We start from the raw sequence: 56401 nt of genomic DNA on the forward strand, positions 1-56401 counted from the left end.
ATCTCCCCGACCGAATCCGTCAGGGCAACGTGTTCACATGGGTCAATTCTCAGTGAAAATCTGGGGGGCTACCGGGTCACTTCTCAGCAGAAATCAACAGCGCTGGCCGCCTTGATCTGAATCAGATCGCTCAGGATCTTTGGCGATACCCCAACCGTGTAGCGCTGCAGCGCGTGAGCGATAGCGCCGGCATGGGTGCTGTAGCTGAGGAGCCGCTGCGCGTCCTCGTCCATGCCCCAAGGGCCCGAGCCTAGGATCAGCGGCTTGTTGTAGTCCTCAATCAGAGAGAAATCGGCAGCGATGTCGGCAAAGGGATATTCGAGTTGGTTACCGCTTTCTCCAATCCGTCCCATGATCCTCCGGCTGTCGAGATCGGCGCTGCTGCTCCAGTAGAGTGCTCTGAAATAGGCGTTGACCGCGTCCGGTGACAATGGGTCGGCGTACTCCGCCATGATTCGGCAGGCAATCTCGGCGTTTATTTGCAATTCCCGTGGAGGCGGGTAGTCCTCTTCCGGTTTGAAGACAAAGACCTGCCCACGTTCCAACTTACCGTTGCGGTTGCAGCGACCCGCCGCCTGGGTGATGGAGTCGATCCCGGCCACCGCACGCCAGACTTCGGGGAAATCGAGGTCGACCCCGGCTTCGACCAACGCGGTGGCGATCAGCAGAACTGGGCGTTCTTGCAGGCGCCTGCGCACCTCGCCCAGAACAGTGGCGCGGTGGCTAGCGGTCATGTTGGTGGTCAGGTGGAAGACGCCATCGCCGCGCAAATCGTCATACAACGCCCGCGCCTGACGCTTGTTGTTGACGATCACCAGCGCCGATCGGCCACGCACGCGCTCTGCTAGCTCGGCATTGGTCAGCCGACCCAATTTCACGACCTCGACCCGCTTGAGGTGGTCGTAAAGCCGTGACGGATCGGGGGCGATTTCGCGGGTCTCGCCGCGCAGGAGCGCCTCTGGCGCCTTCAGCCCGTCCTCCTTGTAGATTGCTGGCTGGGTCGCTGTGCAGAGGACGGCGGAGCAGCCATAGCCGCGGGTCAGTTCCTTGATCGCCGCGAGGCAAGGGCGCAGGAACGGGATTGGCAGCGATTGCGCCTCGTCGAGCACAATGACCGAACCGGCGATATTGTGCAGCTTTCTGCATTTGGAGGTGCGGTTGGCAAAGAGACTTTCGAAGAACTGCACGGCCGTGGTCACCACCACCGGCCGGTCCCAGTTCTGTGCCGCCAGCTTGATCCGCTCGGCCTCGGTCTCGTCCTCCATGTCTTGGAAGTCGAAGGCCGAGTGATGCTCCAGCACTGCGTCGGCATCGTCCAGAGCCGCGCGGAACACATCCGCCGTCTGCTCGATGATCGAGGTATAGGGCACGACGTAGATCACCCGACGCAACCCGTGTTGCTGCACGTGGTCCAACGCAAAGCGCAGTGAGCTCAGTGTCTTACCCCCGCCAGTGGGCACGGTCAGGGAAAACAGCCCGGGCCGCTCGGCGGCGGCGTGCCCCGCGCCTTCCAACACCTCTCCACGCAGTTGGTTGACGGCACCTTCGGGCGGGCCGAAGCGCGACAGGTGGTTGCCAAGTGCACCGCGGAGGTCGTTCAGCGAACCCGTCCAGCCGCGAGGGGCGTCGGGCGAGTAGAACCGCTCGGTTTCGACAAAATCAGCGTCGACAAGCGCGGAAAACAGCATGCGAACGAAGAACTGCACTTCGAAATGCGGAATTGGCTTACCAAAACCTGCCAGCGGGGCCGGCAGCTCGGGGGCGGGCAGTTCCAACCAATCGGGCAATTCGACCGGCTTTGTCTGGGCCAACCGTTCCGCTAGCGGCGTTGGCGGGTGCCCATTGGATCTTTCTAACCCGTTGGCCAGCCCAGCGTGGTGCCCGGCGATGCAATAGGCCATCAACCGCCCAAGCGGCCCGAATTTGTCATCTGCGTACCGAGCGCCTTCACCGCTGTGCGGAACGCGCTTGGGGCTGCCGGAGATACGCGCTTGGACCTCGGGTTTGATCTTTCCGAGATCATGCAAAAGGCCAGCAGCTCTTGCCAGAGACCCAGCGCCGATCACATCTGCATTTGCTTCGGCGGCCACACCGACATTGAACAGGTGGTCGGTTAGCAATTCCCATCGCTCTACGGGCTGACCAGGGCGAGAGTGGGCGAACAGTGGCAACAGGATATCTCGTATCAGCTGGCAATTTTGGTGGAATGGAGGATGTCAATGACTGAAGCGAACATGGATATTCACCGCTAAGCTGTCAAGAAAGGAAGGCAAATTCCCAATAGTTGATCGTCGCATATGTGGCCTAAAGCGAGTATCCATTTGAGTTTCGGCGCCGCGCTCACCAATGCCTCACCCAGATCATCTTGCGTAACGCCAGATTCGCAAAGCGCTCTTCGGAGGCTTCCTCGTCTAGCGCGAAACGGAACGGTCTACCTGCACTTCAATAAATTATGCAATGACTGTGATTTACAGAAAAGGAACGCCCGCGAACAGTCGGACGAAGACCATCCGACATGCTCCACCGTGCCTGCGAGTTTGAGTAGCTGCTGGGACTGGATTGAAGTAGATATCAAACATCGGGACCGCCGCTATTGGTTCCACAGTACCGGCTTCATCGGACTGACGTGCAGGGACTGCCTGCCCGTCTATTTTCGCTGGGGCAGTATGCGACTCATTTTCGTTGGGAATATTGGTAGCGGAGGAGGGACTTGAACCCCCGACACGCGGATTATGATTCCGCTGCTCTAACCAACTGAGCTACTCCGCCTTGAGTGAGAGGCGATTTAAGGGAGGGGCCGGGGAGGGTCAAGAGGGAAATGAACGGTTTCGAGATGTTTCTTTCAGCCTTTCCTGGAACCCGAGGGAAACGCTGCTCGGTGTTGGCTCCCGCAGCTCTGACCGAAGCGGCGATCATAAGGATGAAGCTCGCGCAGGCTCCGGGGCGTAGCGCAGCACACGCTACTGCACCGCAACGGTTCAAATGATTTTCCTCGCGCCTGCCTGATCCAGTGCGTCCGGTTGGTCAGGTGAAACTGTTGACTTGCGCGGGGCTCGGCCGTGGCAGGGTATCGAGCAGGCGGAAGACTTCGGCCCGGCATTCTTGACCGGCCCAGTCCGGCGGGAAGAAAACCGGGGGCAGGTCGGGGTGACGCAGCACGACTCGGCGCCAGCGGTGCACGATCAGCGTCCGCAGCGTGGCGGTTTCGAGCGGCGAGGGCTGCCAATCCCCTGGGCGGGTTTCAAAGGCGTGGCGAGCAGCATCGCGCAGGCTGGTGCAAGCCTCGCGCAGGTCCTGAGGGCAAAGCCGCTCACGCAGCCAGTCGGGAACCGCGCGGGCGGTGACTTCGAAGGCGACGAGATCGTCGCAGTTCCTCGGCAAGGGGCCGGCGCCAAGCGCCACGTTTCGCCCGATCGCGGTATAGTGCCGGGTCAGCATGAGATCGTCGAGAGTGTGAATGCCCGGCCCGTCCTCGGCGATCAACAGGTGCCAGGTCTCGGGCGTTTCGGGATCACGATCATAGATGCGTGGGGTGACCTGCGCGGACTGCGCCCGACCGAATTCCGTCAGGAAATGCATCGAGGCGCGGCCGCTGCGGGTGCTTTCGATCCAGCCGTCCTTGCGCAGCCGGTGCAGGGCGACACGGATGGCCTCGGGCTTGATCCCCATGGGCTCGATGATCCGGGTCAGGGCACCGCCCGAGATCTTGGCTCCGCGTTCCTGCGCGAGGTCGCCGAACAACGACACGATGATCGACCAGACGCGTTGATTCTGAGGGTCGGCCAACTCGGCCACAGCCGCGTCGAACCAGGAAAATACATTGGTCATGGAGCCAGTCTAAAGCCCCATGACCGATAAGGAAAACGGAATTGTCCCTAGGTTCGTGACCGAGGCAGCCTAGTAGGCATTCATGGTCAGCAGCTCGTATTCCGCGACCATCTCGTCATCCTGATTGGTCAGGGTGACGTGCCAGCGCACCTCGCCATATTCGTCGGTCCGGCGGGTCTTTTTCTTGACCGTCAAGCGCACCTTGATGCTGTCGCCCGCGCTGACCGGCTTCATGAAACGCAAGCCGTCCAGGCCGGTATTGGCCAGAACAGGTCCTTCGTTCGGCTCGACGAACAGGCCGGCCGCGAACGAGAGCAGCAGGTAGCCATGCGCCACGCGGCCCGGGAAGAAGGGGTTCCGCTTTGCTGCGTCCTCGTCCATGTGGGCATAGAAGGTGTCGCCGGTGAAATGGGCGAAATGCTCGATATCGTCCATCGTGACCGTGCGCGAGGCCGTGTGCAGGGTTTCCCCGATCTCCAACTCGCCGAAGCGGCGGGTGAAGGGATGGGCGGGGCCTTGGATCTCGGTGGCGCCGGGCACCCATTTCTCGCCGATCCGCGTCAGCATCTCCGGCGAGCCTTGAACGGCGGTGCGCTGCATGTAGTGTTTCACGCCGCGCACGCCGCCCATTTCCTCGCCGCCACCGGCGCGGCCGGGGCCGCCGTGGACCATGTGAGGCAGCGGCGAGCCGTGGCCGGTGGATTCCTTCATCGAGTCGCGGTTGTTGATGTAGATGCGCCCATGCCAGGCGCCCGCGCCCATCACCACGTCGCGTGCAACCGCCGGGTCGTGGGTGATGACCGAGGTCACAAGCGAGCCCTGGCCGCGATTGGCGATGGCGACCGCGTGATCCAGGTCACGGTAGCCCATGACCGTCGAAACCGGGCCGAAGGCCTCGGTGTCGTGAACGCGGCTCGCCTTGTCCGGGTCGGCGCAGTGGAACAGCATCGGCGGCACGAAGGCGCCCTTGTCGGCATCCGCCCCGTCAACTTCGAAGTCGTCGGGGTTGCCGAAGACGCGCTCGGCTTCTTGACCGATGATCTCGGCCTTTGCCAGAACGTCGGCTTTCTGCCCGTTCGAGACCAGCGCCCCCATGCGGGTGGTTTCCAGGCGCGGGTCTCCGATGACGGTTTTCGACAGGCGGGCGGTCAGCGCCTCGATCACTGCGTCCACCTGCGCCTGGGGTGCGATGATGCGGCGGATCGCGGTGCATTTCTGCCCCGCCTTGGTCGTCATCTCGCGGCTGACTTCCTTGATGAAGAGGTCGAATTCCGGCGTGCCCGGCTGCGCGTCCGGTCCGAGGATCGAGGCGTTGAGGCTGTCCTGCTCGGCCACGAACCGCACCGAGTTTTCCACGATTGCCGGGTTCTGGCGCAACTTCAGGGCGGTGTCGGCAGAGCCGGTGAAGCTGACCACATCCTGACAGGTTAGCCGGTCGAGCATGTCGCCCAGGCCGCCCGAGACCAGTTGCAGGGCACCTGCGGGCAGGATACCGCTGTCGAGCATGATCTTCACCGCCAGCTCGGTGACGTAGCAGCTGTTGGTGGCCGGTTTCACGATGGCCGGAACACCGGCCAGCAGGGTGGGGGCCAGTTTTTCCAGCATCCCCCAGACCGGGAAGTTGAAGGCGTTGATATGCACGGCCACACCCTGCAGCGGGGTGCAGACATGCTGGCCCAGGAAGGTGCCATTCCGCGAGAGCTGCTCGACATCGCCGTCCAGATAGACATGGCCGTCGGGCATTTCGCGGCGGCCTTTCGAGGCAAAGACGAACATCGTGCCGATGCCGCCATCGATGTCGATCAGGTGGTCGCTTTGCGTCGCGCCGGTGTTGAAGCTGAGGGCATAGAGCTCTTGCTTGCGGGCCGTCAGGGCCTGGGCCAGCGCCTTGAGCATCTTGGCGCGCTCGTGAAAGGTCAGCTTGCGCAGGGCCGGGCCGCCGGTGTCGCGGGCGAAGTCCAGCATCGCCTGCACGTCCAACGCATTGTTGCCGGCGGTGGCAAAGGGCTCGCCCGTGATGGCCGAGGCGATCGTGCGGGCGCCGGCGCCGGGGGCGATCCAGGTGCCAGCGGCAAAGCTGGAAATCTCGAGAAGGCTCATGTCAGTTCCCTTTCCGGGTCGGTTGAGGGTTGCTTGCGTGCGTCAGTGGCCCATCGCGCCCATCTGCTGAGGCAGATAGAGTACCACGATCGGCACCAGCACGATCAGGGCAAGGCGGAAGATGTCGGCGACCCAGAACGGGGTCACGCCGCGGAAGATGGTTCCGGTCGAGACATTGCCGACAACGCCCTTGAGGATGAAGACGTTCAAGCCCACCGGCGGGGTGATCAGCGAGATCTCGGTCACGACCACCACGACGATGCCGAACCAGATCGGATCATAGCCCAGCGAGGTGACCAGCGGAAAGAAGATCGGCACCGTCAGCAGCAGCATGGACAGCGACTCGAACACGCAGCCGAGGATGATGTAGATGCCGAGGATCATCAGGATCACCACGAAGGGCGCCACGTCATAGGCCGTGACCATGGCGATCAGCGCCTCGGGCAGGCCGGCGAGGTTGATGAAGTTGGAAAAGATCTGCGCGCCGATCAGCACCGAGAACAGCGCGGCGGCGGTGAAGGTGGTCTCCTTCAACACTTCGAAGGTCGAGCCGACGGTCAGTCCGCCACGGAACAGCGCGATCAGAAAGGCCCCGGCAGCACCCATGCCCGCAGCTTCTGTGGGCGAAAAGGTCAGGTTCAGCGGGTGGAAGTCGAAGGCGCCATAGAGGCCGCCGATGACCAGGAAGAACAGCAGCAGCACCGCCCAGACCGATCCCAGCGCCCGGAACCGCTCGCCCCAGCTTGCGCGTTCACCGGCCGGCCCGGCATCGGGGTTGCGCCAGACGGTCCAGCGCACGGCGAAGAGGTAAAACAGGATGCCTAGTACACCCGGAACGATCCCGGCCATGAACAGCTTGCCGATCGAGGTTTCGGTCAGCAGGCCGTAGATCACCAGAATGACCGAAGGCGGGATCAGGATGCCCAGCGTGCCCCCCGCCGCGATCGAGGCGGTCGAAAGCTCGTCGGAATAGCCATAGCGGCGCATCTGCGGCATGGCGACCTTGGACATGGTGGCCGCCGTCGCCAGAGATGAGCCGCAGATGGCCGAGAAGCCTCCGCAGGCCGCCACGGTCGCCATGGCGATGCCGCCGCGCATGTGGCCGAGAAATGCGTTCGAAACGGCGTAAAGCTCGCGCGCCATGCCGCCCTTGTTGACGAACAGGCCCATCAGGATGAACAGCGGCACCACCGACAGGCCATAATCCTGCGCGGTGTCCATGATCTGACGGCCGACCATCGACATGGCGGCCTTGAGCCCGCGCTCGTCAAAGATCGAGCCGCCGCGCTCGTAGGCGAAACCAAGCGTGCCGACCAGGCCCATGGCGAACACGATGGGCAGGCGCACCAGCACCAGAACCAGGACAAGGGCGAATCCGATTAGGGCGGCGGTCATCTGGAATGCTCCGACAGGTATTGGGGGGCAAAGAGGTGCAGCAGGCCGGTCGCGATCATCACGACGGCTGTCACCGCCACCGAGACCGTGATGAACCAGCCCACGATATAGGTGGGGATCGAGAGATACTCGGTGACATCGCCGTAATCGCGCGCGCGTTCGGCCAGAACCCAGACGCGTTTCACCGGCCAGAACAGCATGGCGCCGCTGACCAGATAGATGATCGCATCGCGGATGCGGTCCAGACGCAGGCGGTGGAAAATTCCGTCGGTCAGGTCAACGGCGATCTGACCGTTGGTGACAGAGATGATCGGCAGAACCGAAAAGACCAGAACCGCCATCAGGATGCGGGTCAGCTCGGTTGCGGCCTCGATTGGGGAATTGAAGACCGAACGCAGGATCACGTCGCAGAATGTCATCACCATCAGGATGAACAGGGCGATGCACGCCACGACGACCGGCAGAACGCTGGCGCGTCGAACGAATTGGATGAGAGTTGTCATGCGGCTCCTCCCGCGGGTCTTGCTTTGGGGGCGGCAGTTGACCGCCGCCCCCGGATCAGGATCAGTAGGCGGCCATTTCCGACTTGATCATGTCATAGGCGGCCTGAGCATCGACGCCCGTACCGGCAACCTCGGCAATGACCTTCTCGCGGATGTCGGCTGCGATGGCCGAGAACTTCTCGAGGTCGGCTTCCGAGGCGGCATTGATGGCGTTGCCTTCGGCAGCTTCGGTTTCCGCGCGACCGATGCCGTCGATCTCGTCCCAGATCTTGCCGATTTCGCGGCTCAGCGGCTCGCCGAACACCTTTTCTTCCAGCGCCTTCTGGATGTCCTCGGGAAGGTCGGCGAAGGTGTCCTCGTTCATGATGAAGGCGAACGAACCGCGATAGAGGCCACCCGGCATTTCATAGACGTTCTGAGCCACTTCGGTCAGCTTGAAGCCCTTGCGGGATTCGAAGGGCATGACCACGCCATCGGCGGCCTTCGAGGCCAGGGTTTCATAGACCTTGGGGGCCGGAACCTGGATGCCGGTCGCGCCCAGAGCCGTGCCGACATCACCGCCGACACCGCCGGGGATGCGGACCTTGAGGCCCGAAATCTCGTCCAGGCTGGTGACCGGAGAGCTGGTGTGCAGCTGCGCCGGGCCGTGCGTGTGCAGGGCGATGACCTTGACGCCGCGATGTTCGTCGGCCTGGGCCAGATATTTCTCGTAGGCGCGCCAGTAGGCGACCGATGCGGCCTCGGCCGAGCCTTCATAGCCGGGCAGCTCGATCAGCTTGGTGACGACGAAGCGGCCGGGCTGGTAGCCGTGGAAGATGATCGACGCGTCGGCAGCGCCGTCCATGATCAGGTCCATCTGTGCCGGCGGAGGGGCGATGCCCAGTTTCAACTCAGCGGTCACCTTGCCGTCGGTGGCCTCTTCGACCATCTCGACGAATTTAGGCCACATCTTGGCGTTGATGCCGTGGGTCGGCGGCGCCCAGCTGGAAATGGTCAGCGTGTAATCCGCCGCCATCGCAACAGTGCCGGTCACGGCCAGCGCGGCCGAAGCCAAAAGGGTGGTCAGTTTGGTGAATTTCATGACTGGTTATCCTCCTCCAAAACATGAGTCATTGATGCGTTAATGGTCCTTTTTGTAACCATCAACAGGTTGCGGTTGCCTTGGCCGGGTCGGCGAGAACCCACGAGTTCGGGCTTTCCTCGGCGACCAAGCGCATGGTTTTCATGATGTTTTCCCACCCCTGCATCTCGGCCAGATGCATCGGGCCGCCGCGCCAACGGGGGAAGCCGTATCCGTGCAGCTGCACCATATCGACGTCCTCGGGGCGCTCGGCGATTCCCTCCTGCACGATGCGGGCGCCCTCGTTGGCCAGCACGGCCAGCAGCCGGTCGGCGATCTGCTGGGGGGTGTAGCTGCGGCGGGTGATTCCGCGTTCGGCCGAGTAGCGTTCGATCAGCCGCTCGACTTCCTCGTCACGCTGGGGTGTGCGGGCCCCCTCGGCGTAGCGATACCAGCCCTCGCCGCTGCGCTGGCCCAAGCGGCCCATCTCGCAGAGCGTGTCGGCGATCCGCTCGTAACGTTCCTCGGGCGGGCGCGTCGCCGCCTGCCGCTTGCGGTTGGCCCAGGCGATCTGCAGGCCGGTGAGGTCTTGCAACTCGAACGGCCCCATGGGCAGCCCCTGCGCGCGCATCGCCGCATCGACCTCGTGCGGCAGGGCGCCGTCGGCCAGCAGATATTCGGCCTCGCGCCGGTAGGCGGCCAGCATCCGGTTGCCGATGAAGCCGTCGCATATGCCCGAGAGGACCGAAACCTTGCGCAGCCGCTTGCCAAGCGCAAAGCCGGTCGCCAGCACCTCGGCCGAGGTGTCGGGGGTCTTGACGATCTCCAGCAGCTTCATCACATGCGCCGGGCTGAAGAAATGCAGGCCCAGACAGCGCGATGGGTTGGAGATGCCCTCGAAGATCAGGGTCGGGTCCAGGTAAGAGGTGTTGGTGGCAAGGATCGCGTCCTCAGACATCACCTGTGCCAGTTGCGCGAATACACCCCTCTTGACCTCGAGATCCTCGAAGACCGCCTCGATTGCCAGATCGGCACTTGCTGCATCGGAGTAGCTGTCGGTGGTGACGAGGCGGGCCAGCATGTCGGCTTTCTTGGCCTCGCTGATCTTGCCGCGCTTGACGCCGCCGTCGATCAGGCCGGCCACGCGGTCGCGGGCTGCGGCTGCGGATTCGGGGTCTCGCTCGATCAGTGTGACGGACAGGCCGCCGCTCAGGCAGGCCATGGCGATGCCCGCGCCCATCAGGCCGCCACCGACGATCGCCAAATGCTCGACGTCGCGCGGGGCGACGCCTTCGATCGCCTTGGGCTTGCTCACCACGCGTTCCGCGAAAAAGGCATAGCGCAGGGCCTTGCTTTCGGCCGACTGGCGCAGTTCCAGGTGAAGCGCGCGCTCTTTCGGTTGGCCCTCGGAAAAGGGCAGGGCGGCCCATTGCAGGGCTTCGAGGTTCAACAGCGGCGATTTCTGGCCCTTGGCCCGCTTGCGCAGCGCGGCTTCTGTCTCTGCGTAGGCTTCGACGTCCAGCGCCTTGACGGTGCGGTCACGGACCTTTGCGGGGCGCTGCGGCAGCGCCTGCGTGAATTCACGGGCTGCCGCCTTGAGGTCGCCTGCCGCGATCTTGTCGATGCCGCCCAGTTTTTCCATTTTCACGGCATCCAGAAACTTGCCCGAGCAGGCCATGTCGATTGCGGCCTGCATGCCCAGCAGGCGCGGCGCGCGTTGGGTGCCTCCGGCGCCGGGAATGAGGCCGACATTGACCTCGGGCAGGCCGAACTTCGTGCCCTCTGCGGCGATCCGCCAGGTGCAGCCCATGGCGATCTCGAACCCGCCGCCCAGAACGGTTCCGTGCATGGCGGCGATGAAAGGGGTCGCGCTGTCTTCCAGCATCTGCACCACGTCGGGCAGATGCGGCTCTTCGGCGGGGCGGTCGAACTCGGACATGTCACCGCCGGCGACAAAGGTGCGTCCCGCGCAGGTCAGGATCGCGACCCGCGCACCCTGCACCTCGGTCACGGCGCGGGCAAGGCCCGCCCGCACGGCGGTCGATGTGGCGTTCACCGGCGGATTGTCGATCTCCACCCAGGCGATGTCGCCTTCTCGTGTAACGGAAACGACCGTGTTGTCAGCCATTCACTTGCCCCCGAACTCTGGGAATCGATTTGCGAGGAATTTATTGACCAACCGTTCGGTTTATGCAAGAACATTGTCGTAACTTTCGCAAAGCGGGCTGGATATGACCGATACGATTCTTGCGCAAAGCCATGGAAATTGGGTGGAAATAACTCTCAATCGCCCGGACCGGCTGAACAGTTTCACGGATGAAATGCACTATGCCCTGCGCGCGGCGCTCGAAAAGGCGCGCGACGAAGGCGCGCGTGCGGTGCTGCTGACCGGCGCGGGTCGCGGCTTTTGCGCGGGGCAGGACCTGGGCGACCGGGATCCGTCGAAGATGGACGGCCCGCCGGATCTGGGGAACACTGTTCGCACGTTCTATGCGCCTCTGGTGCGCCTGATCCGGTCGCTGGAGTTTCCCGTCATCTGCGCGGTCAATGGCGTCGCCGCCGGGGCGGGTGCAAACCTTGCGCTGGCCTGCGATATCGTGCTGGCGGCGGAATCGGCCAAGTTCATCCAGTCTTTTGCCAAGGTCGGGCTGATCCCCGACACCGGCGGCAGCTGGCACCTGCCGCGCCTGCTGGGCGAGGCGCGCGCGAAGGGGCTGGCGCTGACCGCGCAACCCTTGCCGGCCAAACAGGCCGAAGAATGGGGTCTGATCTGGAAGGCGCTGCCGGACGACCAACTGATGGACGAGGCCCGCGCCATGGCCCAGCAGTTCGCGAATGGCCCGACGCTGGGTCTGGGGCTGACAAAGCAGGCCATCCAGGCCGCTGCCGTCAATTCACTGTCGGATCATCTGGAACTTGAGGCCGATGCCATGAAAACCTGCGGCGAGAGCGCGGATTATGCCGAGGGGGTGACCGCCTTTCTCGAAAAACGCGCGCCGAACTTCCGGGGCCGCTGACGATGACGCCAAAGGAACGCGCGGAGAAGTCGGCCGCGGCCATGTGGGCCGGCGACAATGCGTCGAAATGGGCGGGCATGGAAATCCTCCATATCGACGAAGGCACCGCGACGCTGGAAATGACGGTCGAGGAGCATCACTGCAACGGGCACGGGATTTGCCATGGCGGTGTGACCTTCATGCTGGCCGACAGCGCCTTTGCCTTGGCCTGCAACAGCCGCAACCAGTCCACGGTTGCCCAGCACAATCTGATCAGCTTCATCGCGCCGGGCCACCGGGGCGACCGGCTGGTCGCGAAAGCTACCGAGCTGAGCCTGACCGGGCGCAGCGGGATCTATGATGTAACCGTAACCAACCAGGATGGCCGCAAGATCGCCGAGTTCCGCGGGTTTTCGCGGGCGATCAAGGGCTCTCTGTTCGACGAGAATTGAGGCGAGGAGGACGCCATGAAGGACCTTACCCCGAGAAAAGAAGATCTGGACCCGATCGAGATCGCGTCGATCGACGAAATTCGCAGCCTTCAACTGGAACGGCTCAAGTGGTCGGTTCGCCATGCCTATGACAACGTGCCGATGTACAAGCAGCGGTTCGACGAGGCCGGGGTGCATCCCGACGACCTGCAGACGCTGAGCGATCTGGCCAAGTTCCCCTTCACCTACAAGAACGACCTGCGCGACCACTATCCGTTTGGCCTGTTCGCCGTGCCGCGCGAACAGATCATCCGCCTGCACGCGTCCTCGGGCACGACCGGCAAGCCGACCGTCGTGGGCTACACCAAGAACGACATCGACAACTGGGCCGATCTGGTGGCCCGCAGCCTGCGCGCCAGCGGTCTGCGCAAGGGCGACATGGTCCACAACGCCTATGGTTATGGCCTGTTTACCGGCGGTCTGGGCGCGCATTACGGCATCGAGCGGCTTGGCGCGACCGTGGTGCCGATGTCGGGCGGGCAGACCGAGAAACAGGTGGGGCTGATCACAGATTTCAAACCCGACGGGATCATGGTGACGCCGTCCTACATGCTCAACATCCTGGAACAGTATCACAAGGTGGGTCTCGACCCGCGCGAAAGCTCTCTGTCCGTTGGCGTGTTCGGGGCCGAGCCCTGGACCGACGCGATGCGGCAGGAGGTCGAACAGGCCTTTGACATGCACGCGGTCGACATCTACGGCCTGTCCGAGATCATGGGCCCGGGCGTCGCCAACGAATGCGTCGAGACCAAGGACGGCCCGGTGATCTGGGAAGACCACTTCCTGCCCGAGATCATCGACCCGGTCACCGGCGAGGTGCTGCCCGATGGCGAGATGGGCGAGCTGGTCTTTACCACGCTGACAAAGGAAGGCCTGCCGATGATCCGCTATCGCACCCGTGACCTGACGCGGCTGCTGCCGGGCACCGCGCGCTCGATGCGCCGGATGGAGAAGATCACGGGCCGCTCTGATGACATGATCATTCTGCGTGGCGTCAATGTCTTCCCCAGCCAGATCGAAGAGCAGGTGATGGCCACCGGTGGAATTGCCCCGCACTACCAGATCGAACTCTACAAGGCGGGTCGCATGGACGCGATGCGGGTCTATGTCGAGGCCATGCCGGATGCGGCCGATGAACTCAGCAAGACGGCCGCCGCCCGGATGCTGACCAAGCGGATCAAGGACATCGTTGGTGTTTCCACCGAGATTATTGTAGGGGAACCCGGAGATGTCGAACGCAGTCAGGGCAAGGCCAAGCGCGTCGTCGACAACCGAGACAAGGAGTAAGGCTTGGCCCGTACCATCGCCAAAGACCATGATCAGAAGCGCGCGCAGATTCTGAAGTCTGCTGCGCGCGTCTTCGCCAAGGAAGGGTTCGACCGCGCGTCGATGACCCAGCTCGCCCGCGAGTGCGGTATCTCCAAGGCCAATATCTATCACTACTATGACAGCAAGGATGCGATCCTGTTCGACATCCTCGAAACCTATCTGCGCGAGTTGCGTGATCTGATCTGCGGGATCGACATGGAAGGGCTCAGCGCGCCCCAGCGTCTGCACAAGGTCGTCGCCGAGATCCTGCTGGCCTATCAGGGCGTGGATGATGAGCACCGCGTGCAGACCAGCGGCATGTCGGCTCTGCCCGAGGATCAGCAGAAACTGCTGCGCGGGTATCAGCGCGACATGGTGGTGTTTCTCAGCAATATCATCTCAGAGAACGCGCCCGAGGTGTTCAAGGAGGACGCGGCCAAGCTGCGCTCGGCCACGATGTCGGTCTTCGGTATGCTCAACTGGTATTACATGTGGAATTCCGGCGCCGATGCCGCGGCGCGGGAAGACTATGCCAAACTGGTCAGCAACCTGACGCTGCACGGTCTGCAGGGGCTCTGAGGCCGGTCGGTCGTTTTTTCCCTACAGCGACGAAGTGCGGGGTGTGATCTGCTGGCGGATCTGTTCGCCCATCGAATGACGGGCGCGTTCGAGATCGTGTTCAAGCTGCAGGTGGACCCAGAAATCCGCCGCTGTGCTGAAATAGCGGGCAAGCCGCAGCGAGAGCTCGACGCCGACACTGGATTTGCCCGCCAGCACGTCGTCGATCCGGCCCTGCAGGACGCCGATCCGCTGCGCCAGTTCCATCGGGGATATGCCTAGCGGTTCCAGATACTCGTTCCGCAGAACCTCGCCTGGCGAGGGACACAGGAATACCGGCTTCTCGGGCGCGGCCTCGTCCGGGGGAAGAAGCTGAACCTCGGTCGCATAGCCCGCCGCTTTCCAGGATTCCAGGCCGCCAGTCATGTGGATCACGTCCGTATGCCCTTCGTTGATGAGCATCTTGCCCGCCGCTTCCGAGCGTTTGCCCACGGCGCAGTGCAGAACCACCTTCTTGCCGGGCAGCGACGGGAAAACCTCGGGGTCAAAGCTGGACAGCGGCAGCAGCAGGGCGCCGGCAATGTGCTCGACCTCGTATTCCGACGTCTCGCGCACATCGACGAGCAGGATCTCGTTGCGGTCCAGCCATTCCTTGACCTGTTTGGCATCTGCCGGCTGAACGGAGGGTTTGCTGGCCATTCCTGGCATCCTTTCCATCGGAACATTCTCGCAGAGGGAATAGCAGCACACGGCCGGTGAAGCCAGCCAGCAGGGTGCGTTCGCGGGAAAGGATCGTCCGGCCGAAAAAAATCCGCCGCCCGGGTGGGGCGGCAGATCACTTTGTCCGGGAATGCAGGCGGTGCTCAGCCTGCTTTCAGACCAAGGTTCTTCAGGATCTCTCCGGCTTCGGCTTCCCACCGGGTTCTGAGCGCGGCGTTTGTCGTCCGGCGCAGACCCATCGCCTTGAGGCCCTCGAACTTCTCCGAGGTTGCCGATCCAAAGCTTGCGGCCACGCGCGGCCACCAGTAATCGACCGAGGCCTGCATTTCATCCGCATGGCCCTGTTCGATCAGCTTGACCGCGCCTTCCAGCGCCAACTCGCCGTGATGCGCCTCGATGGGCGCGATGGCCCGGAACGCCTCGGCCAGCGGCTGGTAGGAGATCATCGAGAACTCGGCCAGCTGCACCACGACGGCGCGGCTCATCAGCAGGTTCATCACGACCGCATCGACCCAGCCCTGGATCGGATAGTTGAACACCGCCAGGCGCATGTCATGTTCGGTCCGGGTCGTGCCGATGTCGGCGTCGCGCTCCAGCCGGGCGGTCCAGGGGTGGTGCGTGGCGTAGCGTTCGGTATTCGCCCCGAACTCGCCCATGATCCTCAGCACGCGGTCGGCGTTGTCGGTCTTTTCCAGAACGATCTTTGCGGCCGCGATCCGTTCCTTGATGCCCGGGCCCTGGTTGATGATGTCGGCGAAGCCGGCCGCGCCGGCCAGTTCGCTGTCCACGAAGGTCGCCATCAGCTTCATCAACTCGCCGCGATAGCGCGGTGGGACGTTGGTGGGGTTGGTCAGAACGCCGCCTGCCGCCAGATAGCTTTCGATCGTCATGTCTTCGGCCATAGTCCCTCTCCCTTACTGGTCGTAGTCGACGACGACGGTGTCGGTCAGCGGGAAGGCCTGGCAGCTCAGCACATAGCCTTTCTCGACCTCGTAGTCTTCGAGCGCGTGGTTGGCGACCATTTCCACTTCGCCCTCGAGCACCTTGCAGCGGCAGGTCGAGCAGACCCCGGCCTTGCAGGCATAGGGCGCGTCCATCGCGTTTTCCAGCGCCGCATCAAGGATCGACTGATCCTTGGGCATGGTGATGGTCTGGGTCGCGCCGTCGAGCGTGATCGCCGCCTTGGTCTGGTTGGCGCTGGTGGTGGCCTCGGCCGAGGTCACCTTGCGCTTGGCCCGGCCCGGCTGGGCGCTGGCGAAGAGCTCGAACTTGATCTGGCTGTCGTCCAGCCCATGCTCTCGCAGGGCCTCGGCGATGCCCAGCATCATCGGTTCGGGACCACAGATAAATGCGGCGTCCACGTTCTCGATGTCGATCCAGTGCTTGAACAGTTCGGCGCATTTCTCCTTGGTCACCAGCCCGGTGAACAGGTCGATCTCCTGCGCGTCGGTCTCGAGGATGTGCAGAACGTTCAGGCGGCCCATGTAGAGGTTCTTGAGGTCCTCCAGTTCCTCGCGGAACATGATCGTGTTGACGCCCTTGTTGGCATAGACCAGCGTGAAGTGTGACTTGGGCTCGCGCGCCAGGGTGGTCTTGAGGATCGACAGGACCGGGGTGATGCCCGAGCCGCCGGCAAAGCCGAGATACTGCTTTTCGGCCTCGGGATCGAGCGGGGTGAAGAACCCGCCCATCGGCGGCATCGCCTGCAGCGTGTCGCCGACCTTGAGTTCTTCGTTGGCCCAGGTCGAGAAGGCGCCGCCGTCGACCTTCTTGATGCCAACCTGAAGGACGCCATCGTCCTTGCCGGCGCAGATCGAGTAAGAACGGCGCAGTTCCTCGCCGTCGAAGTCGCGACGGAAAGTCAGATATTGACCTTGGGTGAAATCGAATTCCTCGGCCGAGCCGTTCACCGGCTTCAGCGTCACCACGACCGCGTCGCGGATGGTCTTGTGGATGTCGGTGACTTCCAGATCGTGAAAGCGTGCCATCCGGTCCTCCTCAGATGCACTTGAAATAATCAAAGGGTTCCAGGCAGTCGGTGCAGCGCCAATGGGCCTTGCACGGGGTCGAGCCGAACTGGCTGACCTTTTCCACTGCCGTGCTGCCGCAATGCGGGCAGCGTTCGGGTCCGCCTGCGGGCTGGGGCGGTGCGATGCCGTATTCCTCGAGCTTCGCACGGCCCTTTTCGCTGAGCCAGTCCGTCGTCCAGGCCGGAGAGATGCGGGTTTCCAGCTTGATCTTGTCGATGCCGTGGTCGCGCAGCGCCGTCTCGATATCCATCGAAATGACGGACGTAGCCGGACAGCCGGAATAGGTCGGGGTCACGGCGACCGTCAGGGTGTCCCCCTCCCAGGCGACGTCCCGCACGATCCCCAGATCGACGACCGAGATCACAGGGATCTCGGGGTCGGGAACGGCATCCAGCCATTCCCAGACCTGTTCTACGGTGGCGCGCGTCATCGGCTCTTACCAGGTTGCGCCCGGATAGGCCCGCTGCAGCCACTGCATCTCGGTCAGCAGGTGACCCAGATGCTCGGTATGCATGCGCCCGTCGCGGCCGCCCTTGTGGGCAAAGCGGCTGTCGGGAATGGTCAGAGTCGCTTCGCCCAGAACCTTGCCGACCAGCGCGTCATATTCCTCGCGCAGGCCCGTCGGGTCGGGCGCGATACCTGCCGCGACCATCTCGGCATCGACCTCGTCGCTGGCGAACATCTCGCCGACATAGGGCCAGAGGTAATCCAGCGCCTCTTGCATTCGCTTGTGGCTTTCCTCGGTGCCGTCGCCAAGGCCGACCACGGTGTCGCCCGAGCGTTCGAGGTGATAGGCAACCTCTTTGCTGGCCTTTTCGGCGATTGCGGCGACACGTTCGTCGGACGATTTCAACAGACGGCCCAGCATGATCGAATGCCATGCGTCGAACAGGAACTGGCGCATCAGGGTGCGGCCGAAATCGCCATTGGGCACTTCGACCAGCAGCACGTTGCGGAAGTCCCAGACGTCACGCAGGAAGGCGAGGTCATCCGCGGACTTGCCTTCGCCCTGAACCTCTCCGGCCAGGCCAAGCCACATCTGCGTCTGGCCGATTAGGTCCAGCGCGGTGTTGGCCAGCGCAATGTCCTCCTCAAGAACCGGCGCGTGGCCGCACCATTCGCTGACGCGATGGCCGAGGATCAGGGTGTTGTCCCCCATCCGCAGCAGGAATTGCAGGAATGCTTCGTCGCGGGTCATCACATCGCCCCCACTTCTTCGGGGATGTCGAAAAAGGTCGGGTGACGATAGACCTTGGACTCCGACGGCTCGAACAGAGGGCCCTTGTCGCCCGGCGCGGTGGCGCTGATGTGCCTGGCCTCGACGACCCAGATCGACACGCCTTCGTTGCGGCGGGTGTAGACGTCGCGGGCGTTCTTGATGGCCATTTCGGCGTCAGGCGCGTGCAGCGAGCCGACGTGACGGTGGCTCATGCCGTGCTGGCCGCGAATGAAGATTTCCCACAGGGGCCATTCGTTTTTCATGTGTCGTTCTCCTCCTGGCTAGGCGCAGATGCTGAATCCGGTGGCGAAAACCGGGTGCCTTGCGCCGCAGATCATCCTTTTGACTTACTCGGCCGCCACCTTGGCGGCGGCTTTCTTGCGGGCGTGGGCCAATAGGCCGTCGCGCACCCACTGACCATCGTCCCAGGCCTTGCGGCGGGCGTTCATGCGATCGACGTTGCAGGGACCGTTGCCCTTGATGACGTCAAAGAACTCGCTCCAGTCCGGGTCGCTGAAATCATAGTGGCCGCGTTCCTCGTTCCACTTGATGTTCGGATCCGGCAGGTCGAGGCCCAGATACTCGATCTGAGGCACGGTCTGATCGACGAATTGCTGGCGCAGCTCGTCATTGGTCTTGACCTTGATCTTCCACGCCATCGACTGCTCGGAATGGACCGAGTCCTTGTCCGAGGGGCCGAACATCATCAGCGCCGGGAACCACAGGCGGTTGACCGCGTCCTGCGCCATCTTCTTCTGTTCGGGCGTGCCGAAAGCCATCTTCATGATCGCATGATAGCCCTGACGGGCGTGGAAGCTCTCTTCCTTGCAGATGCGGATCATCGCGCGGGAATAGGGGCCATACGAAGTCCGCTGCAGCGCCACCTGGTTGATGATCGCGGCCCCGTCGACCAGCCAGCCGACCGCGCCGATATCAGCCCAGTTCAGCGTCGGGTAGTTGAAGATCGACGAGTATTTCATCCGGCCTTCATGCAGCAGACGGATCAGTTCGTCGCGGCTTTCGCCCAGCGTTTCGGCGGCCGAGTAGAGATACAGGCCGTGTCCCGCCTCGTCCTGCACCTTGGCCAGCAGGATCGCCTTGCGTTCCAGCGTCGGCGCGCGGGTGATCCAGTTGCCTTCGGGCAACTGACCGACCACTTCCGAGTGCGCGTGCTGGCCGATCTGGCGGATCAGCGTGGCGCGGTAGTCATCCGGCATCCAGTCGCGCGGCTCGATCTTGATCCCGGCATCGATCTTGTCCTGAAAGGCGCGTTCCTGCTCGGACATCTCCTCGCGGGGTTTGACGCCTGTTCGGGCGGTCTTGATCATCTGTGCATACATTCTGGCTCTCCTCCAGCAATCCTGTGTGTCGTGCGGCTGAAACCGAATTCGTTTCGGGCCGCGCTTCAGACGCGTTCCAGGATCAGGGCCGCACCCTGACCGACTCCGACGCACATGGTGCACAGCGCATAGCGCCCGCCCGTGCGTTTCAACTGATAGGCGGCGGTCATCACCAGCCGCGCCCCTGACATGCCCAGCGGATGGCCGATCGCGATCGCGCCGCCATTGGGGTTAACATGGGGTGCGTCATCGGCCACGCCAAGCTCTCGCAACGTGGCGAGGCCCTGCGACGCAAAGGCTTCGTTCAACTCTATCACATCCATCTGGTCGATGGTTAGGCCCGCGCGCTCCAGAACCTTGCGGCTGGCCGGCACCGGGCCGATGCCCATGACCCGAGGCTTGACGCCGGCGACCGACATACCGACGACGCGGGCGATCGGGGTCAGCCCGTTCTTTTCGGCCGCGGCCTCATTCGCCATCAGGATCGCCGCCGCACCGTCATTGACACCCGAGGCGTTGCCCGCGGTCACGGTCTTGTGCGGGCCGTTGACGCCGTGCAGGCTGGCCAGTTTCTCGGCAGTCGTGCCGGGGCGCGGGTGCTCGTCCGTATCGACGACGATGGCGTCGCCCTTGCGCTGCGGGATGGTGACCGGGGTGATCTCCTCGGCAAACACCCCGGCCTGGTGCGCCGCGGCCCAGCGGGCCTGGCTGCGTGCTGCGAATGCGTCCTGGTCGGCGCGGCTGATGTTGTATTCCTCGGCCACGTTGTCGGCCGTCTGCGGCATGGAGTCGGTGCCGTACATCTGTTCCATCTTCGGGTTCACGAAACGCCAGCCGATGGTGGTGTCATAGACCGCGTTGGCGCGGGAAAAGGCGCTGGTCGCCTTGGGCATCACGAAGGGCGCGCGCGACATGCTCTCGACGCCGCCTGCGATCGCCATGTCATAGTCGCCAGCCTTGATCGCGCGGGCCGCCATGCCGACCGCGTCCATGCCGCTGGCGCAGAGGCGGTTGATGGTGGTGCCTGGAACCTCGACCGGGAAACCGGCCAACAGCGCGGCCATGCGGGCCACGTTCCGGTTGCTTTCGCCCGCCTGGTTCGCGTCGCCCATGATCACGTCATCCAGACCGGCCCAGTCCACCTGCGGGTTCCGCTCTTTCAGCGCGGCCAGCGGAATGGCTGCCAGGTCGTCGGTGCGGACCTGGGACAAGGCCCCGCCATAGCGTCCGATCGGGGTGCGTTGAGCGTCGCAGATAAAGGCGTCCATGCGTCAGAAACTCCAGTCTTTCGGTGGTCGTCATTAAGTGACCGCTTGGTCGGGTAATACGGGCGAAAATGATTCGCGGCAAGAAAAATGTAACGTGATCGTGCCTCTTTTCGGTTTTTGGTAACATGTTCTTGAGTGGCAAAAAGAAAAGCCCGCCGGGCGGCGGGCCTTGTCGGGGCTCTAGGGGTTTGAAATCAAAGCATTCCGGCCTCTGTCAGAACCTTTCGGGCCACGCGGAAGCACTCCAACGCCTGCGGGACGCCGCAATAGATGCCGACGACATGGATGATGGCGCGGATTTCTTCCTTGCTGACGCCATTGTTCAAGGCGCCGCGGCAATGGATCTCCCATTCGTGCATCTTTCCCAGCGCCCCGATCATCGCCAGGTTCATCATCGAGCGCGTCTTGGCGTCGATCACGTCGTCGCCCCAGCCAAACCCCCAGCACCACGCGGTCATCGCCTCCTGAAAGGGGCGGGTAAAGTCATCGGCGGCGGCGAGGTTCTTTTCCACGTATTCCGCACCCAATGTCGCCTTGCGCTGGGCGAGCCCCTTCAGAAAGAGGTCTTCGTCAAAACTGTCGGTCATCTGGTGTTCTCCGTCCGCACTTTCGCTGTTTCAGCCATCCACCGCCTCGCGCATCCATTTCTGCAGGGTGGCGATGGAATGCTCGGAATTGACGCCGCAGGACGGATCGAGCACCAGCGGGCCGGGCCTGTAGCCCCTGGACTTCAGACCGCGATGCACGCTTTCGACCAGACGGATGTCTTCCTCGACGGTGGTCTGCCGGTCCTGCACGGCCAGCCCGCGGATCACGTCGCTTTCGGCGCCGTCCTCGGTATACCAGCCGCGCCAGACGGTGCAGCTGTCCACGTCATGGGCGCGCCAGTGATAGGTGTTCAGCACATTGCCCGGATAGCATTGAAAGCTGAACATCGGCCACAGGAACCACGACTGGTAGTCGCCGGCATGTTCGTTCGCGCCCAGGTCGATCGGGTAGGTCATCCTGTCGAGCGACTGACACTCGGTCGTGTGGCGCAACACGTAGCCGCCAGTCTTGTCGGGTTGGATGTCGTAGGTTTCCGGCTTGATCACGCCTTCGGCGAAGGTCGGGTGGTTGACGGGGCAGTGATAGCACTCGGAATAATTTTCAACCGAAACCTTCCAGTTGCAGGTCTCGGGCACCTCGACCCATTCCAGCGGTGCCAGCCTGTCGATGTTCGGAACATACTCGCGGAGTTCCTTGCGAACACCGGGATACCATTCATCCATGGGGGCGGCATTGTCGTCGAGATTGACGAAGATGAAGCCGTTGAAATCCTCGGTCCGCACCTCGGTCAGGCAGATTTCCGAGCGGTCGAAACCCGGGACCGACTTGATGTTCGGGCCGGCGCGCAGGTGGCCGGTCAGCTCGTAGGTCCAGGCGTGGTAGGGGCAGACCACCACGCGGGTGTTGCCGGTGCCGGTGACCATTTCATGCGCCCGGTGCTGGCAGACATTGTAAAAGGTGCGCACCACCTCGTCGCGGCCCCGGATGCAGAACAGGTTCTGTCCGGCGATCTCGAAGGCGAAATAGTCCCCGACATTCGGGACCTGGCTGACATGGCCCGCAAATTGCCAGGTGCGCGACAGCAGCCCGTTCATCTCGTTCTCGAAAACCGCCGGATCGGTGTAATAGCGCGCATCCAGCGAGTGCGTCAGGGGTGCGTTCATTCGGGGTCCTCCGCGTAGATCCCAAGTTGATGTCTTCTTTGGTGAAACCGCTCGACCCGCTCGACGATCTCATCGCTGGATACCGCGATCACGAAGGACAGCAGCGTTTCCAGAAAAGCGATGGTCGAGACCGAAGAGGGGAAGAATTGCGGTGTGTCGGCGGCGACGACAAAGCCGTGATCGGCGTTCAGAATGATCGGGCTGGCGGGGCTGTCGGAAATGCCCACCACGGTCAGCCCCTGTTCGCGGGCCAGTTTCACCGCCTCGATCACCTCGGTCCGGTAGGGTTTGCAGGTCATGGCGATCAGCACGTCCTGCGCGTCGGCCCAGGCCAGATCATCCACCGGGGTCGAGCCGGGGCGGGGAATGGCGTGAAACTGCTTCATCCCCGTAGAGGCGAGATAGGTGAAGTTTCGGGCATTGGCGTTGTTCACGCCGACGCCGAGGGTATAGACCTGCCTGCAGTTCCAGATCACCTCGGCGGCTGCCTGCAGGCTTTCGGCGTTGATCCCGGCAAATGTTTCCTCGATGTTGCGGATCGCCGCGCCGACCATGTCGGCATAGAGTCCGCCCATCTCGCCCGACTTGCCGATGTCCTGAAGCCAGCGGGCCCGGTCGGGGAAGGAAACGGCGCCGCGGCGAATCGCTTCGCGGAACGGCGCGCGGAAATCCTCGTAACCCTCGAACCCCACTTGCCGCGCCATGCGGACAAAGGTGTTGGGTTTCACTTTGGCCGCCTCGGCGATTTCGCGCACCGTCGAAACCCCTACATCCGCAGGGTTTTCCAGCACATAGCGGGCCGCCTTCTGCGCCTCGGGCGTCAGGGCGTCCCATTCGCGGGTCAGCCGGTCAAGAACGGTGTCTGATACATTTGTGTCATTCATGATTGACGATGGTATATTTGTGTAATTAGCCTGTCGAGCAGAAACGCGACTCGTGAAGTGGAAAAATCATGTCCGAGCAAAAGCTGCCTGCCCACGCCCGTGTGGTGATCGTTGGCGGAGGTGTCATGGGGGTGGGCCTGGCCTATCACCTGGCGCATGAAGGGTGGACCGACGTCGTCCTGCTGGAAAAGGCCGAACTGACCTCGGGCAGCACCTGGCATGCGGCCGGCCAGATCACCCATTCGACCAGCTCCTTCGGGCTGGGCAAATGTGTCGATTACAATATCGGCCTGTATTCCGGCGCGCTCGAGGCCGAGACGGGGCAGGCGGTGACGTGGCATGGTTGTGGCTCGTTCCGGCTGGCCTATACCGAGGACGAGATGGACTGGCTGCGCCATACGCTGTCAGTAGGGCGCTCGCTCGGTTTCAATATCGAACTGGTCGGCCCCGACCGGGTGGCCGAGCTTCACCCGTTCTACAATCTCGATGGCGTGCTGGGCGCGCTGCACACGCCCGACGACGGCCATGTGGACCCGACCAACGTGACCATGGCGATGGCAGCCGGCGCACGCGCGCTCGGTGTCAGGATCATCCGCCGCTGCCGGGCCACCAACATCACCCAGGCCGAGAACGGCGAATGGGTGGTCGAGTCGGAACTGGGCAAGATCCGCTGCGAGCATGTGGTCAACGCCGGCGGCACCTATGCTCGCCAGATGGGAGAATGGTCGGGGTTGCAACTGCCCATGACCTCGATGACCCACCACTATTTTGTCACCGACCCGGTGCCGGAATTCGCCGACCTCGAAACCGAGTTGCCGGTGATCCGCGATGATCGCAAGGTCTCGGGCTATATCCGGATGGAGCAGCAGCGCGGCCTGATCGGCATCTACGAAAAGGCCAATCCCAACGCGGTCTGGATCGACGAATGCCCGTGGGACTACGAGAACTGGCTGTTCGAGGCCGACTATGACCGGGTGATGCCGTGGCTCGAGGAAAGCCTCAACCGCATGCCGATCTTTGCCGATCTGGGCATCTCGCGCGACGTGCACGGAGCCATCTCGCACCCACCGGACGGAAACCCGCTGATCGGCCCGGCGCCCGGCGTCAGGAACTACTGGTGTTGTTGCGGCACCCAGATCGGCATCGGCTGGGGCCCCGGCCTGACGCGCGAGCTTGCCCGCTGGATGGTGCATGGCGCCGCCGACATCTCAATGCGCGAATTCGACCCGCGCCGCTTCGGCTCTTATGCAACGAAAGAGTGGCAGGTGGTCAAGGCCAAGGAGGACTACTGCCTGCGCCACGAGATCCCCTTCCCGCATTTCAACCGGCTCGCAGGGCGTCCGATCAAGCCATCGCCGCTTTATGAACGGCTCAAGGAAAAGGGTGCGGTCTACGAAGAGGTCTATGGCCACGAACGCCCGCGCTGGTTCGCCAAGAACGGTGTCGAGCAGCGCGACCACTACTCCTTCAAGCGCAACGTGGTGCATGACATGGTGGCTGCCGAGTGCAAAGCGGTGCGCGAGCGCGTCGGCATCATGGACATCTCGGCCTTCACCAAAGTCGAGGTAACAGGCACGGGCGCCGAAAAGCTCCTGGACCGCCTCGTCGCCAACCGCCTGCCACAAAAAGTCGGCGGCATCGCGCTGACCCACATGCTGAACCGTCGCGGGCGGATTGAACTGGAAACGACGGTCGTGAAGCTGGACGAAGCCCGCTACTACCTGGTCTGCGCCGCCTTCTTCGAGCAACGGCTGCTGGATCACCTGAACCAGAATCTCGCGGGCGAGGAGGTGGAAATCATCCTCCGTTCGAACGATTGGGCCGCGCTCGCTCTCAACGGCCCAAGGGCCCGCGAGGCTCTGGCCGTCTGCACCGATGCCGACCTGAGCAATGCGGGGTTCAAGTGGCTGACCGCGCAGGAAATCGAAGTGGCGGACCACAGGCTCTGGGCCTTCCGCATGTCCTATGCCGGCGAGTTGGGGTGGGAGCTGCACATTCCGCGTGACAACGCCCTGGCCGTCTATGATGCCCTCTGGGCCGCGGGCGAGGCGCATGGGATCGCCGACTATGGCTCTTTCGCGATGAACGCGCTGCGGATGGAAAAGGCTTTCAAGGGGGCAGGGGAACTGACAAACGAGGTCACGCTGGCCGAGGCCGACGTGCTGCGCTTTGCCCGCACGGACAAGGAGTATCTCGGCAAGGACAGGACCCTGAACACCGAACTGCCCTGGATCTGCGCCTATCTCGAGATCGAACCTGACGGGATCGAGGACGGTCACGGCGGCGAGGCCGTGCTGCTGGACGGGCAGGTCGTCGGTTCGACCGCTTCTGTTGCCTACGGGCACACGGTCGGCAGGATTCTCGCCTTTGCCTATGTCAAGCCGCACGTCAACGTGCCGGGCACCGAGGTCGAAGTCATCGTCGCCGGCAAGCCGCGCAGCGGTCGGATTCTGGGTGAACCCGCCTATGATCCGCAAAGCCTGCTGCCGCGCGCCGACACCGTTTGCGAGGCGGCGGAATGACCAGCCAATTTCACCTTTTGCAAAATACTCCGGGGGGAGCCGAAGGCGGGGGGCAGCGCCCCCCTCGACCCGGAGAAGGAGCGCTACAATGACGATCCCCGAAACCATGCAGGCAATGGTGCTGACCGGCCATGGCGGTCTGGACAGGTATGAATGGTACGAAGACTGGCCCGTGCCAGAACCAGGGCCGACGGATGTCCTGATCAAGGTCGGCGCCTGCGGCCTGAACAATACCGACGTGAACACGAGGACGGGGTGGTACTCCAAGGCAGTCAGCGAGGCCACGACCGGAGGCGCCTATGATGAGGTGGGCGAAGAAGACCCAACCTGGGGTGGGCGCCCCTTGGTCTTTCCCAGAATCCAGGGGGCTGATGCGGTCGGCACGGTCGTTGCCGTCGGCGACAAGGCTGATCCTTCCCTGATCGGCAAGCGGGTCATGGTGAATGGCTGGCTGCGGGATTGGGACGACCCCGACAACATGGACAAGACCGGGTATTACGGCTCTGAATGTGACGGGGGCTTCGCCCAATACGCCACGGCCGACATGCGCGGGATCGCGACGGTCGAGTCGCCGCTCTCGGATGCCGAGCTTGCGACCTTTTCCTGCTCCTACACCACGGCAGAGGGGATGCTGGAGCGCGCCAGGGTCGGCCCCGGCGACACTGTTCTGGTTCCCGGCGCGTCCGGCGGCGTCGGCGGTGCGCTGGTGCAGCTTGCCAGACTGCGCGGCGCGCGGGTCATCGCGATGGCGTCGGAAGCCAAACATGCGGACGTGGCGAAGCTGGGGCCGGACCGGATCCTGCCTCGCGGCCCCGAGGACCTGCGCGCTGCGCTCGGAGATGAAAAGATCACCGTCGTCGCCGACGTGGTCGGGGGCAGCTATTGGCCGAAACTGATCGACATTCTGGAACGTGGCGGGCGCTACACCTGTTCGGGCGCGATCGCGGGGCCGATCGTCCAGTTCGACCTGCGCACCTTCTACCTGCGCGATCTGACCTTCACCGGCTCGACGGTGCTGCCGCCGGAAGTGTTCGAGAACGTCGTGCGCTACATCGAAGAGGGCAAGCTGCAGCCGGTTCTGGCGGCGACCTATCCGTTGCGCGAATTGCGCGAGGCGCAACAGGCCTTCATCGACAAGACCCATACCGGCAACATCGTGGTGGTCCCATGAGCCGGGCGCTGTTCGATGCCGCGTTGCAGGCGGCGCGGGACTTTCACGCGGCCATTCCGGCGCTGTCAAACTTCGCGCCCTGGCCCGGCGATCTGCACTGGGCCGGCCGATCGCCCAATCCGGTGCCCAGGGCCGCGCTGATGCAGAGCGAGCCTGGAGAGGCCAGTGACCTGTCGCGCCCCCTGCAACAGGCGCTCTGCGCCTTGGCGCCGCATCTGGAATGGCGGCTGACCTACACCGAGGACGAGGTCGGGCGCGACTTCCTAGACCGGTATGGCTGGTTCGAGCTGGCTGGCCCGACGGGACATTACCGAACCGACAAGCTGCGCATGACCGTCGGCTATTGGGGGGCGGGGCTGTATTACCCTTGGCACCAGCACGGGCCGGAAGAACTTTATTCCGTAGTATCGGGCGGCGCACTCTTTGAACTCGAAGGGGAAGAGCCGTTGACGCTCGGCGCGGGCGACACCCGCTTGCACCCCTCCGAGCGCCCGCACGCGATGACCACCACTGATCAACCGATCCTGACCTTCGTGCTGTGGCGCGGCGAAGGGCTGGCCGACGATCCACAGATGAGCCCGTCATGAAGATCACCCGGATTTCCGTCTATCATGTCGATCTGCCGTTGCAGCATCCCTATTGGCTGTCCGGCGGACGGCTCAAGTTCGAGGTGCTCGACGCGACCTTCGTCAAGGTCGAAACCGATGAAGGCCTGACTGGCTGGGGCGAGGGCACGCCGTGGGGCCATACCTATGTACCCGCGCATGGCCCCGGCATCCGCGCCGGGATACAGACCATGGCACCCTTCGTTCTGGGTCTCGATCCCCGCAAGGTGCTTGAGGTCGAGCGGGCGATGGATCTGGCGCTGCCGGGGCACCTCTACGCCAAATCCCCCATCGACACGGCCTGTTGGGACATCGCCGGGCAGGCCGCGGGGTTGCCCATCGCCGATCTGATGGGGGGCGGCTCGCGGACCCCCGCACCGATAGCCTCGTCGGTCGGTGCCAAGACGGTCGAGGAGACCCGCGAGGTCATGGATCGCTACCGCAGGCGCGGCTACTGGGTTCATTCGGTCAAGGTGGGCGGCGATGTCGAGCGCGACATCGAACGCATTCGCGACGTCGAGGCGCACCGCCAGCGTGCAGAGCGCATCCTGTACGACGTGAACCGCGCCTGGACCCGGCAGCAGGCAATGCGGGTGATGAAGGCGACCGAGGATCTTGGCGTGATGTTCGAACAGCCCGGCGAGACGCTGGATGACATCGCCGCGATCCGGGCGGTGCATTCCGCCCCGGTCAGCGTGGATGAAAGTCTTGTGACGTTGCAGGACGCTGCCCGCATCGCGCGGGATGGTCTGGCCGAGGTGTTCGGCATCAAGCTCAACCGCGTTGGGGGGCTGACCAAGGCCGCCCGGATGCGCGACATTGCGCTGGCCCATGGCATCGACATGTTCGTGATGGCCACCGGCGGTTCGGTTCTCGCCGATGCCGAGGCGCTGCATCTGGCCGCCACCATTCCCGACCACAACCTGCTGGGCGTCTGGGCCTGCCAGGACATGCTGACGCTGGACATCGCCGGAGGCCGCGGCCCCCGTAACATAGACGGCCACCTGCACCTGCCCGAGGCACGGGGCCTTGGCGTGGCCCAGATGAGGAGGCGCTGGGCGAACCGGTAGCAGTTTATCAATGACGCGGATCGTTCGCATAGCGCTCTGGCACCTTCCGCTGACCAGCCATCAGGCCTACTACATGGCCGATGGCAAGACCTGCGACACGGTGGAAACCGTCGTGGTGGCGCTCGACACCGATGACGGACGCACCGGCTGGGGCGAGGTCTGCCCCATCCCGCATTACCTGCCGGCCTATGCCCGGGGCGTGGCCCCCGCGCTGCAAGAGATGGCGCCGGTGCTGCTGGGGGGCGACCCGGTCGGGCCCGAGGCGCTGATGGCCCGGCTCGATCGTCACCTGCAGGGGCATGTCTATGCGAAATCCGCCGTCGATATCGCACTGTGGGATCTGACCGGGCAGGTGGCGGGCTTGCCGCTGCACGCGCTGCTCGGGGGGCGTCAGTCTGAGGCGATGCCGCTTTATCATTCGATCACCTGCATTGGCCCCGAGGATATGGCCCGCATCGCGACAGAGGCGCAGAAACAGGGCATAACGCAGTTCCAGGTCAAGCTGGGCGCGGATGGCGACTGGCAGGCCGACGTTGCCCGCCTGCGTCTGGTGCGCGAGGCGGTGGGTGACGGGCCGCTGGTCTATGGCGACTGGAACTGTGGCGCGACCTCTCTGGATGCGACGCGGGTGGCGCGGGCGGTGGCCGATCTGGACGTGATGCTGGAACAGCCCTGCGCCACACTCGAGGATTGCGCGCGGGTGCGGGCGGCCACCGGCCTGCCGATGAAACTGGACGAAAGCGCCCATGACACGGCCAGCTTGCTGGCGGGTCATGCGCTGGGTTGCATGGACGCGGTGGCAGTCAAGCTGTCGAAATTCGGAGGGCTGTCCGCCGCGCGGCGCGCCCGCGATCTATGCCTGTATCTGGGCGCAAGGATGTGCATCGAGGATACCTGGGGTTCGGACATCACCACTGCCGCCCTGCTGCACTTGGGCGCTGCGACCGACCCGGCTCTGTTGATGAATGTCTGCGACCTGTCGGGGTATGTCGCGCCGCGCCTTGCGCCCGAGGGGCCGGTGCGCGAGGCTGGGCGCATTGCGCCGCCCGACGGGGGCGGCCTTGGCGTCGCGCCGGACCGCGAGGCCCTGGGCGAACCGGATTTGATCTTGGACTAGGAGGCCATCATGCTTACGAAACTCAGCCAGGCCGATTGGATCGAACGCGCCCGGGCCGTGCTGCCTGGAGGCGGGTTCGGGAATTTCGATCCCTCCATTTTCATTCGCGAGGGCAAGGGCAGCCGGGCCTGGGACGAGGACGGCAAAGAATATGTCGATCTGCTGATCGGCTCGGGTCCCATGCTGCTGGGCCACGGCCATCCCGAGGTTCTCGAGGCCGTGCAGGAGCAATTGCCCAAGGGCATGACCTTTTTTGCCAACAACGCCCGCGGTGTCGAACTGGCCGAGGAGATCTGCTCGGCCGTCGCCTGCGCCGATCAGGTCCGCTATGTGTCGTCGGGGGGAGAGGCGGACATGTATGCCATCCGCCTGGCCCGGGCCTTCACCGGGCGCGACAAGATCGTCAAGTTCGAGGGTGGCTATCACGGCATGAGCGCCGAGGCGCAGATGAGCCTCGCGCCGACCAGGATGGTGAACTTCCCGCAGGCGGTTCCGGACAGCGCAGGGATACCGGAGAGCGTCCGCGCCGAGATGCTGATTGCGCCGTTCAACGACCCCGACTACATCCGCTCGCTGCTGGCCGAGCATGGCAAGGAGGTGGCAGCGATCATCGTCGAGCCGCTGCAGCGGATCATCCCGCCCGAGCCGGGTTTCCTGCAGCTGCTGCGGGACGAGGCCGACAAGTATGGCATCGTGCTGATCTTTGATGAGGTCGTCACAGGCTTTCGCTTTGCCTATGGCGGCGCGCAGGAGCTTTACGGGGTGATCCCTGACATAGCTACCTTGGGCAAGATCATCGGCGGCGGTTTCCCGTTGGCCGCCATCGCGGGTCGGGCCGAGATCATGGCGCATTTCGACAAGGCGGCCGTGGGCGCCGAGAAATGGCTGATGCAGCTTGGCACCCTGTCCGGCAACCCGGTGGCCGCTGTTGCAGGGTTGAAAACGATGGAGGTTCTGCGGCGCGAGGGGCAGTATGACAAGCTGCGCGCCAACGGCCGGCGTCTGATGGAGATGGCCAAGGCGGCACTGAATGCGCGTGGCATCCCCCACCGGATCGTCGGTGATCCGACCCTGTTCGAGGTCGTTTTCACAACGGGCGAGATCCGGGATTATCGAGACGTTTTCGCCTCCGACACCGCCAGGGCCACCCGGTTCAACGCGGTGCTGATGCAGAATGGCCTGTTCAAGTCACCGGGCAAAACCTACCCGTCGCTGGCCTTGACCGAAGCGGATTTCGAAGTGTGTGAAGCCGCCTACGACAAGGCCGCTCAGGCGATAGCGCAAGAGTAGAACAACGCGACCCGGCCTTGTGCCGGGGCTTGCTTGTTGCCGGCGTGCCTTCGGTCAGATCGCGTCGGCCATCACGAAGCGGATGATATCCTCGCGCTTGATGCCGCGTGCGGCCAGTTCGGCGTTGGTCATGGCATAGTAGGCATTGATCTGGTGCACCTTCGCGTTCGCTTCGCCGATGCGGGAAAGCGCGTCCCAGATGCCGGCAAAGATATCTCCGACAACCTTCAGCAGGGCCGTCAGCGAAGTGGATTGTGCGGTCGAATGTGCCATGGCGGACTCATCCTGTTGTCCGAATTTTCTTTGGAACGATTTATGCGGTCCCCCTCGTGTTGGCTAGGGCATCCAACGAATAGCTGATCTGCGTCCGGTGCAAATTTGCGGGGAAATTGCTTCTTTTTTGCCTGGACGTCGTGCGGCCCGCGGGGGGGGGTCCCGACCTCGATGCCCCTCTGCTTCTGGCAGCTTCGTTTGACAGAATACGGCATTCATGATACATGATATAGTTTAAATACCTGAAATATCTAGATTTTCTTGGCTTCTGCCGAGTGTCCGGCAGCCTTTGTCCGGGGGGGATTTCAATGAAAACCATATCGAGCGCTATCGCGGCGCTGGCCGTCTGTGCAGGCCATGCCTTTGCCGAGCCCAGCGTCGAGAGGGGGGAATACCTGGTGCAGGGGCCGATGGGGTGCGGCAATTGCCACACGCCTTTTGGCGAGCAGGGGCTGGACATCAGCCGGGATCTGGGCGGCCGCGTGGTCGAGGACAATGAGCACTTCATAGCGATCGCGGCCAACTTGACACCGGCTGGGCGGGTGTCGGACTGGAGCGACGAGGAACTGGGCCGCGCCATTCGCGAATGCTTGCGGCCTGACGGGTCTCTGATCGGGCCGCCCATGCCATGCGCCGTCTATCGGGGTTTGGGGGACGAGGACCTGGCCTCGGTCGTCATGTATCTGCGCACCGTGCCGCCGGTCGAGAACGACCCGGGCCAATCGACCTACAACATACCGCTGCCGCCGACCTATGGACCGCCCGTGGACAGCGTGACCGCGCCGGAACGCGCCGTGTCGGTGGAGTATGGCGCATACCTTGCGAGCAGCATCGCCCATTGCGTCGAGTGCCATTCGCCGATCGGTCCCAAGGGGCCGCAGCTGGATGCCGAACATCTGGGGATCGGGGGATATGAGTTCGTCGGACCCTGGGGTGTCGTCGTCGGCCCGAACATCACGAGTCATCAGGATGGCCTGGCCGGTTTTTCGGATTCTGAGATAAAGCAGATGATAACCGCCGGATTGCGCCCGGACGGCAGCGCGATGAAGCCTCCGATGCCCTATCCCTATTTCGCGCGGATGACGGCCGAGGACCTGGATGCGGTGGTGATGTATCTCCGCGCGATGCCGCCGCTTCCTGATCCGTAAGGATTTCCGGTGCCGCCGCCCAGCTCGTGAACCGGGCGGCGGGTGTCAGGGACTGGCCTTGAAAACGTCGTCAACCGGAACCTGAAGCCCGGTCGCGATCCCGTTGGTCTGCATGGCCATGCCGATGACGGCCAGCAATTCTCCGTGCTGTTCCGGGCTCATCCCCTTGGCTTTTGCCGCGGTGGTGTGGGAATGCACGCAGTATTCGCAGCTATTGGCCGTCGAAACCGCGACGTAGATCATTTCCTTGGTCAGCGGATCCAGCGCGCCCGGTCCCATCACCTGTTTCAACCTCTCCCATGTCGCGCGCAGAAGCGCGGGATCATTGGCCAGAGCTCGCCAGAAATTGTTGACATACTCGGTGCCGCGAACCTGCCGGATGTCGTCAAAGACGGCCAGCACCTCGGCGCTGGCCTCTTCATCCGATACCAATGGAACCGTCGCCATGCCTATACCATCGCAAGGATGCGCGAGGGCCCGCCCGTGCCGCCGCGATGGGTGGGGGCGCCGACGACCAGGGTCGCCCCACTGGCCGGGACCTTGTCGAGGTTGGCCAGGTTCTCGATGCCATATCGGTTGGTCGGCAGCCACGCATAGTGGGTCACGAAATCGGCCGAGGGGCCGTGATCCAGGGAAAGGGTGTCAACGGCCAAGGCCACGGCGCCCGTCTGCTCGATCAACATCTGGGCGGCTTCGACATGGAAGCCCGGGAAATGCATCTTGCCCTCGGAATCGGCGTTGCGGAACGTGTCACTGCCGGTCTTGCCAGCCCATCCTGAATGCATGGCTACGCAGGCCCCATCTGGAATCGGTCCGTTGGCGTCGGTCCAGGCCTTGATGTCGTCCGGCGTCACCTGCGCGTCCGGATCCTCGGCCGCGCGCGCCGCGATGTCGATGACGCAAAGCGGACAGACGAGGTTGGACACAGGGATCTCATCGACGGCCTGACCGTCCGCCGAGAAATGCAGAGGGGCGTCAATGTGCGTGCCCGTGTGTTCGTTGACCGCCAGGTTGAACAGGTTGAACCCGTGTTCCTTGAAGTTGAAGGCCTGTGTCGCCTCGATGCCCGGCTGGCCGAAATAGGTGGGAAAGTCGGCATCATAGACATGAGTCATGTCCACGACCTCGCCGTGGCCCTTGGCCATGGCAGGCGTGGTCATTCCTGAACCCAATGCGGCACCTGCCGCCGCGGCTGCGCCTGCCTTGAAAAAAGACCGCCGCGACAACATCCGCTGCTTGACGGCGTTCATTACGCAAATATCGCACATACCAATACTCCCTAATGCTTTTGCGAACTGCAACGTAGGGCCCGGATGTGCCTGCCTCGGGACGGAGCCTAGCACAGATTTCGGGAAATCAACGGTTTGCATTTTGCGGGGGCAGGTTCGTCTGGCGGATCTGGTCGAATGTGCGACGATGGGTGCATGAACGGGATTCGGACGCTGCGTCGCGACGCAGAAATTCGCTTGATCTCGTTCGGCGCACGTTTCACCTTTCATTCGTGAAACGGGATTTCGCAAAGCGGAATGGATGACGGGAGACACGCGCGGATGACGTAGGGTTTCATAGGTCCGCGATGGAACATCATCTAGGCTTTGTCAGCGGGAGGAGGCGAGTCGCAGGACCGCCCGACAGACAAGGGAGGACAGGCCGCATGTCTGAGGCCATCGAATACGAACGGATTGGAGATATCGCGGTATTGGCCGCCAACAACCCTCCGGTGAACGCGTTGGGGGTGGATGTGCGCCGGGGGCTGCTTGCCGGTGTTGAACGCGCCGAGGCCGAAGGCGCGAAAGCGGTGCTGATTTATGGCAAGGGGCGGACCTATTTCGCCGGCGCCGATATTCGGGAATTCGGCAAACCGCCGCAGGATCCCTGGTTGCCGGAACTGTGCGCGCGGATCGAGGCCTCGCCGCTGCTGGTGGTCTCGTCGATCCACGGCACGGCGCTGGGCGGCGGGCTCGAGGTGGCGCTGTCCACCCACTATCGCATCGCCGTGCCCTCGGCCAAGGTCGGTCTGCCCGAGGTGCATCTGGGCATCCTGCCCGGCGCGGGCGGCACGCAACGCCTGCCGCGGGTGGCGGGGACCGAAGCGGCGCTGGACATGATCACATCAGGCCGCCATGTGCGCGCGGACGAGGCGCTGAAGCTGGGTGTCATCGACAGGGTGGCCGAGGGCGATCCGCGCGAAATCGGGTTGGCCTATGTGCAGGAATTGCTGGACAGCGGCGCCGAGCGCCGGCCGGTCAGCGAGATGCCGGCGCCTGCGCCGGTCGATTTCGATGCGGTCTATGAACAGGTTTTGAAAAAGGGCCGGGGGCAGATCTCGCCCGCCACGGCCGTTCGCGCGGTTCAGGCGGCCTGCGAAGCCGAAAGCTTTGACGCGGGCATGCAGCGCGAGCGCGAGCTGTTCATGGAACTGATGAACTCGGACCAGCGCAAAGGGCTGATCCACGCCTTCTTTGCTGAACGGGCCGTTGGAAAACTGCCGGAACTCAAGGGCGTCGAACCGCGGATGCTGCATCAGATCGGTGTGATCGGCGGGGGCACGATGGGCGCCGGCATCGCCACGGCGGCACTGTTGTCGGGGCTGCAGGTCGTAATGCTGGAAATGTCCCCCGAAGCGGCCCATGCCGCGAAAGAGCGGATTGCCGGAAACCTGGGTGGTGCGCTGAAACGCGGCAAGCTGAGTCAGGCGCAGTTCGACGAGATCATGGAAAACGAACTGACGCTGGCCACCGGCTATGGCGCACTGAGCAACGTCGATCTGGTCATCGAGGCGGTGTTTGAGGACATGGACGTCAAGAAGCAGGTCTTTACCCAGCTCGATGCGGTCTGCAAACAAGGTGCGGTGCTGGCGTCGAATACCTCGTATCTCGACATCAATGAAATCGCCGCCGTCACGAAACGGCCCCAGGACGTGCTGGGGCTGCACTTCTTTTCGCCGGCCCATGTGATGAAGCTGCTCGAGGTCGTCGTCGCGGACAAGACTGCGCCCGAGGTGGTGGCGACCGGATTTGCGCTGGGCCATCGGCTGAAAAAGGTCTGCGTGCGCGCCGGAGTCTGCGACGGGTTCATCGGCAACCGGATTCTCAGCACCTACCGCACCTGCGCCGATCACATGATCCTCGATGGCGCGAGCCCGTACCAGATCGACAAGGCGCTGACCGATTTCGGTTTCGCCATGGGGCCGTTTGCCGTGGCCGATCTGGCGGGGCTGGATATCGGCTGGGCGGTGCGCAAGCGCAAGCGGGCCGAGGGGCTGGACCCGCGCGCCCGTGACAGCAACTATGCGGACAAGCTCTGCGAGGCGGGACATTTCGGACAGAAGACCGGCAAGGGCTATTACATCTACGAGGCCGGAAAGCGCGGCGGCGTCCCCAACCCCGAGGTGATGCCTCTGATCGAGGCCGAACGCGCCGAAAAAGGAATTACGCCGCGTGAGTTCACCGACGAAGAGATCGTGCGCCGCTACATGGCGTCGATGGTGAACGAAGCGGCCAGGGTCGTGGGCGAGGGGATCGCGCGCCGTCCGCTGGATGTGGATGTGACCCTGATCTACGGTTACGGCTTTCCGCGTTATCGCGGCGGGCCGATGAAATGGGCCGATCTGCAGGGCCTGCCGGGTCTGCTGGCCGACATCAAGGAATGGGCCAAGGAAGACGACTATTTCTGGCAGCCCGCCCCCCTGCTGGAACAACTGGTGGCCGAGGGCCGCTGCTTTGACGATCTGAACAAGGAAGCTTCGTGATGAAACAAGCCGTTATCGTATCCGCCGCCCGCACGGGCCTTGCCAAGTCTTTCCGTGGGTCCTTCAACATCACCCACGGGGCCACGATGGGTGGGCACGCGGTTCAGGCCGCCGTGGCGCGGGCCGGGCTGGACGGTTCGGAGATCGAGGATTGCATCATCGGCTGCGGCTTCCCCGAGGGAGAGACCGGCGGCAACATCGGACGCCAGATCGCCATCCGCGCCGGGCTGCCGGTGACCGCCTCGGGCATGACCGTGAACCGGTTCTGCTCGTCGGGCCTGCAGACCGTGGCGCTGGCCGCGCAGGCCATCACCGAAGGGGGCGCTGGCCCGATGGTGGCAGGCGGTGTCGAGAGCATCTCGATGGTGCAGCCCAAGACGCGCCCGGTACCCGAGGCATGGATTCAGGAACACAAGCCGGCGATCTACATGACGATGATCGAGACCGCCGATATCGTCGCCAAACGCTATGGCATCAGCCGCGAGGCGCAGGATGCCTACGGGTTGCGCTCGCAGCAGCGGATCGCGGCGGCCCAGACATCGGGCAAGTTCGACGACGAGATCGTGCCGATGCAGACCACGATGGCGGTAAAGGACAAGGAGAGCGGCGAGATCTCCTACAAGGAAGTCACGGTGGACCGGGACGAATGCAACCGGCCGAATACCACGCTCGAAGGTCTGGCCGGGCTGGAGCCGGTGCGCGGCGAGGGCAATTTCATCACCGCCGGGAATGCCAGCCAGTTGTCGGATGGGGCGGCGGCGGTTGTCCTGATGGACAGCACCGAGGCCGAGAAACGCGGGCTGGACGCGATGGGCGCATTCAAGGGCTTCTGTGTTGCGGGTTGCGAACCGGATGAGATGGGTATCGGCCCGGTATTTGCGGTGCCGCGCCTGCTGGAGCGTAACGGGCTTAAGGTCGAAGACATCGACCTGTGGGAGTTGAACGAGGCTTTTGCCTCGCAGGCGCTCTATTGCCGTGACCGGCTGGGCATCGACGACGAGAAATGCAACGTCAACGGCGGCTCGATCGCGATCGGTCATCCCTTTGGCATGACCGGGGCGCGGATGGTCGGACACCTGATGCGCGAGGGCAAGCGGCGCGGGGCCAAGCTGGGCGTCGTGACCATGTGCATCGGCGGCGGCATGGGCGCTGCGGGCCTGTTCGAGATCTACTGATCGCGGAGGGGCGCCGGGCCTGCCCATCGAGGCCAGGCCCGGCGCTGCCCGACGCAAAGCGCGTCGGGCGGGCACTGTTGCGGCAGATCGCCGAGGGAGGAGAGCAGGAATGGATCTGAATTACACCGAAGAGGAAAAGGCCTTTCGCGAGGAAGTGCGCGCCTTTCTAGCCGAAAAACTGCCCAAGGAAGTCTCGGACAAGGTTCGGGCCGGCATCAGCCTGGGCAAGGAAGGCCACGAGCAATGGCACGCGACGCTGAATGAAAAGGGGTGGCTGAACTTCAACTGGCCCAAGGAGTTCGGCGGCGCGGAGTGGAACGCGGTGCAGCGGCACATCTTCGAAGAGGAATGCGCCATGGCCTATGCCCCGCGCATCGTGCCCTTCGGCTTGTCGATGCTGGCGCCGGTTCTGCAGAAGTTCGGCTCGAAGGAGCAGCAGGACTATTTCCTGCCGCGTATCCTGAACGGCGAGCATTGGTGGTGCCAGGGCTATTCCGAGCCCGGCGCAGGGTCGGACCTTGCCTCGCTCAAAACCCGCGCGATGCGCGACGGGGAGCACTACGTCGTCAACGGGCAGAAGACCTGGACCACCTTGGGGCAATACGCCAACTGGATCTTCTGCCTTGTGCGCACGGACCCGGATGCAAAGCAGCAGGAGGGGATCTCGTTTCTGCTGATCGACATGAACACGCCGGGGATCGAGGTGCGCCCCATCGTGCTGCTCGACGGAACGCCGGAAGTGAACGAGGTGTTCTTTGACAACGTCCGCGTGCCGGTCGAGAACCTCGTCGGTGAAGAGAACAAGGGCTGGACCTACGCCAAATACCTGCTGACCCATGAGCGGACCAACATCGCCGGGGTCGGGTTCAGCCGGGCGGGGCTGGACGCGGTCAAGCGCATCGCCCGGATCGAGTGCGCGGGCGGCCGGCCCCTGATCGAGAACCCGCATTTTGCGGCGCGGCTGGCGCAGGTCGAGATCGACCTGATGGCGATGGCGACCACCAACATGCGCATCATCTCTCAGGCGGCGGCCGGGCAGGCGCCGGGGGTGGAGAGCTCGATGCTCAAGGTCAAGGGCACGATCATCCGGCAGGAGATCAACGATCTGGCGCGGCGCGCCGTGGGGCCTTATGCGATGCCCTTCGTGTCAGAGGCCGTGGACGGTGACAATGATCCCATCGGCCCGGACTACGCCGGCCCCGTCGCGGCGCAGTATTTCAACAATCGCAAGCTGTCGATCTTTGGTGGCTCAAACGAGATCCAGCGCGGGATCATCGCCAAAGTGAAATTGGGAGGCTGAGCGCATGGATTTCAACCTGACCGAAGAGCGCCAGATGCTGCAGGACACGCTGCGGCGCTATTTGAGTGATCGCTACACCACCTCGGCGCGCAACGCGATTCTTGACAGCGAAACCGGCATGAGCCCGGAGATCTGGGGCGAGTTGGCCGGGCTGGGGGTGATCGGTGCGCTATTCTCGGAAGAGGATGGCGGCTTTGGCGGCGCGGGCTTCGATATCTCGACCGTGTTCGAGGAACTCGGTCGTGCCGGGGTGGTCGAGCCGTTTCTGGACACCGCAATTCTGGGCGGTGGAATGATCGCCGCCGTCGGCAATGCCGAGCAGAAACAATTGCTGGAACAGGTAATCGCGGGGCAGTTGCATCTTGCGCTGGCTCATGGAGAGCCCGCCAGCCGATACGACCTCAGCCGGGTGGAAACCACGGCGCGCGCTGACGGGGAAGAGATCGTTCTGAACGGGCGCAAGGCGGTCGTGGTAAACGGGGAAGCCGCCGGTTTCCTGATCGTGTCGGCGCGCGAGCACGGCGGGTTCTTCGATCTGGATGGAAGCTCGCTGTTTGTCGTGCCTGCGGATGTGCCGGGGCTGACGATGCGCGGATACCCGATGCTGGCAGGGGCGCGCGCGGCCGAAGTCTCTCTGGATGACGTGCGTGTTCCCCAGACCGCGAGGCTGGGCGCGGAAGGGGCCGGGTTCGGCCCATTGATGGATGTGGTCGCGGCGGCCAACGTGGCACTTGTCGCGGAAACTCTGGGCGCCATGGAAACCGCGGTGGAGCTGACGCGGCAATACCTGCTGACCCGGCACCAGTTCGGTCGCCCGATCGGCTCTTTTCAGGCGTTGCAGCACCGGTTCGCGGACATGCTGATCGAACTGGAGCAGGCGCGATCCGCCGTCATCAATGCCGCCGGTCACCTCGACTCGCAGGATCGCGACCGACAGATCGCGGCGGCGCGAAACCTGGTGTCGCGCGTCGGCCGTCTGGTCGCCGAAGAGTCGATCCAGATGCATGGCGGCATCGCGATGACCCAGGAATACGAACTGGCCCATATCGCGAAGCGGATCGTCATGGCCGATCACCGTTTTGGCGATGCCGACTATCATCTGGAGAGGTTCATTGCACTCAGCGCGGCATGACGGCGACGGCCGGGTGCGGCGCTCGGGCTGCCAGAACGCTGTCGGGTATGAAATCGACCTGTCCCATCCCGACGGGCACGCTCGTTGCCATCTGGACATCCGGTCAGACCACCTGAACAGCCAGGATGTGCTGCATGGAGGCATCATCGCGATGTTGCTGGACGTGGCCTGCGGCAACGCAGCCTCGGCCTGGTTCGACCGTGAAGAGCATCCGGTGGTACTGACGATCTCTCTGAACACCAACTATGTCGCGGCCGTAGACGCGGGGCGCGTGACTGCTGTTGGGCGAACTGCAGGCGGGGGGCGCAAGTTGGTTCATGTGAATGGAGAACTGCATCACGAGGATGGTACGCTGATCGCCACGGCGGCGGGCGTTTTCAAACGCCACAAGCTGGCGAGGTGAAACAGGCTTCAGGGCAGGGGAGGGCCCGGTCGATGAGCAAATGGCACGATTTTCCCGACGCGCAGATTGCTGCCCGGCCGGACGCGCCCGCCTTCGAGGACAATGGCGGGGCGCGTTGGACCTATGGGGAACTGGATGCGGCGATCAATGCCTTGGCAGAGAAATTGGTCGAAACCGGCGTCCAGCCATGTGACCGGGTTCTGATTCTGGCCGAGAATTGTTGTGCCGCCGTGGCGGCTCTGTTCGCCTGCTCCCGCCTCGGAGCCTGCGCCATCCCCTTCAACGCGCGCCAGACCGCCGGTGAAGTCCAGCGCGTCATTGACCACGCCCGGCCCGCGGCGGTTCTGTTCACTTCTGCGGCGTCGGCCGATGCGCTTGCCCATGCGGACAGGCTGGGCGCCCACGAAATCGAGGGCGCATTCGGTCGGTTGCATCTGGCCATTCCGTTTCCAAGTGAACCCAATCCCGAGCTGGACGACGTTGCGGTGATGCTGTTCACCACCGGGACGACGGGAACGCCGAAGGGCGTGATGCTCACCCATGAAAACGTGCTTTTCGCCGGGCGCCTGTCCGCCGAGTTGCGGGGAATGACCCAGGCCGATGTGATTTACGGGGTTTTGCCGATCACCCATGTGTTCGGGCTTGCCTCGGTGGTCACCGCGGCGACCAGCGCCGGGGCGCCGGTCAGGTTGGAGGCGCGGTTCTCCGCCGCCCGGACCTATGACGCGCTGAACTCGGGGATCACGCTGTTTTCGGCCGTGCCGCAGATGCATGCGCTGCTGATGCAATACACCAAGGAACAGGGGTATGCGCATTTACCGCACAATACGCTTCGCTATGTGTCATCAGGCGCTGCGCCGCTGGATCCGGCCTGGAAAAGAAAGGCCGAGGCGTTCTATGGCGTCGCGCTCCAGAATGGCTATGGCATGACCGAGAGCACGGCCGGCATATGCGCGTCCCGCAACGAAATCGGAGATCCCGACATCTCGGTCGGCCCACCTCTGCCCGAGGTGGAGGTGCGGATCGATGAAACGGTGTCCGGGGGCGGGCGCGGGGTCGGAGAGATCATGACCAAGGGTCCGCACGTGATGAAGGGCTATTACCGGAACCCCGAGGCGACGAAAGAGGCGTTGCAGGACGGGTGGCTGAGGACCGGAGATCTGGGTCATTTCGATGACCGGGGCCATCTGCACATCGCCGGGCGATGCAAGGAACTGATCATCCACGGGGGGTTCAACGTCTATCCGCCGGAAGTCGAGGCCGCTCTGAACGATCATCCCAAGGTGATCCAGACCGCCGTGATCGGTCGCATGGTTGATGGAGACGAGAAAGTCATTGCTTTCGTGCAGGCCGCACCGGGGGATGAACCGTCACCCGAGGAACTAGGCGCCTTCGCGGCCGAGAGGCTGGCCGGATACAAGCGGCCCAGTCAGATCATAGTGGCCACGGAACTACCGGCAGCGCCGACCGGGAAGATCCTGAAGCACAAGCTTCTGGAGTACTTTGCCGTTGAGGCTCGATAAGGGCCGAAGTGCTCCCGCGCCCGCACGACCTTGGCATTGCCAAGGCCGCTGGCGGCCTTGGGCCCGGCGCCGCGCAAAAGCGCGGCGCCGGGCCCAACCGGAGGAGGTGCCTCGTCAGAGGGATCGACGACGGGCGGGAGCCCGCCTTTGAACCGGAATGCCGCTGAAGTTATGCCATCACGCTTTGCGTGGCATTCCGGATCGCGCGGATGTTTTCGCCGTAAACCCCGGGATTCGACACCGAACCACCCTTGAATACCGCGGATCCTGCAACCAGCACGTCGGCCCCGGCTTCGACGACCAGTGGCGCCGTCTTCGGATCGACGCCGCCATCAATCTCGATATGCACCGGCCGGTCGCCGATCATCTGGCGCAGGCGGCGGATCTTGGCGGTCATGTCGATGAACTTCTGCCCGCCAAAACCGGGGTTCACCGTCATGACGCAAACCAGATCGGTCAGGTCCAGAAGATGCTCAACCGCCTCGGCCGGCGTGCCCGGGTTCAGGGCGACACCGGCCCTCATGCCCGCAGCGCGGATCGCCTGAAGCGTGCGGTGGGTATGCGGCCCGGCCTCGACATGGGCCGTCAGGATGTCGGCCCCTGCCTCTGCGTAGGCATCGATATAGGGATCGACCGGCGTGATCATCAGGTGGACGTCCATCACCGTTTTCACATGCGGGCGGAACGCCTTGACCGCGGGGGGGCCGAAAGTGAGGTTCGGAACGAAATGCCCGTCCATCACGTCGACATGGACCCAGTCGGCCCCCTGCGCCTCGATGGCCTGGATCTCCTGCCCGAAATTGGCGAAGTCTGCGGAGAGGATCGACGGAGCGATCTTGATCTTGCGGTCAAAGCTCATGGGCCTACCTGTGTCTGGTCGAGTCGATGGGCATATAACCGCTCTGACGCCAAAACGATAGGGCCTGTCCCCCGGTCGGGAAAATCGCCGGAAAAGTTGCGTGTCCCCGTTGCTCCGGGTAACACTCGGCCAGCCGGGCAGACTGCCTTTCAGCCCGGGCCCTGCGCCCGCGAATGAAGGTGCCCCGAGAGCAGGTTCAAAGGAAGGAACGGCATGAGCGGAACCGTCTTTCTTGTCGTTCTCTTTGCGGCTGCCCTGCATGCATCCTGGAATGCCCTGGTCAAGGGGGGCGCCGACAAGGCGGCGGCCATGGTCGCGGTGGTGATCGGACAGGGCCTTGCCGGGGCGGCCCTTCTGCCCTTTGCGCCACCGCTTGATCCGGCATGCTGGCCTTACCTGCTGGTCGGGCTGTTGCTGCATCTGGGCTACCAGCTGTTTCTGATCCAGTCCTACCGGTTCGGAGACCTGACGCAGGTCTACCCGATCGCGCGCGGGGTCTCTCCCCTGCTGGTGGCTTTGTGCTCGGTTCTCTTTCTCGACGCCGAATTCAGCAGGGCCGAAGTGTTGGCCATGGCGATGATTTCAATCGGCATCGGGTCAATCAGCCTGGTGCGCCGGGTCGACGGCGTTTTCCAACTGAAAGCTGCCGGTCTGGCGCTGATTACCGGCATGTTCATTGCCTCGTATTCTCTGGTCGATGGGCAGGGCGCGCGGGTCGGAGGGTCGGCGCTTGGGTTCTTCGGGGTGCTGGCTGCTCTGGACGCGGTGGTCTTCGGGCTGTTCGCGCATCTGATCCGGCCCGGGCTGGTGGGGCGTGCACTGGCGTTGAAAAAACATCTGTTCCTAGGCGGAGGGGCATCGTTCGCCGCCTATGTTCTGGTGGTGTGGGCCTTCACGCAGGCGCCGATCGCGCTCGTGACCGCGCTGCGGGAAACATCCATCATCTTTGCGCTGGTCATCGGCGTCACGGTGCTGCGCGAACGGCTGGACCTGGCCAAGGTTCTTGCCACCGCGGTTACGCTCGCCGGGGCGCTATTGCTACGCTTGGCGCGCTTGTAAGGGGTTCAGCCGCCAAGGGTGAAGCGCCGGATCAGGTGAAAACGCCCCTCCTCGTCCTCGCCCACCAATGCCAGGTCGCGGATGACGAAAGGTTCGGGAAGAAGCGGGCCAAGCCGTTCTTGCAGCAAATTCATGGCCTTGGCCAAGGTTGATTTCTCCAGCCTTCCCGTCAGCGTGATGTGAAAGCGAAACTGGTCCAGAACATATGGATAGCCCCACGTCATGAGGTTCTGTTCTTGGGTGGGGGGCAGACCCTTGGCGCGGCGGCGGTCCAGTTCGCTCTGGCCCAAGGGGGCGCGGAACTTGTCCAGCTCCGTGACGCAAGCCGCGGCCAAAGCGTTCAGGCCATCGGTATTTCCGCGCGGGAGCAATGCCAGAAACCGGCCGAGGCGACCGATCTCCAGCCTCTCGAGAGCGGCGGCGCATCGGGTAGCTGCAAGCGCTGCGCAGGCCTCTTGCAGGGTATTCAGGCTTTGTCCGTCTGCAAGCCGGAAGGGCGGTTTTAATGTCCCGTGCAGGCCATACCGGCGGGGCGCTTCCGTGATTGCGGACACGTCCAGCCCGGCAATGTCCGGATGCGCAACTTCGGCGCCTGCCTCCATGTCCCACCCCAGCCAGGCGGCCCCGAACCGGGCCCAGTCCGCGTCGGAGGGCGGCGCATAGTAGATCGCGTATCGCGTGAAGTTCACGTCAGCCTCCTGTTGCGGGAACCGGTCCTGCGGTCAGGCCCGGTAGAACAGATACCGGTCGGGTGCGATCGTGTCCGGGCCCGGGATCTGCTCGAACCCGACAAGGGGCTGCCCCGAGATCAACAGGCCTCCCGGTTTCATCACCCTGGCGATCAGGGGGCTCAGGCGCGCCGCTTCGGACACGTCCTCCTCCTTGATGCCCATGCCGAAATCATAATGCGCCAGGGCGATCCGCGGCCCGCCTTGCGCCAGCCGCTCCAGCATGGGCTCGGCCTCTCCCTGCAGAAAGTCCTGCTCGGGTGGCACGCAGGATGGGTGGCATTGCAGGACACGGTCCATCACCCAGATCCGACGGTCAGGCAGGATTTCCCGCAGGTGGTCATAGGTTCGGCCGTTGCCGAGCCCCATGTCCAGCACGTCGCCGTCCAACTCGGCGATCTGCTCGGCGGCCCAGTTCAGCCCGTCCCGTTGGGCGGTCAGGCGGCGCAGCATGGAGTCCAGTCGGCTCATCGGCAAATCCTTGTCGTTCAAACTTGCGGAGCGGTCCAGATCCGCACCGGGCCAGCCATGAGGCGGCTGACCAGCATTTCGGTAAAGTTCCAGATCTGTTCATCATGGACGAGGTGATGGGTCAACAGCCCGAGCGGTTCGGTATTGTCGGCCCGCCCTTCGCGCCTGTCCTGCAACAGGGACACGAGGCGCGCGATCAACAGGCCGGTGGGCAGCAGACCCCGCGTGCCGCGCCAGTCGATCGGGTCGATATGGGTGTTCACCTGCTCCAGCCCGGGTGCTGCGAGCCTGGCCTTGCGCGGCGTTGCCGTGGACAGGACTTGGAACCCCAGTTCGGGCAGGCCGTTGGCCATTTCTGGTGCGATCCGGTTCCACGGCGGCACGAACACCGATCTGAGTGACGCGCCGAACAAATCGGCCAGCCGGGCCTGACCAGCCGCGGCCTCTGCCAACATTTCCTCCAGCGGTCGGTGCAGGCGAAACTCTGATTTCTTTTCGCCTTCGGGCGCATGGTTTTCGTGCGCCCAGCCATGCACCACGGGTAAGAGATGGGGGCGGACACGCACATGCTCAGCCAGCGCCTCTTCGGCAAGCTTCGGGATGACGGCTAGATGTACGGGCAAGCCAAGGCGTTGCGACATCTCGGACAGCCTGTCGAGTTGCGGCGTCGGAGCGATCGCATCATCGTCGCGCCACCAGAGAGGCAAGGTCAGACTCTCTTTCTCCCAGAGGTCCAACTCGTGGTCCAGTGGTGTCCAGTCTGGTGTCATCGCCGGGCCTCCACCAGAGTTCGGGTGATGGCGACCGATCGCGTGGCACCGTCAAAAGACAGGTCCATATCCGGTCGGGGGCCGGCCGCGATCACCCGGTCAACCGCGTCGGCCAAAGTCGTGCCGGTCAGATCCGGGCTTGGAAGAACTTCGATGGCGGGCAGATGCGCCAGGCTTTTTGCCCGCAGCCCCTGTTCCACTTCCTTGCCGTCGTCGAAGGGAATGAAAACTGCTGGTGTGCCGCTTTGCAGGATGTCCAGCGCGGTGTTGTAGCCGCACATGCTGACCGAGGCGGCGGCCAGCGGCAGCATCTGCCGGAAATCGGGTCGCGTGGGTTCGATCAGAACCGGTGTATCGCCAGCCAGTTCGGTCAGGTTCGAAATCCGATCCGCCGCGTCCCGGCCCCCCACCAGCAGGCGCCAGCGCCTGTTGGTGATCTTGCGTGCGGCCTCGATGGCCGCGCGGAAGATCGGCTCGCCCACCGAACCGCCACCGGCGCTGACCAGGATTTCCCCCTGTCCCAGTTTGTCGGGATGCGGATCGGGCCGGGCGGGGGCTACATAGCCGGTGTAGCGGAGCCGCTCTGCCAGAGCTTCCGAGACCGGCCAGCTTGTTTCCAGCCTGGTGCCCTGCGGGTCGGAATGCACCAGCACCCCGTCGTAATAACTTTCAATCACCGCTTCGGTTCGCGCGACTTTCGATGGTTTCGACGGCGGTGCGAGGATGTCCCGGATCGAGGACAAAATCACCGGTTTGCGCTGCAAGCCTCGGGCGGCCCGCAACAGCGTTTCGAATTCCCCGGCCAAAACTCTGCGGCCAAAAGGAAAAAGCTCGGTGATCAGGGCATCCGGGGTGAACCGTTGCAGTGCCTCCACAAGGGCTGCCTCTCGTGCCTTCAGAAAGGAGGCGTTCGCAACCTCCCCGCTTTCGGTGAGCAGGCGGGTGAAATTGGTGCCCTCCGACCTCAACGGTGGCAGGTTGACAAGCTCCAGCCCGGATGCGTTCAGTTGAGGCGCGGGCATTCCTCCGGACACCACCAGAACATCATCTCCGGCCTGCCGGAACGCGTGGCCCAAGGTCAGCGCACGGCTCAGGTGGCCTGTGCCCAGCAGATGCGTGACGACGATCATCACCTTCATACCGCGCTCTCCCCACGTGGCAGGCGGATCGGTTCGGGGTCGGCCCGCATCTGCTCGAGGTCGATGACGTATAGACGGTTGCGCTTGATGCGGAACGGCGCGGGGCCCTCGAAATCCCAGCCATGCGCCTTTGCGAGGATCACGCGCATGATGCCGATGTGACAGACGGCGAGTGAATCCCCACAGAGGCCTTCGATCCAGGGACACAGGCGTTGCCAGAGCTCTGCCGGGCTTTCGCCGCCGGGGGGGCGAAAGTTCCAGCTCCACTCCTCGATATGCCGATACCCGCTTTCGGGCTGGGCGATCAGGTCCAGTCCGCGCTTGCCTTCCCAGTCGCCCCAGTTCATTTCGATCAGTTCCGGGGCCAGTTTTGGCTCTCGCCCGGAAACCAACCGTGCCGTTTCCACAGCCCGGGCCAACGGGCTCGACCACAACTCGGCCTGGTCCCAAGGGTCGGGCAGGCAGTAGCCGGCCAGATCCTTTCGGGCGTCTTCATCCAGCGGAATGTCGCTGCGCCCCTGTATCCGTCCGGCGCGGTTCCAGGCGGTATGTCCGTGGCGCAGAAGGGCGAGGCGCGTCATGTCCGGACCTCCAGCAACGGGCCCACCGCATCCCAGAAGGTTCGGGTGGCCGAAGCGATCAGGTGTCGCCCGGCAATATACGCGCGGGCCTTGGCGCCGCGCGCGCGGCGCAGATCGGCATCATTACGCAGTAGTTCTATCGCGCGCGCCAGAGCGGCTGGGCCTTCCTCGGCCGCCGGGTAGTGCCCTGGCAACAGCACGTCGCGCACGCCCGGGCGGTCTTGGGCCACGACCGGCAAACCTGCGGCCTGTGCTTCCAGATAAACCATGCCGAATGCTTCGTTGACGCCCGGCCAAAGAAAAAACGAGGCGCCTGCGTAGGCGGCCTGCAACGCCTCCCGGTCGAGTTGGCCCAGAAACCGAACGCGCCCGCCGAACCGTGCCATCAGCGCCTCGACCTTCTGTCGCGCGGGGCCATCTCCTGCGATTTCCAGCCGCCAATCTCCGGTCAGGTGCGGAAGGGTTTCGGCGATGATCTGGTATGAGCGCAGCTTGTCGCCCTCGCGCATCATTCCCGCTGTCAGCATCGGCCCCTCGCAATCCGAGGCCGGGGGTAACTCCGACGTCGGCAGGAAGGGCGAGAGGTGCACCAGCGCCTGATCACCGAACCGTTCCCGCTCGAGCGTGATGAGGTCATTTGCCGTGTGATAGAAAATGACCCGCGCGGCGTCGCAGGCGTCATGCGCGGACTGCGCGAAACCCGCCCAAGGCCCGGTCAGGCGGCTGGTGGCGCGGGTGCTTTCAAGCTGGACATAGGGCAACCCACGGGCGCGACAGACTTCCGGCCCGATCAGGTCCGGGGCCTTGTAGTAATTGTGATAGGTGACCCAGAGGTCGAAATCGGGCGGCAATTCTTCGACCAGGCGCTGCGCTTCGGCGCTGGCGGCGTTTCGCAAAGCGGCTTGCGTTTCGGCGTCCCCCGCCTTGTCATAGATGCGCAGTTCCGAAACGAGCTCGACGCGGGCACCGCCGGCACCGATTGCTGCCATCAGGTTGCGCGCCATTTCCCGGTCGCCCGAGGGAACCGGGCTGTTGGGCGACTTCATCGGGGCGTAGAAGGCGACGCGGGTCATGGCGAGCCATCGGCGCACAGAGCATTCAGGCGCTCTGACAGTTTGGCGATACCGGGGGCCATGCCAAACTCCGACACCAGCCGTTCCCGCGCCGCCTGCGCCATGTTGGCCGCGGCTTCCGGGTTGCGGGCAAGCAACGTGATGTCTTTGGCAAGCGCCTCGGGGTCATCGTCGCAAAGGGTGCCATGTTGGCCGGGCTCGATGAATTCGGGGATGGCCGAAACGGGCGTCGACAGGATCGGCAACAGTTGCGATGCGGCCTCCATAAGAACATTCGGCAGCCCGTCGCGGTCTCCGTCCGAGGCGATGCGGCTGGGCAGAACGAACAGATCGGCCTGCCGCATCGCCTCGATCACTTCGGGCTGATCACAGGCGCCGCGCCAGGTTATCCGGTCGCCGATCCCCGCTGCTTCGGCCTGTGCCTGCAGGTGGTCCCGAGACCCGCCGCCGCCGATATGGGTCCAATGCCAGTCCAGATCGGCTGGCAGATGAGTGAAGGCTTGGATCAGGCGATCAAAGCCTTTCTTCTCGACCAGCCGGCCGACCGACAGCATGTGAAACGGGGAGCCCAGGGTGCGGGGCGCGCGGTCAGGAGGCGGAGGGAACCGCGACAGGTCCAGCCCGTGATAGATCAGATCGACCCGCGCCGGGTCGTCGGCCAGAGAGCGCAGATGCTCGGCCCCGACGCCCGTGCAGGTGGCGCCGAAAACCGCCCCGTAAGTGGCGGCCTGCAGCTTTTCGCGTTTTTCCCATTCCGGCGAGGTCCAGATGTCCTTGGCATGTGCCGAAAAGCTCCATGGCAGATCGCGCATGATTGCTGCGTAGCGCGCCACCGATGACGGGGTATGCATGAAATGCGCATAGAGCCCCTCGGTTTCGGGCGGCAGTTCGGCGGCGAGCACGCAGGCCTGCCCGAAGCGGCGGATGCGATTTGGGCTGCGGTCGCGTACGAGGTCGGCGCGCCAGATTTCATAGGCCTCGGCATATCCCGGCAGGCGCTGCGCCATCTCCCGTGCGCGCCAGACTCGGCCGGGTTCCTCGTAAAGGTATTCCGGCAGATAATGGACCCTGGCCTTCAGCTTGTCATGCAGGGGATGGCGCTTGGTGTCGGTCGGATGTCTCAGCGACCAGATATCGAACCTGTGCCCCGCCTCTTCGAGGGCGACAAGTTCCTGGGCGATGAAGGTTTCGGACAGGCGCGGCCAGCCCTTGACCAGCACCGCCAGTTTCGGTGCCGTGCCGGTCATCCGATGGCCCGCTCCCTCGTATCTCCCAAAAGGGCGTCGATCCGCCGTGTCACATAGTCGAGCCCGTCCAGCAGACCTGTGCTGGTGGCCTGCGAAGGCAGCGGCTGGTGCGGCAGGGCACGGATGGCCCGGATCATCGCGTCCGCCGTCAGGCCATCGCGGTTTTCGTCCAGCATGCGCACAAGGCCCAGTTCCTCGGCCCGCGAAGCCCGGATCCACTGTTCCAGACGTGGCGTGGTGCGCGGCACGATCACGGCGCGCTTGTCGAACGACAGGACCTCGCAGAACGTATTGTAGCCGCCCATGCAGACGACGCCCGCGGCCCCGGCAAAAAGCGTCTCGATCTGGGATTCAAATCCGACCGCCGCGACCCGGTCATCGAGCGCCGCGACGCGGGCCTCGAATTCCTCCCGGACCTCGCCCGACAGAAACGGGCCATAGACCAGAACCGCGCGCGGCTGCAGGTCGGGATCGTTTTCATAGGCGGAAAGAACAAGGTCCACCATCGCCCGACCGTCACCGCCGCCGCCCGGCGTGATGAGGATGTAGGGTTGCCCGGGCGGTGTCCCGATCGGCCCGAGGTCGCGACGCAGATACCCGGTCCAGTGCATCCGGGCATGTGCGTGCGGACTCAGAGGAAGACCCGAGGTGGGATCGTAGATCGAGCGCAGCCCGTATACCCAGATCTCGTGATAGAAACGCTCGGCGGCCTCGACCGCCCCCTTGCGCTCCCATTCCGCGGCCAGAACCTCTGGTTCATCCAGAACGTCGCGCAGGCCCAGTACCAGCTTGGTGTTGCTCTTTTCCAACAGGTATTCGAGAGTCGGCAGCAGCTCGCCGCGAAACCCGGTCGGCTCCTTGTCGACTACCAGAACGTCGGGCTGATACTGTTCGACGGCCGTGCGGATCAGGCTCGAACGCAGCTCGGTCACTTCGTCGATTCCCATGCCGATGGTCTGGGCAACGTAAGAGCCGTCCGCGCGTTTTGTGACGCCGGGCAGGCGCACATGGTCCACGCGACGGGGGAATGTAAAGCGGCCGGCAACAGGTGAGCCGGTCAGGATCAGCGCCGACGCGGACGGGTCGGCCTCGGTGATGGCTGATGCAAGTGCCCGGGAACGGCGCAGATGCCCAAGCCCGAACGTATCGTGGCTGTAGAACAGGATGCGCGGTGCGCGGCCAGATTGGTTCAGGTTGGTTGTCAGGCTCATGCCTCCGCCCGTGAATTCGCTTCCGATACAGGATCCGCGCGTTTCCCCCTGATATCGTATTTTATTTCCGGTTGAATGCCAAAGCCTTCGGAAAACGGGTTCGATGATCGGGAACATAGCGAATTGGCAACAGGCCCTAGCGGTTTGTGCCCACCGCTGCAAGCCTGCCGCCCGGCGCGGATCTTTTCCCGGGATATTTTCGCCTCGGGGCCGTTCATCTGGATTTCCTGATCCCGCTATCTTCCAGCGGCTCCGAAGGCGCCGCGCCGTTGCCTGTCGTCCCGATTTCCTTGGGCGTTCGTGTCGTCATATTGAAATCGGGTGGGGTTGGAAACACCCATCTCGATAGTTTACCCGCCGAAACACGCTGCGACACGTTCGCGCCATTGCAGGTGGTACGTATTTGATCCGCTTCGGCCACTCCTGTAGGTTTGCCCAAGCGCTACGATCAGGATGCAAGGCCCTATGAAAAAAACATTTCTGCTTCTTTTCGCTTTGGCGGTTTGGGCCGTGTCCTGGTCTGTGGCGACGACGGTTCACGCGCAGATAGCGCCAGTTTCGAACAGTTCTTCGGCCGAACAGGACGAACAAGTCGCAGCTCCTTCGGAAAGCGCGATTGCCGCAGCGATCAGGGCCGCAACCGAAGCTGGTGCAAGCGTGATCGTAATAGACGGCTCGGGCCGGGTGACCTCTGGCATGACACAGGCCGCTGGCGAACAGGCCGAGGGCCGGCAGGGCCGTCCGATGGAAAGCGGTTCGCTGCTGATGAAATCTCAGGAGCAGATGTCAGAGTTTCGGGAGACGCTCCGGGCGCGGCTCGAGGCATTGCCCTATTCGTGGTTCGAGGTTCAATTCATCCTGCGAAAAACAAGCCCCGATGGCCGAATCCAGACCTATGTCGAAGTGCTTTTCTGGAACATTTTGTTGCTGCTGATCGGTCGGTGGCTGTCGGTCGAACTCTACGGCAAGCGATTTGCCAGACGTTTCGTGGTGGCCCGGATCAAGGAGAATCCGGTCGGCTACCGCGAGAAAATGCCATTTCTGGTGTTCCGCTTTCTGATGGGGATAGGCGGAACAGTGTTCGCCATGCTGATGGCGCTGATCGTCGGCTACCTGATTTTCGGCCGGGCCGAGGATATCTCGGTGCGCTTCACCATCACAGCCATTTTCACTGCGTTTTTCCTGGCGAGGACCATATCGGATCTGTGGCGCATGGTCCTGTCGCCGTTCCTCAGTCAATACCGTATCCCGCCATTCTCGGATCGCGATGCCAAGCGCCTGTATTTCTGGGCCTCGGCGCTTGCGACCTACGATATCGTGGTTGTCTTGTTCTCGACCTGGGTGGCCGATTTCGGCCTGAACTATAACGTCTACGCGATGGTTTACGGCAGCCTGACTTTGGTGGGCGCCTTCGGAACCATTCTCCTTGTTCTTTTCAACGCACGCGCGATTTCCAATGCCATTCGCGGAGGGCGGCAACCGGAACAGGTGTCCTGGATCCTGAGGTTCATTTCTTTCGCATGGGCACCGGTGTTGATCGTCTATGTGATTTTCGGATGGTTCGACCTGGCGTTGGATCTCGTGCTGGAAAACCCGGTTTCGATCCCGCTGATCGCCAGCACCTACGCGGTCTTCATGTCGGTGGTGGTGGCCTATGGCGCGATGAATTACGTGCTTGAACGCTATTTCGACCGCACGCGCCAGATGGAGGAGATCAACGCCGAGGCTGCCAAGGAAGACATCGAGGAGGGCGCGACCGGGCAGGGTGCGCCCGAGGTCGAGCGCTACAAGATCGCCACCTACGAGGATCTGGCAAAACGGGTGGCCGGCATCCTGGCCTTTGTCGTCGGCATCTACGCGCTGGCCGTCGTCTGGTTCCCCGAGGCAAGCTGGACCGATGACCTGCCGGTGGAACGTGCGCTGGACGTGATGGTGATCCTGTTCATCGGCTATGTCCTGTTTCATTTCTTCCGCATCTGGATCGACAGCAAGATTGCCGAGGAAACCGAGGATGGCGCTGGCGAGGCAGAGCTGGGCGATGAGGGTGGCGAAAGCAGTCAAAGCCGATTGGCCACGCTGTTGCCGTTGTTCCGCGGCGCGATCCTTGCGGTGGTCGTCGTTTCGATCAGCCTGATCGCGCTGATGGAGTTGGGCATCAATGTCAGCCCACTCTTCGCCGGGGCCGGCGTGGTGGGCCTAGCCGTGGGCTTTGGCGCCCAGACGCTGGTGCGGGACATTTTCTCGGGCGCGTTCTTCCTGATCGACGATGCCTTCCGCAAAGGCGAATATATCGACATCGGAGACGTGAAGGGCACGGTCGAAAAGATCTCGGTCCGCTCGATGCAGCTGCGCCATCACCTCGGCGCGCTGAACACCATTCCATTCGGCGAGATCAAGGTTCTGACAAACTATTCGCGCGACTGGGTGATCATGAAACTGCCGCTGCGGGTCACCTACGACACCGACGTAGAAAAGGTGCGCAAGCTGATCAAGAAACTGGGGCAGGAGTTGCTGAACGACCCGGTGATCGGCGACAATTTCATCCAGCCGCTGAAATCACAGGGCGTGATCGAGATGCAGGATTCGGCGATGATCATCCGGGTCAAGTTCATGACCAAGCCTGGCGATCAATGGCTGGTGCGCAAACGGGTCTACCAGGAGATCCGCGAGCTGTTCGCCCGCGAAGGTATCAAGTTCGCGCACCGTGAGGTTACCGTGCGCCTCGCTGAGGGGCAGAACCCAGAAGAGCTGACGCCGAAACAGCGTGAAGCGGTGACCGGGGCCGTGCAGGCCGCGATGGACGAGGATTATCTGGACGATATCGGCCCCGGCGGCGACGATCGCTGACCGGTGCGCTCCCGCCCCCTCGTCCCCGTGTCTCTGGCGAGACACCGGGCGAGGCGTTGGGCCGGGCCGCGCGTTCCGCGCGGCGGTGTCAAGGATCCTGGTTCGCCCACTTCGCCGGGCTGGTGCCCAGCCTGTTGGCCGGCAGAGGCCAGGACATCTCGGTATCTCCAACACGCAGGGCCGGCATCAGGCGGCGGCCGGGACCCCAGCCTGACATCTCGGGTTCGGGGGCATAGTCACGGCTTGTGGCGCCCGTGATTTCTTCGCCCCGCGCCGACTTCTCCATCCCTGCCAGCAGCTCGGCGGTGCGGGCCAGCGACAGATGCGCGTCTGCGACCTGCTGGCCATTCGCCGCCTGAGTGATCGCCGACAGGACCGCCGCCGCCATCAGGTAGCCGGTGGCGTGATCCAGCGCCTGCACGGGCAGCGGCGTGGGCTTGTCCGCGCCCGCCCACTCTCGCCCCGCGTCGGCAATGCCCGCGCTCATCTGAACCAGGCTGTCGAAGCCGCGCCGCCCCGCCCAGGGTCCCTGCCAGCCATAGGCATCGAGCGTGACCTCGATCCGGTTCGGCGCGATCGCGTCGCGGGCCGCCCGATCCAGCCCCAGCCCGTCCAGCGCCCCGGGTCTGTAGCCATGAACCAGAACGTCCGCGTCCGCCATCAGGGTCTTCAGCCGCTCCAGCCCGTCCGCGGAGCGCAAATCGAGATAGGCACAGCGCTTGCCAAGAGAGATATCGGGGATAACGCCCGGTTCGTCCCACCCCGGCGGATCGATGCGCAGCACGTCGGCACCAAAGCCCGCAAGCGTGCGGGTCGAGACCGGCCCGGCCAGCACGCGGGTCAGATCCAGAACCCGCAACCCGGCCAGTGGGCGGCTTGACGTTGCCTGAGGGCGGTGCCGCAACGAAATGCAGCGTGGCCCGTGCCAGCCAATGAATGGGTCTGCCGCCACGGCCTGCCCCTGGGGATGAGACAGCCATTCCTGCCGGCTGCGCATGGCTGCGGCCACACCGCCCTCGGCGACGACGGCGGTTTCCAGATCGTCGGCCTGCCATCGGGCTACGGCCTGAGACACCGCCGCCCGGTCCGCCTCGGTTCCAAGAACGCGCAGCGCGGCCTCTCGGTGCCGGGGCAGGTTCGTGTGCAGCCTGATCCAGCCGTCCGCCGTTTCATAATCTCCGGCGATCGGGTCCCAGAGGTTTGGCATCTCCCCCCCTCCGGCCGGAAGGAGTATCCGAACCAGAGCGAGGCGAGGCGATGATCCACCGTGACCACTGGCTGCTTTTCTGTCAGGCCAAGCGCCTGCATCAGATCGGCCAGTTGCAGCCCGACCGCCGCGAAAGAGGCGGTGGCCAGTTCGGACACGGCAAAGGCGCTGGGGCGGTATCCAGTTCCTGTCACGCCATAGGTGCCGGTTTCGGGCAGGCCAGAGAGAGGGCTCATTGCTGATAGGGATCGAGGCTGTCCCGCAACCCGTCTCCGAGAAAGTTGAAAGCCAGCACCACGATGATGATTGGAAGCATCGGGATCGCGGTCCACGGATAGATCTCGATCGAGGCGAGGTTCTGGGCGTCGTTCAGCATGACGCCCCAACTGACCGCAGGGGCACGCAGGCCGAGGCCAAGGAAGCTGAGCGCGGTTTCGCCAAGGATCATCGCCGGGATCGACAGGGTGGCCGAGGCGATCAGGTGCGACATGAAATTGGGCAACAGGTGCTTGCGGATCACGCGGCCCGAAGTCGCGCCCATCATCTCGGCGGCGCGTACGTATTCCTCTTCGCGCAGCGACAGGAACTTGGCGCGCACCGAGCGGGCCAATCCGGGCCAGTCGAGTATCCCGAGGATCACGGAGATGATGAAGAACACCGCGACCGGAGACCAATTCGAGGGCACCGCCGCCGAAAGAGCCAGCCACAGCGGCAGCTCGGGCAGTGACCGCAGGATCTCGATCACCCGGTTGATCACCCAGTCGATCCTGCCGCCGAAATAGCCGGCGAGGCTTCCGAAAAAGATGCCGAGCACGAAGGATACCGTTATGCCGATCAAGCCGACGGTCAACGACAACTGCGCCCCGTACGAGACGCGGCTGAACACGTCCCGGCCCAGCCGGTCGGATCCCATGATGAAGATCGTCGCATCGTCATGCGCGCAGAACAGGTGCCGGTTGGATTCGATGAATCCGGCCAGATAATAGGTGCTGCCCTCGCAGAAGAACTTCAGCTTCAGCGGGCGCGACGTGTCCGGTTTGAACTCCCATTGAAAGGTTTCCAGATTCGCCTCGGAAGTCATCGGATAGACGAAGGGGCCGATGAACTCGCCCTCGTGGAACAGCTTGATCGACTGCGGAGGCGAATAAAGGTGATCCGGAAAACGCTCGTTGGGGCCATAGGGGGCGATGAATCCGGCAACGGGTATCAAAGCATAGGCGATCAGCAGGAAAATGCCCGAGATCAGGCCCAGCTTGTGGGTCTTGAACTTGCGCCAGACCAGCACCCAGTTCGGGGCGTCCAGGTCGCGGCGCTCGA

The 56401-nt window shown here is 63.7% G+C and carries 51 protein-coding genes, 1 tRNA gene and 1 pseudogene (1 of these 53 cut by a window edge); 20 read left to right on the plus strand and 33 right to left on the minus strand.

Translation table 11 applies throughout. The features are described 5' to 3' along the window. Positions 1–83: 83 nt before the first annotated feature. From AVO45_RS07095 to AVO45_RS07130, 8 genes are all read right to left on the minus strand, one after another. The gene (locus tag AVO45_RS07095) at positions 84–2171 is read right to left on the minus strand and encodes a CRISPR-associated helicase/endonuclease Cas3 (RefSeq protein ID WP_082688709.1); all 2088 of its coding nucleotides are present in this window, start codon (positions 2169–2171) and stop codon (positions 84–86) included. Positions 2172–2692: 521 nt separating this feature from the next. Continuing rightward, positions 2693–2769: transfer RNA gene (locus AVO45_RS07100), tRNA-Met, on the minus strand. Between the two features lie 255 nt (positions 2770–3024). Next, positions 3025–3828, minus strand: coding sequence for a PaaX family transcriptional regulator C-terminal domain-containing protein (locus AVO45_RS07105; protein ID WP_068345399.1), 804 nt, complete (start codon positions 3826–3828; stop codon positions 3025–3027). A gap of 69 nt (positions 3829–3897) precedes the next feature. Further along, on the minus strand, positions 3898–5928 hold the full coding sequence (gene paaZ / locus AVO45_RS07110) for a phenylacetic acid degradation bifunctional protein PaaZ (protein ID WP_068345401.1): 2031 nt from the start codon (positions 5926–5928) through the stop codon (positions 3898–3900). 42 nt (positions 5929–5970) lie between these two features. Next, positions 5971–7323 carry a TRAP transporter large permease gene (locus AVO45_RS07115; protein ID WP_068345403.1) on the minus strand — a complete coding sequence of 451 codons (1353 nt, stop codon included), beginning with the start codon at positions 7321–7323 and terminating at the stop codon, positions 5971–5973. Further along, complete coding sequence (locus tag AVO45_RS07120; protein ID WP_068345405.1) at positions 7320–7826, minus strand: TRAP transporter small permease; 507 nt, start codon at positions 7824–7826, stop codon at positions 7320–7322. The genes AVO45_RS07115 and AVO45_RS07120 overlap by 4 nt, the downstream gene beginning before the upstream one ends. A 61-nt stretch (positions 7827–7887) precedes the next feature. Beyond that, positions 7888–8907 carry a TRAP transporter substrate-binding protein gene (locus tag AVO45_RS07125; RefSeq protein WP_068345407.1) on the minus strand — a complete coding sequence of 340 codons (1020 nt, stop codon included), beginning with the start codon at positions 8905–8907 and terminating at the stop codon, positions 7888–7890. 61 nt (positions 8908–8968) lie between these two features. Next, complete coding sequence (locus AVO45_RS07130) at positions 8969–11014, minus strand: FAD-dependent oxidoreductase (protein ID WP_082688710.1); 2046 nt, start codon at positions 11012–11014, stop codon at positions 8969–8971. A 103-nt stretch (positions 11015–11117) separates the two neighbouring features. Between AVO45_RS07130 and paaG the strand changes: the two genes are divergently transcribed. Genes paaG through AVO45_RS07150 form a run of 4 tightly spaced genes read left to right on the plus strand, consistent with a single transcriptional unit; the run spans position 11118 to position 14260 of the window. Further along, a complete protein-coding gene (gene paaG / locus AVO45_RS07135; protein ID WP_068345409.1) occupies positions 11118–11903 on the plus strand; it encodes a 2-(1,2-epoxy-1,2-dihydrophenyl)acetyl-CoA isomerase PaaG in 786 nt (261 codons plus the stop codon). Positions 11904–11905: 2 nt separating this feature from the next. Then, a complete protein-coding gene (paaI, locus tag AVO45_RS07140) occupies positions 11906–12334 on the plus strand; it encodes a hydroxyphenylacetyl-CoA thioesterase PaaI (RefSeq protein ID WP_068345411.1) in 429 nt (142 codons plus the stop codon). Between the two features lie 15 nt (positions 12335–12349). Continuing rightward, complete coding sequence (gene paaK, locus AVO45_RS07145) at positions 12350–13660, plus strand: phenylacetate--CoA ligase PaaK (protein WP_068345412.1); 1311 nt, start codon at positions 12350–12352, stop codon at positions 13658–13660. A 3-nt stretch (positions 13661–13663) separates the two neighbouring features. After that, positions 13664–14260 carry a TetR/AcrR family transcriptional regulator gene (locus tag AVO45_RS07150; protein WP_068345414.1) on the plus strand — a complete coding sequence of 199 codons (597 nt, stop codon included), beginning with the start codon at positions 13664–13666 and terminating at the stop codon, positions 14258–14260. A 21-nt stretch (positions 14261–14281) separates the two neighbouring features. Here AVO45_RS07150 and AVO45_RS07155 read toward each other — a convergent pair whose 3' ends face one another. The 11 genes from AVO45_RS07155 to AVO45_RS07205 all read right to left on the minus strand — a co-directional run bounded on the left by AVO45_RS07155 (position 14282) and on the right by AVO45_RS07205 (position 23412). Continuing rightward, positions 14282–14938: a HigA family addiction module antitoxin gene (locus AVO45_RS07155; RefSeq protein WP_068345416.1), complete on the minus strand. Its 657-nt coding sequence runs from the start codon at positions 14936–14938 to the stop codon at positions 14282–14284. 164 nt (positions 14939–15102) lie between these two features. Continuing rightward, positions 15103–15861 (minus strand): Phenylacetic acid catabolic protein, encoded by a 759-nt coding sequence (locus tag AVO45_RS07160; protein WP_068345418.1) that lies wholly within the window; start codon positions 15859–15861, stop codon positions 15103–15105. Positions 15862–15873: 12 nt separating this feature from the next. Next, on the minus strand, positions 15874–16947 hold the full coding sequence (paaE, locus tag AVO45_RS07165) for a 1,2-phenylacetyl-CoA epoxidase subunit PaaE (protein ID WP_068345420.1): 1074 nt from the start codon (positions 16945–16947) through the stop codon (positions 15874–15876). 10 nt (positions 16948–16957) lie between these two features. Beyond that, positions 16958–17419 (minus strand): 1,2-phenylacetyl-CoA epoxidase subunit PaaD, encoded by a 462-nt coding sequence (paaD, locus tag AVO45_RS07170; protein WP_068345422.1) that lies wholly within the window; start codon positions 17417–17419, stop codon positions 16958–16960. A gap of 6 nt (positions 17420–17425) precedes the next feature. Then, on the minus strand, positions 17426–18187 hold the full coding sequence (gene paaC, locus AVO45_RS07175) for a 1,2-phenylacetyl-CoA epoxidase subunit PaaC (protein WP_068345423.1): 762 nt from the start codon (positions 18185–18187) through the stop codon (positions 17426–17428). Next, entirely contained in the window at positions 18187–18471 is a 285-nt protein-coding gene (gene paaB / locus AVO45_RS07180; protein ID WP_068345425.1) for a 1,2-phenylacetyl-CoA epoxidase subunit PaaB, read from the minus strand. The genes paaC and paaB overlap by 1 nt, the downstream gene beginning before the upstream one ends. A gap of 84 nt (positions 18472–18555) precedes the next feature. Beyond that, a complete protein-coding gene (gene paaA / locus AVO45_RS07185) occupies positions 18556–19548 on the minus strand; it encodes a 1,2-phenylacetyl-CoA epoxidase subunit PaaA (RefSeq protein ID WP_068345427.1) in 993 nt (330 codons plus the stop codon). Positions 19549–19613: 65 nt separating this feature from the next. Then, positions 19614–20816 carry a 3-oxoadipyl-CoA thiolase gene (pcaF, locus tag AVO45_RS07190; protein ID WP_068345430.1) on the minus strand — a complete coding sequence of 401 codons (1203 nt, stop codon included), beginning with the start codon at positions 20814–20816 and terminating at the stop codon, positions 19614–19616. Between the two features lie 194 nt (positions 20817–21010). Beyond that, positions 21011–21403: a carboxymuconolactone decarboxylase family protein gene (locus tag AVO45_RS07195; protein ID WP_068345432.1), complete on the minus strand. Its 393-nt coding sequence runs from the start codon at positions 21401–21403 to the stop codon at positions 21011–21013. Positions 21404–21433: 30 nt separating this feature from the next. Further along, the gene (locus tag AVO45_RS07200) at positions 21434–22528 is read right to left on the minus strand and encodes an aromatic ring-hydroxylating oxygenase subunit alpha (RefSeq protein WP_068345434.1); all 1095 of its coding nucleotides are present in this window, start codon (positions 22526–22528) and stop codon (positions 21434–21436) included. Beyond that, complete coding sequence (locus AVO45_RS07205; RefSeq protein ID WP_068345435.1) at positions 22525–23412, minus strand: MurR/RpiR family transcriptional regulator; 888 nt, start codon at positions 23410–23412, stop codon at positions 22525–22527. Before AVO45_RS07205 ends, AVO45_RS07200 begins: the two co-directional genes overlap by 4 nt. Positions 23413–23480: 68 nt before the next feature. Here AVO45_RS07205 and AVO45_RS07210 point away from each other — a divergent pair, with 68 nt between their 5' ends. The 6 genes from AVO45_RS07210 to AVO45_RS07235 all read left to right on the plus strand — a co-directional run bounded on the left by AVO45_RS07210 (position 23481) and on the right by AVO45_RS07235 (position 31187). Next, positions 23481–25934, plus strand: a complete 2454-nt coding sequence (locus AVO45_RS07210) for an FAD-dependent oxidoreductase (RefSeq protein ID WP_068345436.1) — start codon at positions 23481–23483, stop codon at positions 25932–25934. A gap of 88 nt (positions 25935–26022) precedes the next feature. Further along, positions 26023–27105, plus strand: a complete 1083-nt coding sequence (locus AVO45_RS07215) for an alcohol dehydrogenase family protein (RefSeq protein WP_068345438.1) — start codon at positions 26023–26025, stop codon at positions 27103–27105. Then, a complete protein-coding gene (locus tag AVO45_RS07220; RefSeq protein WP_068345440.1) occupies positions 27102–27692 on the plus strand; it encodes a dimethylsulfonioproprionate lyase family protein in 591 nt (196 codons plus the stop codon). The genes AVO45_RS07215 and AVO45_RS07220 overlap by 4 nt, the downstream gene beginning before the upstream one ends. Then, the gene (locus tag AVO45_RS07225) at positions 27689–28780 is read left to right on the plus strand and encodes a mandelate racemase/muconate lactonizing enzyme family protein (protein ID WP_240482094.1); all 1092 of its coding nucleotides are present in this window, start codon (positions 27689–27691) and stop codon (positions 28778–28780) included. The genes AVO45_RS07220 and AVO45_RS07225 overlap by 4 nt, the downstream gene beginning before the upstream one ends. A gap of 10 nt (positions 28781–28790) precedes the next feature. After that, a complete protein-coding gene (locus tag AVO45_RS07230; protein WP_068345442.1) occupies positions 28791–29897 on the plus strand; it encodes a mandelate racemase/muconate lactonizing enzyme family protein in 1107 nt (368 codons plus the stop codon). Positions 29898–29906: 9 nt separating this feature from the next. Continuing rightward, complete coding sequence (locus tag AVO45_RS07235; RefSeq protein ID WP_068345444.1) at positions 29907–31187, plus strand: aspartate aminotransferase family protein; 1281 nt, start codon at positions 29907–29909, stop codon at positions 31185–31187. Between the two features lie 54 nt (positions 31188–31241). Here AVO45_RS07235 and AVO45_RS07240 read toward each other — a convergent pair whose 3' ends face one another. Beyond that, positions 31242–31460 (minus strand): hypothetical protein, encoded by a 219-nt coding sequence (locus tag AVO45_RS07240; RefSeq protein ID WP_068345445.1) that lies wholly within the window; start codon positions 31458–31460, stop codon positions 31242–31244. 308 nt (positions 31461–31768) lie between these two features. Here AVO45_RS07240 and AVO45_RS07245 point away from each other — a divergent pair, with 308 nt between their 5' ends. After that, positions 31769–32608 carry a c-type cytochrome gene (locus AVO45_RS07245; protein WP_068345447.1) on the plus strand — a complete coding sequence of 280 codons (840 nt, stop codon included), beginning with the start codon at positions 31769–31771 and terminating at the stop codon, positions 32606–32608. Positions 32609–32653: 45 nt separating this feature from the next. On the opposite strand, the gene AVO45_RS07250 is transcribed toward AVO45_RS07245, so the two are convergent. Both AVO45_RS07250 and AVO45_RS07255 read right to left on the minus strand, forming a co-directional pair. Then, a complete protein-coding gene (locus tag AVO45_RS07250; RefSeq protein ID WP_068345449.1) occupies positions 32654–33055 on the minus strand; it encodes a carboxymuconolactone decarboxylase family protein in 402 nt (133 codons plus the stop codon). Between the two features lie 2 nt (positions 33056–33057). After that, on the minus strand, positions 33058–33876 hold the full coding sequence (locus AVO45_RS07255) for a cyclase family protein (protein ID WP_068345452.1): 819 nt from the start codon (positions 33874–33876) through the stop codon (positions 33058–33060). Between the two features lie 386 nt (positions 33877–34262). Between AVO45_RS07255 and AVO45_RS07260 the strand changes: the two genes are divergently transcribed. The 6 genes from AVO45_RS07260 to AVO45_RS07285 all read left to right on the plus strand — a co-directional run bounded on the left by AVO45_RS07260 (position 34263) and on the right by AVO45_RS07285 (position 41892). Next, positions 34263–36359, plus strand: coding sequence for a 3-hydroxyacyl-CoA dehydrogenase NAD-binding domain-containing protein (locus AVO45_RS07260; RefSeq protein ID WP_068345454.1), 2097 nt, complete (start codon positions 34263–34265; stop codon positions 36357–36359). After that, complete coding sequence (locus tag AVO45_RS07265; protein ID WP_068345456.1) at positions 36359–37534, plus strand: acetyl-CoA C-acyltransferase; 1176 nt, start codon at positions 36359–36361, stop codon at positions 37532–37534. The genes AVO45_RS07260 and AVO45_RS07265 overlap by 1 nt, the downstream gene beginning before the upstream one ends. Positions 37535–37643: 109 nt before the next feature. Beyond that, entirely contained in the window at positions 37644–38834 is a 1191-nt protein-coding gene (locus tag AVO45_RS07270) for an acyl-CoA dehydrogenase family protein (RefSeq protein ID WP_068345458.1), read from the plus strand. Positions 38835–38838: 4 nt separating this feature from the next. Further along, positions 38839–39966, plus strand: a complete 1128-nt coding sequence (locus AVO45_RS07275) for an acyl-CoA dehydrogenase family protein (protein ID WP_068345460.1) — start codon at positions 38839–38841, stop codon at positions 39964–39966. Next, the gene (locus AVO45_RS07280) at positions 39947–40369 is read left to right on the plus strand and encodes a PaaI family thioesterase (RefSeq protein WP_082688712.1); all 423 of its coding nucleotides are present in this window, start codon (positions 39947–39949) and stop codon (positions 40367–40369) included. Before AVO45_RS07275 ends, AVO45_RS07280 begins: the two co-directional genes overlap by 20 nt. A 32-nt stretch (positions 40370–40401) precedes the next feature. Further along, entirely contained in the window at positions 40402–41892 is a 1491-nt protein-coding gene (locus tag AVO45_RS07285; RefSeq protein WP_068345464.1) for a class I adenylate-forming enzyme family protein, read from the plus strand. 169 nt (positions 41893–42061) lie between these two features. Here AVO45_RS07285 and rpe read toward each other — a convergent pair whose 3' ends face one another. After that, entirely contained in the window at positions 42062–42751 is a 690-nt protein-coding gene (rpe, locus tag AVO45_RS07290) for a ribulose-phosphate 3-epimerase (RefSeq protein WP_068345466.1), read from the minus strand. A 213-nt stretch (positions 42752–42964) separates the two neighbouring features. Here rpe and AVO45_RS07295 point away from each other — a divergent pair, with 213 nt between their 5' ends. Then, positions 42965–43810 (plus strand): DMT family transporter, encoded by an 846-nt coding sequence (locus AVO45_RS07295; protein WP_068345469.1) that lies wholly within the window; start codon positions 42965–42967, stop codon positions 43808–43810. Between the two features lie 5 nt (positions 43811–43815). Here the strand turns inward: AVO45_RS07295 and AVO45_RS07300 are convergent, their stop codons facing one another. From AVO45_RS07300 to AVO45_RS07335, 8 genes are read right to left on the minus strand one after another with little or no spacing between them, the layout of a single operon-like run. Continuing rightward, positions 43816–44499 (minus strand): DUF1045 domain-containing protein, encoded by a 684-nt coding sequence (locus AVO45_RS07300; protein ID WP_068345471.1) that lies wholly within the window; start codon positions 44497–44499, stop codon positions 43816–43818. A 33-nt stretch (positions 44500–44532) separates the two neighbouring features. Next, positions 44533–45009: a class I SAM-dependent methyltransferase gene (locus tag AVO45_RS07305; RefSeq protein ID WP_068346638.1), complete on the minus strand. Its 477-nt coding sequence runs from the start codon at positions 45007–45009 to the stop codon at positions 44533–44535. A 17-nt stretch (positions 45010–45026) separates the two neighbouring features. Continuing rightward, the gene (locus AVO45_RS07310; protein WP_068345473.1) at positions 45027–45779 is read right to left on the minus strand and encodes a polysaccharide deacetylase family protein; all 753 of its coding nucleotides are present in this window, start codon (positions 45777–45779) and stop codon (positions 45027–45029) included. Beyond that, a complete protein-coding gene (locus tag AVO45_RS07315; protein WP_068345474.1) occupies positions 45776–46918 on the minus strand; it encodes a glycosyltransferase family protein in 1143 nt (380 codons plus the stop codon). Before AVO45_RS07315 ends, AVO45_RS07310 begins: the two co-directional genes overlap by 4 nt. Beyond that, the gene (locus AVO45_RS07320) at positions 46915–47499 is read right to left on the minus strand and encodes a histidine phosphatase family protein (RefSeq protein ID WP_068345476.1); all 585 of its coding nucleotides are present in this window, start codon (positions 47497–47499) and stop codon (positions 46915–46917) included. Before AVO45_RS07320 ends, AVO45_RS07315 begins: the two co-directional genes overlap by 4 nt. Next, positions 47496–48572: a glycosyltransferase family 4 protein gene (locus tag AVO45_RS07325; RefSeq protein WP_068345478.1), complete on the minus strand. Its 1077-nt coding sequence runs from the start codon at positions 48570–48572 to the stop codon at positions 47496–47498. The genes AVO45_RS07320 and AVO45_RS07325 overlap by 4 nt, the downstream gene beginning before the upstream one ends. After that, on the minus strand, positions 48569–49819 hold the full coding sequence (locus AVO45_RS07330) for a glycosyltransferase family 4 protein (protein WP_068345480.1): 1251 nt from the start codon (positions 49817–49819) through the stop codon (positions 48569–48571). Before AVO45_RS07330 ends, AVO45_RS07325 begins: the two co-directional genes overlap by 4 nt. After that, positions 49816–51030, minus strand: coding sequence for a glycosyltransferase family protein (locus tag AVO45_RS07335; RefSeq protein WP_082688713.1), 1215 nt, complete (start codon positions 51028–51030; stop codon positions 49816–49818). Before AVO45_RS07335 ends, AVO45_RS07330 begins: the two co-directional genes overlap by 4 nt. A gap of 146 nt (positions 51031–51176) precedes the next feature. Between AVO45_RS07335 and AVO45_RS19700 the strand changes: the two genes are divergently transcribed. Both AVO45_RS19700 and AVO45_RS07340 read left to right on the plus strand, forming a co-directional pair. Next, on the plus strand, positions 51177–51437 hold the full coding sequence (locus AVO45_RS19700; RefSeq protein WP_157770125.1) for a hypothetical protein: 261 nt from the start codon (positions 51177–51179) through the stop codon (positions 51435–51437). 58 nt (positions 51438–51495) lie between these two features. Continuing rightward, positions 51496–53877 carry a mechanosensitive ion channel domain-containing protein gene (locus tag AVO45_RS07340; protein WP_068345482.1) on the plus strand — a complete coding sequence of 794 codons (2382 nt, stop codon included), beginning with the start codon at positions 51496–51498 and terminating at the stop codon, positions 53875–53877. Positions 53878–53965: 88 nt separating this feature from the next. On the opposite strand, the pseudogene AVO45_RS07345 reads toward AVO45_RS07340, so the two are convergent. Both AVO45_RS07345 and AVO45_RS07350 read right to left on the minus strand, forming a co-directional pair. Then, positions 53966–55320, minus strand: a pseudogene (locus AVO45_RS07345) (CoA transferase). Continuing rightward, positions 55317–56401 carry the 3' portion of an ABC transporter permease gene (locus AVO45_RS07350; RefSeq protein WP_068345485.1) on the minus strand. It continues 70 nt past the right edge of the window, so only the last 1085 of its 1155 coding nucleotides appear in the window; its start codon lies off the right edge, out of view; the stop codon is at positions 55317–55319. Before AVO45_RS07350 ends, AVO45_RS07345 begins: the two are co-directional and overlap by 4 nt.

The sequence above is a fragment of the Ruegeria marisrubri genome, assembly GCF_001507595.1.
Taxonomy (GTDB): Bacteria; Pseudomonadota; Alphaproteobacteria; order Rhodobacterales; family Rhodobacteraceae; genus Ruegeria; species Ruegeria marisrubri.

Coding starts and splice junctions, on each gene's coding strand:
- AVO45_RS07105 (WP_068345399.1), bottom strand. CDS start 3,828: ATGACCAATGTATTTTCCTGGTTCGACGCGGCTGTGGCCGAGTTGGCC.
- paaZ (WP_068345401.1), bottom strand. CDS start 5,928: ATGAGCCTTCTCGAGATTTCCAGCTTTGCCGCTGGCACCTGGATCGCC.
- AVO45_RS07115 (WP_068345403.1), bottom strand. CDS start 7,323: ATGACCGCCGCCCTAATCGGATTCGCCCTTGTCCTGGTTCTGGTGCTG.
- AVO45_RS07120 (WP_068345405.1), bottom strand. CDS start 7,826: ATGACAACTCTCATCCAATTCGTTCGACGCGCCAGCGTTCTGCCGGTC.
- AVO45_RS07125 (WP_068345407.1), bottom strand. CDS start 8,907: ATGAAATTCACCAAACTGACCACCCTTTTGGCTTCGGCCGCGCTGGCC.
- AVO45_RS07130 (WP_082688710.1), bottom strand. CDS start 11,014: ATGGCTGACAACACGGTCGTTTCCGTTACACGAGAAGGCGACATCGCC.
- paaG (WP_068345409.1), top strand. CDS start 11,118: ATGACCGATACGATTCTTGCGCAAAGCCATGGAAATTGGGTGGAAATA.
- paaI (WP_068345411.1), top strand. CDS start 11,906: ATGACGCCAAAGGAACGCGCGGAGAAGTCGGCCGCGGCCATGTGGGCC.
- paaK (WP_068345412.1), top strand. CDS start 12,350: ATGAAGGACCTTACCCCGAGAAAAGAAGATCTGGACCCGATCGAGATC.
- AVO45_RS07155 (WP_068345416.1), bottom strand. CDS start 14,938: ATGGCCAGCAAACCCTCCGTTCAGCCGGCAGATGCCAAACAGGTCAAG.
- AVO45_RS07160 (WP_068345418.1), bottom strand. CDS start 15,861: ATGGCCGAAGACATGACGATCGAAAGCTATCTGGCGGCAGGCGGCGTT.
- paaE (WP_068345420.1), bottom strand. CDS start 16,947: ATGGCACGCTTTCACGATCTGGAAGTCACCGACATCCACAAGACCATC.
- paaD (WP_068345422.1), bottom strand. CDS start 17,419: ATGACGCGCGCCACCGTAGAACAGGTCTGGGAATGGCTGGATGCCGTT.
- paaC (WP_068345423.1), bottom strand. CDS start 18,187: ATGACCCGCGACGAAGCATTCCTGCAATTCCTGCTGCGGATGGGGGAC.
- paaB (WP_068345425.1), bottom strand. CDS start 18,471: ATGAAAAACGAATGGCCCCTGTGGGAAATCTTCATTCGCGGCCAGCAC.
- paaA (WP_068345427.1), bottom strand. CDS start 19,548: ATGTATGCACAGATGATCAAGACCGCCCGAACAGGCGTCAAACCCCGC.
- pcaF (WP_068345430.1), bottom strand. CDS start 20,816: ATGGACGCCTTTATCTGCGACGCTCAACGCACCCCGATCGGACGCTAT.
- AVO45_RS07195 (WP_068345432.1), bottom strand. CDS start 21,403: ATGACCGACAGTTTTGACGAAGACCTCTTTCTGAAGGGGCTCGCCCAG.
- AVO45_RS07200 (WP_068345434.1), bottom strand. CDS start 22,528: ATGAACGCACCCCTGACGCACTCGCTGGATGCGCGCTATTACACCGAT.
- AVO45_RS07205 (WP_068345435.1), bottom strand. CDS start 23,412: ATGAATGACACAAATGTATCAGACACCGTTCTTGACCGGCTGACCCGC.
- AVO45_RS07210 (WP_068345436.1), top strand. CDS start 23,481: ATGTCCGAGCAAAAGCTGCCTGCCCACGCCCGTGTGGTGATCGTTGGC.
- AVO45_RS07215 (WP_068345438.1), top strand. CDS start 26,023: ATGACGATCCCCGAAACCATGCAGGCAATGGTGCTGACCGGCCATGGC.
- AVO45_RS07220 (WP_068345440.1), top strand. CDS start 27,102: ATGAGCCGGGCGCTGTTCGATGCCGCGTTGCAGGCGGCGCGGGACTTT.
- AVO45_RS07225 (WP_240482094.1), top strand. CDS start 27,689: ATGAAGATCACCCGGATTTCCGTCTATCATGTCGATCTGCCGTTGCAG.
- AVO45_RS07230 (WP_068345442.1), top strand. CDS start 28,791: ATGACGCGGATCGTTCGCATAGCGCTCTGGCACCTTCCGCTGACCAGC.
- AVO45_RS07235 (WP_068345444.1), top strand. CDS start 29,907: ATGCTTACGAAACTCAGCCAGGCCGATTGGATCGAACGCGCCCGGGCC.
- AVO45_RS07240 (WP_068345445.1), bottom strand. CDS start 31,460: ATGGCACATTCGACCGCACAATCCACTTCGCTGACGGCCCTGCTGAAG.
- AVO45_RS07245 (WP_068345447.1), top strand. CDS start 31,769: ATGAAAACCATATCGAGCGCTATCGCGGCGCTGGCCGTCTGTGCAGGC.
- AVO45_RS07250 (WP_068345449.1), bottom strand. CDS start 33,055: ATGGCGACGGTTCCATTGGTATCGGATGAAGAGGCCAGCGCCGAGGTG.
- AVO45_RS07255 (WP_068345452.1), bottom strand. CDS start 33,876: ATGTGCGATATTTGCGTAATGAACGCCGTCAAGCAGCGGATGTTGTCG.
- AVO45_RS07260 (WP_068345454.1), top strand. CDS start 34,263: ATGTCTGAGGCCATCGAATACGAACGGATTGGAGATATCGCGGTATTG.
- AVO45_RS07265 (WP_068345456.1), top strand. CDS start 36,359: ATGAAACAAGCCGTTATCGTATCCGCCGCCCGCACGGGCCTTGCCAAG.
- AVO45_RS07270 (WP_068345458.1), top strand. CDS start 37,644: ATGGATCTGAATTACACCGAAGAGGAAAAGGCCTTTCGCGAGGAAGTG.
- AVO45_RS07275 (WP_068345460.1), top strand. CDS start 38,839: ATGGATTTCAACCTGACCGAAGAGCGCCAGATGCTGCAGGACACGCTG.
- AVO45_RS07285 (WP_068345464.1), top strand. CDS start 40,402: ATGAGCAAATGGCACGATTTTCCCGACGCGCAGATTGCTGCCCGGCCG.
- rpe (WP_068345466.1), bottom strand. CDS start 42,751: ATGAGCTTTGACCGCAAGATCAAGATCGCTCCGTCGATCCTCTCCGCA.
- AVO45_RS07295 (WP_068345469.1), top strand. CDS start 42,965: ATGAGCGGAACCGTCTTTCTTGTCGTTCTCTTTGCGGCTGCCCTGCAT.
- AVO45_RS07305 (WP_068346638.1), bottom strand. CDS start 45,009: ATGAGCCGACTGGACTCCATGCTGCGCCGCCTGACCGCCCAACGGGAC.
- AVO45_RS07310 (WP_068345473.1), bottom strand. CDS start 45,779: ATGACACCAGACTGGACACCACTGGACCACGAGTTGGACCTCTGGGAG.
- AVO45_RS07315 (WP_068345474.1), bottom strand. CDS start 46,918: ATGAAGGTGATGATCGTCGTCACGCATCTGCTGGGCACAGGCCACCTG.
- AVO45_RS07320 (WP_068345476.1), bottom strand. CDS start 47,499: ATGACGCGCCTCGCCCTTCTGCGCCACGGACATACCGCCTGGAACCGC.
- AVO45_RS07325 (WP_068345478.1), bottom strand. CDS start 48,572: ATGACCCGCGTCGCCTTCTACGCCCCGATGAAGTCGCCCAACAGCCCG.
- AVO45_RS07330 (WP_068345480.1), bottom strand. CDS start 49,819: ATGACCGGCACGGCACCGAAACTGGCGGTGCTGGTCAAGGGCTGGCCG.
- AVO45_RS07335 (WP_082688713.1), bottom strand. CDS start 51,030: ATGAGCCTGACAACCAACCTGAACCAATCTGGCCGCGCACCGCGCATC.
- AVO45_RS07340 (WP_068345482.1), top strand. CDS start 51,496: ATGAAAAAAACATTTCTGCTTCTTTTCGCTTTGGCGGTTTGGGCCGTG.